This window comes from Bacillus sp. DE0042, from assembly GCF_007680225.1.
In the GTDB taxonomy this organism is placed as follows: Bacteria; Bacillota; Bacilli; order Bacillales; family Bacillaceae_G; genus Bacillus_A; species Bacillus_A wiedmannii.
The window spans coordinates 1,806,528-1,864,198 of sequence record NZ_VEJP01000001.1 but is presented as its reverse complement, the minus strand read 5'-3'; the positions used below and the strand labels follow the sequence as shown (position 1 = coordinate 1,864,198).

The following is a 57,671-nucleotide window of genomic DNA, read 5'->3' as shown; positions in this document are numbered from 1 at the left end:
TGGCAATTTCAAAGTTGATTGCAGAGCTGAATGAAAAAAATAAGCATAAAGAAATTGCGAAATTATTTAAATCGGCATCGATTATAGGGATGGCATTTGGAATATTCGGATGTTTAGTGATCGTGTTATTTTCTACTGAAATTGCAAGTATGCTTGGTGGACAAGAAACGAGGGTGCCCTTACTGGTTACGTCATTGGCCTTACTCGTTGCACCATATATGGCGGTTTATCGTGGGTATTTTCAAGGATTCGGTGATATGAAACCGACGGGGATATCGCAAGTCATTGAGCAATTTGTACGAGTATTTTTTATGTTAATCATCGCTTATATATTAGTATATTGGAATGAAAGTAGTGCTATCATTACTAGTGGGGCAATGGTTGGATCTTTTCTTGGGGTAATAAGTTCACTTATATATTTACGTATGACGTACAATAAAAGTTCATACCGATATAAGAGCAACTCGTATTTACTACAAGATTTGAAAAAAGATGGAAAGAAAATATTGCAAGTATCTATTCCGATTGCTATTGGAGCTTTATCTATGCCGCTTTTAAATTTGGTGGATTCGCTAACAGTGCCGCACGTGCTGCAAGGATCGTCAGCCGAAATTCAAGCGCAATTTGGTATATATAGCCGCGGTTCTGCATTTACACAATTAATCGTTGTTTTCGCAAGCGCAATTGTATTTCCATTAATACCATTATTAACGTCTGCACTAGCAAAAAAAGATATGAATTTAGCAAAAACGACAGTTCAAAATACGAACTCACTTATGCATGTCCTAACAGCCCCGTTAACAATATGGTTAATTGCATTAACGGTTCCGTTAAATGTGGGATTGTTTACAGATGCGAAAGGAAGCAGTATGTTAGCTGTTATGATTGGTAGTTCGTATTTCACATCGGTTATGGTATTATCAATAGGAGTTTTACAAGGAATTAACCGCTCTGCCCAAGCTGCGTGGATTGTTATTGGCGCAAGTTTTGTGAAATGTTTATTAAACATAGTATTAACAAAAAAGTTTGGCATAGATGGAGCGGCGTATAGTACATTGATTATATATGTGCTAATCTGTATCGTAAATCATCTGTACATTCGAAAATATCTTTCCTATTCTGTTCACATAGGAAGATTTTTTATTGTAATAGGTGTATCTTGTATTTTAGGATTAGGACTATATGAACTATCTACTATAATAGATGTTACATCTTCAAGAATTATTGCGTTATTATATAGTGGTGTAGCACTTGCTATTGCAATGATTTTGTATGCGGTATGTGCTTTGAAATTAAACTGGATATCAACAAAACAAATACCATTTTTGAAAAGATAAATATAGAGATATGAATTGTAAGGATTGGAATTCGGACGGGCTTATTGTGATGATGCTTTTTTAGGTAAGGAGTTGGTGCCAATAATGGATGAAATGATTGGTTACCAAATGTTGGAGGAGATTAAGAGTGCGGTTAGTTTTATCAGGATATTATGGTTTTTATAACGTTGGAGACGAAGCTATTCTACAATCGATTATTGAATCGTTACATAAAGAGAATCCGAATATTGAACTCGTTGTGCTGTCAAATGACCCTGACTATACAAGGAAAATGTACGGAGTAGAAGCGGTGGATCGTTGGAGTATCAAATCGGTTTATGATGCAATTAAAAAAAGTGACGGACTTATTAGTGGAGGAGGGAGCCTCCTCCAAGATAAAACGAGTGTAAAAAGTATTTTATATTATACGGGTATTATGGGGTTTGCTCGTATGTTAAAAAAACCGTATTACATTTATTCACAAGGAATAGGTCCGATTACAAAAAGGCATAATCGACTATTAGTGAAATGGCATTTGTCGAAAGCGGCATATATATCAGTTCGAGATGAGGATTCATTTTTATACTTAAAAGAACTTGGCATGAAAAGGGATATTGAACTTGTTCCAGATCCAGTTTTAACATGGAAACGAAAAAAACAATCAGATTGGCTACAAAAACATTCTCTGCATGGGAAAATAATTGCAGTGAGTGTGCGTCACTGGAATGCAAAAGAAGATTATATAAAAAAGTTAGCGATTGCTTTAAAAAAATTAAAGCAAGAAGGGTACCAAATTTTATTCGTCCCGATGCATGGTCCGTTTGATCAAAATGCTTCGCGTGATGTAGTGGATTTAATGGGAGAAGAGACGTATATGCTTCCATATAAAATGGATATTGATGAGAAAATATCTATTTTATCAGAATGTACCCTTTTAATTGGTATGCGTCTTCACGCTCTTATTTTTTCGGCTGTCGCGAAAACACCGATGGTTGGAATTTCATACGATCCAAAAATCGATTCATTTTTAAGACAAGTGAATCAACCGGTTATAGGAAGTGTGGATGGAGACTGGAGTGCAGAAGATTTATATAAAATTGCGAAGAAGCAAGTGACGCAGCATGAAGAGATACAGCAATCCCTGCAAAGAAGAGTAGATGAGCTGCAATTGCAAGGAGAACAAGCGGCCAAGAAAATTATTTATCATATAGAAAAAAACACTCTACAGAAAAAGTAGAGTGTTTTTTTGTTAGTGTATTTCTTTACGTTGAAATCTTTCTTTTATATATTGTGTAATGAGATAGACACCGTAACTTTGTATAATCATAAATGTCGGGATGATAAAGTAGCGATAGCGCGATTGAATTTCAATGAAGATGTGTACGCCTGCGTAACCTAAAATTAATAATGAGAAGAACAGTAACGTTTTATTTCGTTGTTCTTTTATCGTTTTGATAGAAGCTATGCAAGCGAATATGCAAATGCTTACGTAACATAATTTTTCTAACGTCCACAGTAATCTTGATAATTCGGGTCTTGGATGTCCTTCTAATCCCCAATAAATGGCTGCGTCATAATCTCCCCACATAACTTTAAATTTATCTTTGAATAACAATAATAGTTGTCCTTTATCGGCAGTTCTTTCTTTAATGAGCTGTTTTTCAATTTCGAAACGTTCCTCGCCAATCGGATATTGAAAAACAAGTTTATGGTCAGGGAAAGAAAATCCACCTGTTGTTTCAGGATTGAATCCGACTACAAATTTCCAATAAGGGTCTCGACTAGACAATGGATATTGTGTAACCCCTGTAGAGATTAATGTATAGCTAAAGATGAAATGTACGATATAATAAATGCCAATCATGCCAATTAGCTTCGATACAACCATTTTTTTATTCAATTTTTGATCACAAATTATATGAGCGATCACTAAGAAAAGAATGAGAGCTAGTAAAATAACAATACCAATCGGTCTCATAATATCGCCAAATGCAATAAGAATACTAACAAATATCCACGCATATGAATGCGAGATTCCTTTTTTTACGAGAAGATAAAAACCAGCATAGAATAGAAATGTTGCGAGATGCTGATTTGTTAGTACAGAAGTCATCATAATGTTAGGAATGTACGTTGCGAAAATAAGTGCGGCAACTCTACCGCTAAATTCGTTAAATAGATGCGTAGCTAGGCGATATATAAAGTACGTAATGCCAGTGCAGTACAGTATATTTAATAATTTAATCGCTAGTACACCTTCGCCAAACAATTTGATGACACCAGCTTGGTACATTGTAAAGCCTAATTGATATACCCAAGTAGTAAAATATGCTTTGTCCGCGAATGAGAAATTGTTATTTGCTGCATCAACGGCTCCGTTATACATTTGTTCGAAATCTTGTATGACATTTGTTTGAACTGTTAACACCCATGCAAGACGAAGTGTGAACGCTAGTAGACAAATAAAGATGATAAATTGTGTTTGAGTGAAAAATCGATTCACGATGATAGACATGAATATAATACCGATTAGAACGACTATAAGTGCCACTATAAGGAAATAGGGATGATCGTACTTCGGTTCAGTTATTAAAAATTGCAATGAGTATATAAGAGTCATTGCAAAAAATAACAATGTTAATATTTGCAGTGATTTAAATGCAAATGCATATAATCTAGGCATAATGATCCTCCGTCGTATGTAATATCTTTGTAGTTATTTCTATATAAACAGAAATAACTACGTCATTATATCATAAAGGATTTCAAGGTTGTAAAAGGAATGGAGTACATAGGAAGATTAGTAGGATATATAATATTTTAATATAATAAAATATTTATTTTAAAAAGGCTGTATGTTAATTTTTGTTTATCATGTTTATATAATTAGTATATAATCGGTGTTGGAATGATAAATTCGTAGATTACGAGGAGGATTACATAACCGTGAAGAAATTTTCAAAAGGTATTACAGCAGTTGCGTTAACGGGGTCATTGCTTTTAACTCCTATTTCAAGTTATGCGGCGAGTGATGATATTACAGGTCATCTATTTGAGCAGCATATGCGTACTCTTATTAATAAAGGGATCATGTCAGGGTATGGAAATAATGTATATTTACCTGACAAAGAGATAACGAGAGCAGAGTTTGCTACATTAGTAGCGAAAGCGTTACAACTTCCGCAAGCAGATTCGAATTTTAATGATGTGCCAAAAACATACGGATTATATGATGGTGTAAGTAGAGCATTCGGAGCAGGAATTATTAAAGGGCGTAGTCCTGAGACTTTTGCACCAAATGATGTGATTACACGTGAAGAAATGGCCGTAATGGTAAAGCAGGCGCTAGATTATAAAAAGATTAACGTAACTGTAAGTCCGCTTACATTTGCTGATACGAATCGTATTAACTATAAAGAACATGTACAAGTTATGGTAGCAACAGGGATTATTAAAGGCTATCCAGAAGATAATACGTTTAGACCACACTTATCAGCGACAAGAGGCATGGCTTCGGCGATGCTGAACTTAATGCTTGATAAAATTGGCAACGGGGGAGAAACGCCTGTAGAAACAAAGAATTATGTATTGTTAAATGATGCAGGGAAAGTAGTAGAGCGTTACACTACATACAAAGAAGCTGTTACAGCTGCACAAAATAAAGGCATCAATGCAGTGAAGTATGAAAATGAATACGTATGGATTAAAGATGGCTTTGCAAGTGCGAAGCAAACTCCTGGAAATACAATTAATGTGTACGGTGATAATTTAGAAACAGTATATACATACATTCAGTATGGAACAGAATTTAAAGTGTTAGAAGTTGGAGAAGATCGTGTGAAAGTGCAACTCTCTGACCTAACAGGTTATGTAAAGAAAAATGAAGTTACTTTAATTCCTGAAAATGAAATGAAGAAGTCATCCTATTACGTAAAATCAGATGGATATTTATATCACAGATATTTCACGTATAATACAAGTTCACCTGGATATACAGAATATAGATTTGGCGCAGCCCCTTCGTTCATGAAGCAAGGGCAATCAATGTATAGTGTAGATGGAAAAACATTCGGAAATGAAACATTCTATCAATATTTTAATTATCTATCACTACGTACGAAAACAGAGTACACGGCAGAACAATTAGATAGTTATGTAAAATCAGTAAAACCAGATTCGCCACTAATCGGTTTAGGGAAGAAATTTAAAGAAGTAGAAAGTAAGTATAATGTAAATGCATTATTCTTATATTCATTAGCTGTTCATGAAAGTTTATATGGAACAAGCGATCTTGCAAGAGATAAAAATAATTTATTTGGTTTAAATGCAACAGATAATAGTCCGTTTGGTAACGGTCTAGCATTTAATTCAAAAGAAGATTGTATTGAACATGCTGCAAAAGTATATATGAGTGAAGGATATTTAAATCCAGGACATTGGCGCTATACGGCAACATATACAGGTGATAAAGCTGGCGGTTTAAATATGAAATATGCATCTGATGCAAACTGGGGTAAAAAAGTAGCAGGTCATATGTTCCGTTTTGATTCGTACTTAGGTAAAAAAGAGTACAACAAATATAAGCTTGCACGTGTAACGAATAAGGTGGAAGCGAAAAAAGATCCTCGTACGTCGAATGAACGACTGTATAACTTAGCGGCAAATAAAGTTGTTACGATTACAGGCGAAGAAACGATAAATGGACAAGCATGGGTTAAAATCATTTCTGATGACCCTGCTGTAAATGAAGCATATGTGGCAAAAGAAAATGTAGAGTACGTAAAACACCAATAAAGAAAAAACAAAAAGACTGATCACCTAGAGGATCAGTCTTTTTGTTTGTCGAAAAAAATACATGAGTGTGCTGTATGTTATTTAATAACATTTATATGAAAATAATACCACTTTATAGAAAGTTATAACAAATAATTCGACAAAATAACAGAAATAAAGCGTATTCTTGTCGAAGAGTGTCGATAATTTTAAAAAGTGTAAATTGTCATTTCATTTATATTATGTGCTATAATGCTATTTGTATATTAAATACAAGCGATGTATATACGTTTACATATTAGAAAAGTTGATAAATATATAATTCGACAAATAATGTGAATTTGTCGAATTATGCGATAAAAAAATCTTTTAAAAAAAAGAATTATGACGTATTATATACATGGTTTAACTTTTTGGAAAAAGATAGTATTTATTATGGCTAATAAATTACTATTCTTCAAAAAGTGTTTGTAAATTAATATATGAATTTAGTAAATCACTAGTTTTTCAAATACATATTTCTAAAGCTAGTATTATATTTCTCAAGGAGGAAAATAAATCAATGGCAAAAAATAAGTCTTTTAACAAATTAATGGCTGGTACAATGACAGCAGCAATGGTGGCTGGCGTAGTAGCTCCAGTTGCTACAGCAGCAGAAGAGAGTGCATTTAAAGATGTTCCTAAAGGACATTGGTCTGCAGATGCGATCAACTCTATGGCTGCAAAAGGTATTATCGTAGGTATTGGTGATGGCCTATTCGGATTTGGTAACGATGTAACTCGTGCTCAAGTAGCTACTTTCATGGTAAAAGCGAAAGGCATTGAAGCTGGTTCAACGAAAACTCCATTCACAGATGTACCAGAAAGCAGCATTTATGCTAAATTCATCGCAGCTGCTGAAGCTAACAAAATCATGGCTGGTTTAGGCGACAATAAATTCGGTCCAGACGAGAAATTAACTCGTGCACAAATGGCACAGCTTCTTGTTAACGCATACGGTTTCAAAGCTGATGAAAACAACAAAAAATCTTTCAATGACATCGAAGGTTTACCTTGGGCAACTGCAAAATCTTCAATTGAAACTCTTGCAAGCTTAGGTATCGTAGCTGGTGAAGGTGAAGGCAAATTTAATCCAAATGGTGTTGTAACTCGTGAGCAAGCTGCACAGTTCATCTACAATGCTATGAACTATCACCCAGAAGTAAAAACAGAAGCTAAAGTTGAATCTGTAAGTGCAATCAATGCACAAGAAATTAAAGTTACATTCACAAGCCCAGTAAATGAAAAAACTGCGATTAAAGAAGGTAACTACATTTTCAAACAAAATGGTAAAGATTTAACATCTGCTGATTTTGAAGGTGATGTTAATGAGAAAGGTGTTCTTTCAAAAGATGGTAAGAGCGTAACTTTCAAATTAGTAGCTGGCAAAGCATTTGCTAACTCTGACAAATATGCAGTACACTCAACTACAGGCGTATTAGGTGCTGACTTAAAACCTGTAGAAAAATATCTTGATTCAGAAAAAACATTCTCTGACTCAACAGCTCCAGAATTATTAGGTGCACGCGTTATTGGTAAAACAGTTGAGTTAACATTCAACAAACCAGTAAAAGAAAATGCTGACGTTAAAATTGATGGCGTTAAAATCGAAGGTGCAAAAGTTGCAAGTAAAACACCAGGTGTATACACTTTAACAACTTCTGCAATTGATAATAATGGAATCTTCGCAAAAGGCGATCATGAAGTAGTTGTATATGATGCTGAAGATACATTACGCGTAAATGCTAATAAAGCATCAATCTTAACAACAAAATACACTGTATCTTCTGATACAACAGCACCAGAAGTGAAAGCAGTTAAAGCTATTAACAACCGTACTTTCAAAGTTACATTCTCTGAGCCGTTAAGCCAACACCCTGAAGTAACTGTGAAAAAAGGTAACTACACATTCCCAACAGCAGCATATAATGTTGCAGGTGGTAATGGTGTAGTACAATATACAATTGATCCACAAGATGCAACTTCATACATCGTTTCTATTAAAGAAGATGTAAAAGATGCTCGTAACCCATTATATGCAAGCGGTGAAAAGAACGTTGACTTAAGTGTTAACCTTAAAAACTTCAAAGATACAGTAAACTTACTTGGTAAACCAGTTGATATGAGTGTTTCTTTAACTGAAGATACTGCTACACCAAAAGTATCTACTGATAGCTTAAACAAAATTGAAGGTAATAACTTACTAGTTAAATTCAACGGTAAAATTGCTGTAAATAATAAAGACCAAATCGTAGTACGTGACAAAGATGGCGTAGTTGTAACATCTGAGATCACAGCTGTTGGCGATGTATTAAACATTAAACTAGCTTCAGCAGCAAAAGATGAGCCTTACACAGTAGAAGTAAAAGCTGGTGCTGTTAACTTTGCAAAAGATGAGAACTTAGCTTCTTACTCTGTAAACACGAATAGCAACGTTGCATTTAATACAACTGTTTCTACAACAGGTATCGTAACACCTGTAGTAGAAAAAAATGCTGACATTATTTCAATCGCAGGCGATGTAATCACTGTAAATTACGGTCAAGACATGAGCGGTAACGCGAAAGATGTAGAGAACTACAAAATTGACGGTAAAGCATTACCAGCAGGTACAACTGCAGAGTTCGTTGGTAGCAAACAAATCGTTAAGATTTCTTTACCTAAAAATTATTTCGCAAAAGCTCAAGATGCTAAATTTACAATTAGCACAAACGTATTAACTGCTTCTGGAAGCAAAGTAGTAGCTAACGCTCAAACAAAAGCTCCAGTTGAAAGCTTAATCAAATTCGCTGATAACACAGCTCCAAAATTAGCAAGCGCTGTTTATGTGAAAGCTACGAATGAAGCTGAAGTTTCAAATACAATCAAAGTTACATTTGATGAGAACGTTAAAGAGTTCACTGCAGATGACGCTCAATTTATCAATGACTTAAAAGTTGTTGTAAATGGCAACAATACAGCAGTTAAAGGTATTAAGCATGGCGGCGAAAAAGAGAAAAACGTTGTTTACTTAACAACTGAAAAAGAGCTAAACGTTGCTCAAGCTGCAACAATTAGCGTAGTACCAAAAGGTGCATATAACCAAGAAATCAACATTACAGATGCTGCAGGTAACAAGTTATCACTTGGTAACGTAACTGCATCAACTGCTATTGTTCAAAAATAATAATAGATAGTATATCTGTTATTGACGAAAAACCCTTTCAGGAGAATTCCTGAAAGGGTTTTTCTATATGATTCAGTTATTTGTGAGCAGGAGGCTTATGCTGTTTGATTGTTGCAAGAAGTAAACATAGTAAGTATAAAAATGCCATGCCCTTAAAATCGGGCATGGCATTTTAATGTTATTCAATTTCCAAATCAACAACCATATAAGCGAGTATGACAGTAAAGAATATACTTACGGCTGGTGCTGTTAATACGTGGCCGGACATAAAGCCGATTCCAAGCGATAGGACGAGTGTGCTAGCTAGTAGCATATGTTTTACGCTAAATAGTTTCTTGAAGTTTGTGATGATGCGAATGAATATTTTTATACCAAAATAAAGAAGCGGCAATACGTACATAAGGAAACCGATAATTCCGAATGCGAAGAATAGGTCGTGGAAATCCATTTCGACCAATTTCATTTTCGTTGTATAGTTACCAGCGTATCCCATTCCAAATAGTTTTTGAGATAGTGGTGCTTCTTTATAGTATTGTTTGTATACTTTTAAAAACTTGTCGCGATCACTGTAAATTAAACTTTTCATTTCAGAGTCTGTTAGTTCGCCTTGTTTATGTTCTTCGTCTTTAATTACTTTTCCTTCTTTTCGGTCTTTTTCTTCTTGTACTGATTTTTTGTATTCATATATTTGTAAGTGGATGCTCATGTTTTTTGCGATAGGAGTTTGCGGTGTAAGGACGAGTAACCCACCTAATACGACAGCAGCCACAACTGTGTTTACAAGATATGTGAATCCTTTTCCTTCTTTTTTACGATGTATCATGTATTCAATGAATAAGAAGAAAAGAGCGATACCAAGTGTAATAACGATGGCACCATAGCCTACTTTCGTTCCAATCATAATGCTTGCATACATCGCAAGTACAGTTGGAATCCAATAATACGCTTTTGAGAAAGAAGTTGTTTTATGAACTGAGTATAAGACAACGATTGGGAACATAATTGCGAAAATGGAACTTAAATCATTTCCAGCAAAGAACCATCCTCTTGAACCGATCTTTGAGTTCGGATAGCTTGGGAAATCTGTACCAGTTGCCATTGCCGCGATGATTGAAATACTTAAAATTAACGTTGCATATAAGAAATACGTAATGATTTTATGAAATACATATTCATTATTTTTTAATTCTTTTAGTGCGATAATATATCCAAACAGTAGTACAATTGGATATACACTTTTCAAAATAAATTTCACTTCTTCTCCAAATGAAACTGGAGATTTGACCATTAAATTATTCACAAGGCCGATTGCGAGTACGATGCCAAAGAGACATAAGTAGAGAATATACTTTTTCGCACCTTGTTGTTTATGATGAAGAAGTAGATAACCTAATGCAAGAAGCATAAAGGCGAAACGGACTACGATTCCAACTGTTGCACTCATGTGTAATACATAGATTGAAAAAGAAGTTAATAAATCTAAGATTGGTTGAAACACAATGAATAGCAGTAGGAAATGCGGGAAGGAGTTATCCGTCTGTTTTAACTTAGTAACCATATGTTCCTCCATTTCTTCATTCCTTTATTTCAGCACCTCTATATAATAGGAAGGAAAATGAATTTCTATATTTAATTTTTTACATCAAACTTAAGGATACACCATTTCATTGTAATGGTAAATAGATGAAAAGTATGGATAAACCGACTTTAATTGCTATATTTTTCAACGGAATTGTATGTTTTATACGAGGCTATATACAAATTACGCGATTATTAGACAGAAAATTAAGAAAAAAAGAGGGTTTTTCACTTCCTTTCTATAATTATATAAGTATAATCTTTATGTAGAAAAGAGGGGTATATATAATGGAAGTAACAAGTAAAACAGAATCTGTCATTGTGAAATATGAAGGGCACGTTGCAACGGTTATGGTCAATCGCCCAGAGGTGTTAAATGCATTAGATGAGCCAACGTTAAAAGAGCTATTACAAAAATTGAAAGAAGTAGCGGAGAGTTCTGCACATATTGTTGTGCTATGCGGGAACGGCCGTGGTTTTTCTGCGGGTGGAGATATTAAATCGATGCTTTCAAGTAATGATGAAAGCAAGTTTGATGGTATTATGAATACTATTTCTGAAGTTGTTGTAACTTTATATACGATGCCGAAGCTTGTTATTAGTGCTATACATGGACCAACTGCTGGTCTTGGATTAAGTATTGCGTTAACAGCTGACTATGTGATGGCAGATATTTCATCCATTATTGCGATGAACTTTATTGGAATCGCTTTAATTCCAGATGGTGGCGGTCATTTCTTCCTTCAAAAGCGCGTCGGCGAAAATATGACGAAGCAAATTATTTGGGAAGGAAAGAAATTATCAGCAACAGAAGCGCTTGATATCGGCTTAATTGATGAAGTAATCAGTGAGGATTTCCAAACGGCTGTGAAGCAAAAAATTAGTGAATGGTCACAAAAGCCGATCAAAGCGATGGTTCAAACGAAGCAAATTTTATGTGAAGTAAACCGCTCTAATTTAGAACAAACATTGCAGCTTGAAAAACGAGGCCAATATGCGATGAGACAAACAGCGGATCATAAAGAAGGCATTGCTGCATTTTTAGAAAAACGTTTGCCAGCATTTAAAGGGGAATAAAGTGAAATTTTAACTAATGATAGTTTTACTACCGGTTAATTTAAGGTAAAGGGGAGAAAGTGCTAACACATTTTAGTATAATTGTGTTAGCACTTTTTTTAAGGAGTAATGTATGAAGAAAATTATCGGTGTGATCGGCATGATTGTAATAGCATATTATGCTTTGCATAGTACACCATCTATGGCGGTGCGAACTGCTTTGTTTTTTGAAGGACATCCAAGCGTTGCGTTTTCTGGCGAGGTAACGAAAGAAAACGATGTGAAAAAAAAAGCAATTCCAACTGAGTACCAAACTTTATATGGTAAGGAAGAAGAATCAGAGCACTATTTCTTTCCACACGTAAGGGCACATGGATCAGGAATTGATATGCTTAGTGCGTGCGTGAAGAAAAAATGGTTTTTCTATAAAGCAGAGCTCGGATGTTATTAAATATAGGAGGTTGAATGATGTCAGCATATAACAAGTTAGTAAGAGATCGTGTTCCAGAGAAGATTTTAAGGTCTGGAAAAACATATACAGCTCAAAAATTAACAGGACACGCATACATACAAGCTTTAGCGAAAATTGGAACGGAAGAAATTCGTGAATTCGCTTCTATGAAAGAACGTGAACATGCGCTTGATTCTCTTGCGGATGCACTGGAAGTAATTATCTCTTTAGCGCGTGCAGAAGGTGCAACAATTGAAGATATAGAACGTCTTCGTAAGAAAAAAGAAATAGAGCGCGGTGGGTTTGAAAGAGGCATTTATTTATTAGATGTGTCAGAAGAATAGTTTGATAGAAAACATAGTGTTCATGAATAACGCTATGTTTTTTTGTTAAAGTGAATTTTAATATAATTTAGAAAATTAAACTATATTAGTAGAGGATTTATAGTGAATTCGGTATACTGAATAGTAGAGAAAATGAGGAGGAAACGACAATGGCACATCATGCGAAAGAAACGATGGAACTTATTAAGGAGCTTGTCTCTATTCCAAGTCCGTCTGGAAATACAGAGAAAATCATTCGTTTTATTGAAAACTATGTAAGTGAGTGGAACGTAGAAACGAAGCGTAACAATAAAGGCGCTCTTATTTTAACTGTAAAAGGGAAAAATGATGCACAGCACCGTTTATTAACGGCACACGTTGATACGTTAGGGGCGATGGTGAAAGAAATTAAGCCTGACGGTCGTCTAAGTCTTTCTATGATTGGTGGATTTCGCTGGAACTCTGTAGAAGGGGAATATTGCGAAATTGAAACATCAAGCGGTAAGACGTATACAGGAACGATTTTAATGCATCAAACATCTGTGCATGTATATAAAGATGCAGGTGAAGCGAAACGCGACGAGAAAAATATTGAAGTTCGTATTGATGAGCGTGTCTTTTCAGCTGATGAAGTACGTGAATTAGGAATTGAAGTAGGAGACTTCGTTTCATTCGATCCGCGCGTTCAAATTACAGAGAGTGGATACATAAAATCACGTCATTTAGATGACAAAGTAAGTGTTGCGATTCTATTAAAATTAATTAAGAGATTACAAGACGAAAACGTAACATTACCATATACAACGCATTTCTTAATTTCTAATAATGAAGAGATTGGATACGGTGGTAACTCTAACATTCCAGAAGAAACGGTTGAGTATTTAGCGGTTGATATGGGAGCGTTAGGTGATGGTCAAGCATCTGACGAATATACAGTATCTATTTGTGCAAAAGACTCTAGTGGTCCGTATCATTATGCACTGCGTAAACATTTAGTAGAGCTTGCGAAAACGAACAATATTGAATATAAAGTAGATATTTATCCGTACTATGGATCGGATGCATCAGCTGCGATTCGCGCTGGATTTGATGTGAAACATGCATTAATTGGAGCGGGTATTGATTCTTCTCATGCATTTGAGCGCACACATGAAAGTTCGATTGTACATACAGAAGCGTTAGTATATGCATATGTAATGTCTCATTTAATTGAAGAATAATTTCATAGAAAATAGAGAGGGCTGATTAAAAATATTATTTTTAATCAGCTTTTCATTTGGTGGGTAATTAATCGCTTTTTGAAATGTATTTACATTTATTATTCCTTATATATTCATCTTTAATAATTTAGGTAGGAAACGTATTTACTACAGTGATAGAATGTTATAAACTATTATAGGAGTTATTTACCAGTTAATATTTTTAATATTATTTTGATTAAGAGAATTTTATAAAATGTGAGGTTTCGAGAGGAGATTTGTTTTTCATGAAGTACAAAGCAATCGCTGCTGGTATGTTAGCAGCAAGTTTACTAGCTTATCCAGTTAGTAGTTTAGCAGAAACGAAGAAGTTTTCAGATGTTCCAGACGACTCATTTGCAAAAGACGCAATTTACTATTTAGTAGATCGAGATGTAATTAGCGGTATGACAAGTGATACGTTTGCGCCAAAAGGTCTTTTAACACGTGCGGAAGCAGCGACAATTATAGCGAAAGCAATTGGATTAAAAGTGGATCCAGCTGGGAAACCATCTTTTAATGATTCAAAAAATCATTGGGCAACTCAGTATATTGCAGCAATTGAAAAAGAAAATATTATTTCAGGCCGAGGAGCAGGCGTATTTGATCCTGATGGAAAAGTAACGCGTGCTGAAATGGCCTCTATGCTTGTGAAGGCTTATAAATTACAAGGTTTAGTACAAGCCCCGATTACGAATAAATTTACTGATTTAGAAGGTCATTTCGGTAAAGAAGCAGCAAATATTTTAGTAGCGTTAGAGATTTCAGCGGGTACTGGGAAGACAATTTGGAGTCCAAATCAGTCTATACCACGTGAGCAAGCAGCGCAAATGACGTATAAAGCGGACAAGCTAAAGAAAAATAATGATAATACGAGCAAACCAGAAGAAACAACGAAGGAAATGTATATAGATCGTAAGTTCATTACATATCACCAACCATCTTTATCTTCAGGAATTACTGACATGCAACATGAGCCACAAAAAGTTGTAGTAAAAGAAGAGCGAGATGGATGGATTAAAATAGTAACGAGCAAAGGTGAGAAATGGACACCTTTAAAAGAAAAAACAGAAGTTATTAATGAAGGATTTACAACATATGCAGAAGCGTCACATTCTTCTAAAGTGCTAGCGAAACGTGAAGCACAAAAAGTAGTAGTTATTGAAGAAAAAGATAGCTGGATTCGTATCCGTACAAATAGTGGCTTCCAGTGGGTAGATAAAAATCAATTAAACCCAGCGAAGCAAGATAACTTCCTAGAAGGTAAAGCGATTATTATTGATCCAGGTCACGGTGGAATTGACTCGGGCAATCCTGGTTATTATGAGAAAGAAAGCGAAACAGTATTAGACGTATCATTACGATTACAGAAAATATTTGAGCAAAAGGCACCATTTACTGTGATGTTCACTCGTACAGATAATACACGCCCAGGAACAAGTGGTCCTGATTCATTAAAGAAACGTGTAGAGTTTGCTCAAAAAAATAATGGAGATATTTTTGTAAGTATCCATGCCAATGGTTCTGAAAAGAAAAATGGACAAGGTACAGAAACGTTATATTATCAGTCAGCAAGAGCAAAAGTAACGAATCCGCATGTAGAAGACAGTAAGTTATTAGCACAAAAAATTCAAGACCGTCTTGTAGCAGCACTTGGAACAAAAGATCGTGGTATAAGACATCAGGACTTATACGTAACTAGAGAAAATACAATGCCGGCTGTATTAACAGAACTAGCATTTGTAGATAATAAAAGCGATGCAGATAAAATTGCTACACCAAAACAGAGACAAGATGCAGCAGAAGCGATTTATCAAGGGATTTTAGATTATTACGAAGCAAAGGGTAATAAAGTATCTTCTTTCCGTTAAGGAATCAAAAGAGATTGCCAATAGGCAGTCTCTTTTATTTATTAACGTTTCTCTTTATTTCCGGCATGTGATATCATTTAATTTTATATGAAAAAGTATTGTAGTAATTGCAATTATAACGATATAGAGGATGATAATAGATTGAATAATCATAGTAAAACACCTGCATGTATATATACGTATGCATTTCGTGAGGAGGAGCGTGCTTTATGTTACTTGGAGATGCGCTCGTTCTTTGGAATGGAGTCTCACGTTAATATTTTGAAAAGTGATGTCAAAATTGCCCCGAGTAGAAGTGCGTTTATGAAGGAACGCGTTGAGGTTATGTATGAAGGAGACGACTTAGAAAGCATTCTAAAACAAGTGGAACAAATTGATTTGGCGGGGGCGTCGTTTAAAGTTATCTTCGTTAAAATCAATGACCTGGTTGGAGAAAATAAAATTGAATATGGAGAAAGACGTCTCATTGAACGCGACCTCGGTATGCATATTGAAGGAGAAGCAGATGTTCGTAATCCAGAGCGTGTATTCGGGATTGTTCCTCTTGGAGGACGCTGGTACTTCGGACATTATGTAGAAAGTGAGCCAGTTTGGTATCATCACATAAAAAAACCGCATAGTTATTCGACATCTCTTAGCACACGTGTTGCGAGATCAGTTGCAAATATCGCTGTACCAAATCCAGATGGAGTACGAGCAATTGACCCGTGCTGCGGTATTGGAACAGTAGTAGTAGAAGCACTTTCTATGGGAATTAACATCGTTGGTAGAGATATAAATCCACTTGTAGTTCTTGGAACGAGAAAAAACATCGCACATTTCGGATTTGAAGGGACAGTAACAATAGGTCCAATTGAGGAAATTACTGAGAACTACGACGTTGCCATTATCGATATGCCGTACGACTTATTTACGCATGCAACACCAGAAGATCAGTTCTCCATTCTTTCAAGTGCGCGCCGCATCGCTAAAAAGGTAGTCGTTGTCACGATGGAAACAATGGACGACATGATTCATGAAGCAGGATTTGAAATTACAGATCGCTGTATTACAAGAAAAGGATCATTTACTAGACAAATTCTTGTTTGTGAATAAGAAAAAAAGGTCACCCGTTTGGGTGACCTTTTTTGGTTTGTATTGATGTGTGATTGGTTGGTGGCTTAGATAGATGAATTGGCGGAATTTGTCGATAAGTCGATATCCTATGTCGAATCGCTGATATATTCCGAGAATCGAAGAAATCGTTACATTAGTATATTACTGTTCTTTTAATTTCTCTTGTTGTGCAAGTAATAAATTGCGTAAAACGTGCCCGCGGTAACTTTCTAGTTTTCGTCCTTCAAGATAGCGCACGCCTAATTTTTTTAATTCAGCTACGTACCAGCCTTTTGTTCCGTAATACATTGGATCACTTCCTTTTGCTTTTGAACAGTATATGTGGCGGGGGAAGAGAATTTTCTTTTTTATTCAGTATTAGGGCTACAAAATTGAAAAAACATGTAAGGGGAATATGATATGACTTCTATTTCTAATTTATTAAAATAGGCTTTATAGTAAGAATTTCTAAAAATATAAAGGGGGAATATGCTTTGTTTCCAGGTACTTTATATGAAACACATGTTAAAACAAGAAATTTAGAAGTAGCAAAAGAGTTTTATACGAAACTTGGATTACTTCATGCTCGTACAATTGAAGAACGCCGTGTAGCATTCTTTTGGTTTGATAAAGATAATAAGAAGGAACAAATGCTGGGTATTTGGGAGGTATCAGAAGAGGAATTCCATAAAAGTCACTTTGCATTCAAGGTTAACTATGAAGAAATCATTCATGCAAGAGAATGGCTTCTTAATAAAGGAATAAACCCAAGGGCGGCTTTCGGTCTTGAACCCTCTGAGCCTATGGTTCAGACGTGGACACCTACTGCGAATCTTTATTTTTATGATCCTGACGGTAATTCTTTAGAATTTCTATGTTTACTTCCTGAAAAGAAAAACGTAAAACAAGATGTCATGCATTTAAGTGAGTGGGAAAAATTGCCGAGTGAAATATAAATTTGATTTTGGCCCAAATCCCGCGAAATAATTAAGAAAGGAACCATAATGTTGCTCAAGTAGTGACGTTATGGCTTTTTTGTTTTGCGCAGGCTAATAATCGCTCACTGTTTACTGTATAAAAAAATAGACAGTAGTGTAGGCTTTTTTACACAATGTATACAAATTTATACCTTATGCGTTGGCATGATATTTGCAATAAAAATAGTATCAACATATAGGGGAGAGATAGAAATGAAGGTTAGTAAAGTGTACACGACAATTGATGCTCACGTAGCTGGGGAACCACTTCGAATTATTACAGGCGGCGTGCCAGAAATAAAAGGAGAAACGCAGCTAGAAAGACGCGCATATTGTATGGAACATTTGGATCATCTTCGCGAAATTCTTATGTATGAACCGAGAGGACATCACGGTATGTATGGTTGTATCATTACTCCGCCTGCAAGTGAACACGCTGATTTTGGTGTATTATTTATGCACAATGAAGGCTGGAGTACGATGTGTGGGCATGGCATTATTGCTGTTATTACAGTCGGAATTGAAACAGGTATGTTTGAAGTGACAGGTGAGAAACAAAAGTTCATTATTGATAGCCCTGCCGGGGAAGTGATTGCGTATGCAACATATAACGGGAGCGAAGTAGAGTCTGTATCATTTGAAAACGTTCCTTCATTTGTATATAAGAAAGATGTTCCTATTAAAATAGATAACTATGAATTTCAAGTAGATATCGCGTTTGGCGGAGCTTTTTATGCGGTAGTAGATAGTAAAGAATTTGGTTTGAAAGTCGATTTCAAAGACTTAGCTGCTATTCAAACGTGGGGCGGTAAAATTAAGCACTACATCGAGAGCCAAATGGAAGTAAAGCACCCACTTGAAGAAGGTTTAAAAGGAATATACGGCGTTATTTTTTCAGATGAACCGAAAGGAGAAGACGCAACTTTACGAAATGTAACGATCTTTGCTGACGGGCAAGTTGATCGTTCTCCTTGTGGCACAGGAACTTCCGCAAGAATCGCAACTCTTTTTGAAAGAGATGCCTTACAAAAGGGAGAAATTTTCGTCCACGAATGTATTACTGACGGGAAATTCGAGGGGGAAGTATTGTCAGTAACTGCAGTAGATACATATGAAGCTGTCGTTCCGAAAGTAACGGGGCATGCATTTATTACAGGATTTCATCAGTTTGTTGTAGACCCGAGAGATGACTTGAATAGGGGGTTTTTGTTAGAGTAGAAGGAGGAGGTGGAAAGATATGCTAGTCATAAGCGCGAACGAACAAAGAAACTTAGTAAAAATGGATGAAGTCATTGAATACGCGGCGCTTGCTTTAAAAGAATTCTCCGCAGAAAGAACGATCACACCAATTCGCGGCTCATTACCATTTGCGAACGAGCAAAATACGGCATTAATTATGCCTTCAGTAGCGGAAGGACTTGAGGCACTTGGCTTAAAAGTAGTAACAGTAGTCCCGCAGAATAAAAAGATAGGAAAGAAAACGATAAACGGGATTGTTATGCTATCAGACTTTCAAACGGGAGAACCGCTCGCACTTTTAGAAGGATCCTACTTAACGATGATTCGAACAGGGGCTCTATCAGGAGTAGCGACAAAACATTTAGCTCGTCATAACGCAAAAAATTTATGCATAATCGGGACCGGAGAACAGGCGAAGGGAATTGCAGAAGCTGTATTTGCGGTAAGAGCTATCGAAAAAGTCATTTTATACAATCGAACAGAAGAAAAAGCGTATGCATTTGCGCAATATATACAAGAAAGATTCAATAAACCTGCATATGTTCACACAAATGCAAATGAAGCAATAAGCGAAGCAGACATTATCGTCACAACTACGAACGCATCCACACCAGTCTTCTCAGAAAAACTACAAAAAGGCGTCCACGTAAACGCCGTTGGCTCATTCAGGCCAAACATGCAAGAATTACCATCTCACGCTATCGCGGGTGCTAACAAAGTAGTAGTCGAATCAAAAGAAGCAGCACTAGAAGAAACAGGTGACCTTCAAGTTCCGATACAAGAAGGTCTATTTGGGGCAAGCAACATTTACGCCGAGCTTGGTCAAATTATAAGTGGTGAAAGAGCTGGTAGAGAGAACGATGAAGAGATTACTGTTTTTAAATCGGTTGGTTTGGCGGTAGTGGATATTATCGTTGCGAAGTATTTGTATGAGAAGGCGGTGGAGCGTGGCGTGGGGAATAGAATTGAATTTTGAGGGGCTGCCTTTTGGTGGTCTTTTTTTGTATAAAATCTTGTAAAGTAAGAAAAAGTAGAGCATCTATATGAATTCAATTATACGTCCAGTAATAACTATAGTACGGCTCTTCAACTAGTAGCGAGTATTGCTACTGGTCTTGCTGAAGTTCAAAGTGGAAAAGGATTTAGTCCTGCAAGTGGTACATTTAGTACACAAGGGTTGAATATGGAATGGACAACTTCAATTCAAGCAATTACAGAAGAGAGGGCTCGACAAGCTGCCAATTCAATTGAAGAAGGTGAAATGTGTGGTAAGCTACCTGAAAAAACTACTGGTGAAAAAATTTGGGACGGTATTGTAGATGGTACGGGACAAGCAGTTAGCGATACAATAGACAGAATAAAAGCTTTAGGAGATTGGGAAACGTGGGAAAACATGGGGAACGCTGCTTTGCACCCTATTGATACCCTTAGTACCATGTATAATGCATTGTCAGATTCATTTATTAATGATGTAATAAATGGAGATGCTGAAAGTCGTGCTAAATGGGGAAGTTATGCTTTAACACAAGTTGGATTAGGACTTATTGGTGATAAAGGATTAAGTAAAGTATCGAAGGTAGCAACTACTGCAAATCTAACAAAATTCTCAGAAGGTATTTCGTCTGTTTCGAATCATTTACCATTGAAAGAACGATTTGCATTCGCAGGTACTAGTGGCTTTGGTAGCAATCAGATAAAACTTTTGAAGCTTTACAAGAAGCCCGTGATACATTTATGTTTTCTAAAACTGGTGGAAGAAATAGAGTTAAAGGTGTACAAGAAGTAATACAAGATTATGCGGATAAAGTTCTTGATAGAGTTGAAGTGAAAAATGAGTATCCTGATTCGTATACAGCATCTAAAATATTACGTGAAGAACTTAAGGATGCAGGGATTGAACCAACCCCATATTCTAATGCAGCGCATCATCTAACACCTTGGAACGATAGTAGGGCAGAAAAGGCACAAAAATTATTAAAGGAATTTGGGATAGACCATGATTCAGCGGCTAATGGAGTATTTTTACCTTATAAAGTTAATGAATACGTGACTACTGAAGTCTTACACATAGGAAAGCATAGTTCAGAGTACATACTTGAAGTAGAGAGAGTATTAAGTCTTGTTAAGAAACGGGGCGGTACTCAAGAAGATGCTGTTGACGCCTTACATGATATAAGAGAACGTTTATTAAATGGTGAATTAAAATTAAATAAACCGAAGAAAGAGTAATCTTAGAATAGAAAAATAACAAAGGAGAGTAAACATGAAAATTTGGGAATTAAAGAGTTCATTTGATGACTATGAATCCTTTCAACTATTGAACTTAGAAGAAGATTCTAAAAAGTATTTTGAAGGAAAAATTGACTCGGCAGTAAAAGCATCTGATTCATGGGGAGAAATACGTATTAAATGTGTAGAAGAAGGAAATCAAAGTGATTTGCCTCATTTTTGGGGAGAAGTTGGTACACCAATGGTTAGTGGGAAAGCTGAAAAATTCTTAGAGTCTATACTTGGTGATAATGTAGAATTTCTTCCCCTAATTCATGATGTGATGGGAGAAGTGTATTATATAATTAACGTTTTAAATGCACTAGATGCTATTGACTATGAGAAAGCTATACTAAAGAAACTACGTTCTGGCTTAGTAATAGATTTCAAAAAATACGCATTCTTACCTAATATGGTTAAGAACCAAACAATATTTAAAGTTTACTTAAATGAAATATTACATATTCCTTCCGTTTTTGTATCAGATGAATTTAGAAATACAGTGTTAGAAAGTGATTTAAAAGGTTTTGAATTTATAGAGGTATGGGATTCAGAAGCAAACATGTAAAAGAAAGTCCTAAAATAATTGATAGGAGTTAGTGACATGGATGCAAAGGTTTTAGAAATTCTAAGAATGTTAAACAATTATGAGGGAAATGAAAAAGAAATTTTTGAACTGATTCAAGCTGAAGAAATGGTGAAATTTATATGTGGAAAAATCTGATTTTAGAAATTGAAGATATATTGAAAAGTGTTAATTATAAGCTGAATACACCCGCAACGGATACTGAAGTTCAGAGATTAAGAGAATATGCAAAAGAGAAATTTAATGTTGATTTACCGAGTGAATACGAAGAGTTTCTTAAAACTGTAAATGGTTTAGACTTTGATGGATTGGTACTTTACGGAGTCGATTCTCCTTTACTAGAAACAGAAAAAGATGAACATGAACATATTTGCGGCTTTATAGACACGAATGAGATTTGGTATGAAAATGAATTTCAAAAAGAGTATCTTTTCTTTGGCGATTCAAATATTGCGTGGTTTTGTAAAAGCTTATCAGACGGTACTTATTTAGAACTTGATAAACCATCAGGTACGGTAATGAACACATATAATGATTTTAATACAATGCTTGAGGAAGCGTTAAAAATAACCCTTCTTTAATAGGAGGTAGTAAAAATTATGTTTAATTTTTTGAAAGAATATGTTGTAGCAGACAGAAGTGTCCGTTCTAAACAAAAACCTATTTTCTATCCTATATATCAAGATGAGATAGATGAGGCAGAAAGCTTATTACAAATGGAACTTCCAAAAGAACTGAAACGCTTTTATCAAGAAATAGGTTGTGGGTTTTTAAATTCTGATAAAAGAACGTTTTTTAACAGATTTATGGACCCGATTTCAGTTGCAGATTTCCGTTTAAGACAAGATATTTATGAATATAATCCCAACCTAGATGATGTAGATGATGATGAATCATTAGTGTTTTTTGAAGTAACAGAACTTAACTTTTTAACCATTAAATTTAAAGAGGAAAATGAATTAGGTCAATGTCCTATTTACTCTGAGGATGGGAAAATAGCGGATTCTTTAGAAGAATTTTCAATTAAAATGGATGAAAATCCTGACTATTATATTTAATCTTTTTAAGACTTGCTTTAAGGTGTAGCATTTGAAAAATATCTAATCATGAGTAAGAAAGCTTATGTATAACCTGCATAAGCTTTTTTAATGTCCATAATAGGTAAAAAGTATCAAAAACATTCACCATTAAATCACTTGAAAGTTTAAAGCGACTCCTAAATTAGAAAATCATATTAAAAATATAGATCCCTCTGTTCCAAGAAGGAGAGGTATTGATGGAGCACACAACAGTGAAGAGTTTTTTAAAAACGATATTAAAAATAGTCAGTGAATCACCTTCAAAAATTCTAGGTGTAAAAATAGTAGAATACAATATGCCTAAGTTAAATATGGATGGCACCCCTACAGGAGAGTATGGAAATAAAGTATTCACAAACAACATTTATGATCCTAAAATTATAAGTGATAAGGAATTTATTAACCGTGGAATTGAAGCAGCTAATGACGCTAAATTAAAAACCAGTGATGGAGTTCTTTCGAGAGAAGGGACAGGTGTTGACGGTAAAGAAATAACTTGGAGAGGATACCATAAAGGTGGAGAAATCTCTTCTTTTTTTCCAGAATAAATTAAAGATATACGAGGAGAGATATGTATGCAAAGAGAATTTAGATTAAAAGATGAGGATTTACTAGATTTAACCCATTTTCCTATACAAGCAGTGTTTAATATGGTAGATGATGAAAGATTTTTAAAGGTAATCAATTCAGTTTGTGAAGGAGTAGGATTTGGAGAGGAATATGGCGCATGTACTTTTCCAGGAGATTTGGATGAGTATGATATTGCCAATGGAGATTCATTTGAAGGGGTAGAATTTGCATTATACAGTGGTGATGAGGTAATAATTAATTATCAAACACTTTATCATTATTTAAAAAAAATGTGTGAGGGTTATTCAAAAAAGTATCCAAACACAATTAAGAGATTAGAAGACAGTCTTAACAAATTTATTGAATTATACAATATTAATAGGTAGAGGCTATTTATAACTTATCCAAAATCATTATAAAAGGTAGAATGTTTCATGATTAGAATTGATTATATGCTAATATTCAATAGAAAGATTTGATGTTTGAAAATTCGCAACAAAATCGCATAATATGTTTAGTAAAATTAACCGATTCATATTTTACTCATTATGTATTAAAGGGGAAATGAAAGAAACTTGGTCAACAGTAGTGGGGTGGTTTAATTAACATGAAAAAAAGTATAAATTTTAATAAAAAAGTTTTCGAATATTATATGGCTCTTTATGCTGTAAGTGATATAAGATCGACTATAATTACTCTTGTGATTGGGATAGCAGATATATTTGTGCTTTTACCTGCTTTTGCGAATCCTGTTCAACCGATATATATGTACATAATAGTTCCACCAGTTGCTTTTTTAAATGTATGGGCAATATGGATTGTTATAAATCCTAGGAAGCGGCAATTACAATACACTCTATTTCGTGGGGTATTTGGCATCGTATGTTCAGTAGGATTATTAGTTATAACCCAAAAGTTTGCATATGGAATGTTAGGATTACAAACTCCCATCTATTTTATTTTTTCGGTTGGTTTGTATATTTTTGCTTTGAATTATTATTATAAAAATCATATTAAAAAACTTCAGGAACCAATCAAAAAATCAAAATCATCGAAAAAAAACTCTGGTTTTGGAGTAGTGGCTTTTGTAGGGTTGGGTCAACTCGTTGCTAATATCAGTCTTGGTTTTGCAACACAAAAGGTGGTAGCAATTGTATTAATGTGTGTATACTCCATGCTTTCGTTTATTTTGTTTCATTTCATTATGGAACTCCATAGGTACTATTATTTAAGGAAGCATATAGAAGATGGGGGTAGAACACATGAAACCTTTTAAAGAGGTTTATTGAATTTTAAGTATTGTGATTTATGGAAGGAAACAAAAACTTATGGTTAAAGAACCTGTGATGTATGACTATATTGGCTGTTTTTATCCAAAAGGAGGAAAGCTGATATGCAAGCATTTAAAGTTGGGAAATTAGTCACATTCGTTGCAATTATAATACTTCTTGTAGTTGCTATTTTATCTCCTTACAATTTATTAAAAAAGATTTATTTTATTATTGGTGTTCTTATTATTGGCGCAATTTCACTTGGTGCAAATAAATTCTTTGAACTGATACACAGTAAATTTGATAAGAAATGATATTACTTATGTGATATGGAAATTCCCCTCTAAATCATTAAGGATTTAGAGGGGAATTTCCATAATATGATTTTACCGAATTACGTGGAACTAAATTAGTTCATCACTATATTGGTGGTGGTCAAGCTGTTGGTGTTCCGCTGCCACTACATCCTGGTTTTGGAGGGATTCATAACGCAGAAAAAGCGATTGGAGCATGGGGAAAAGATGCAGAATATGTAGAAATGCTTCAGAAATTTATTGAACATCATACATTAGGCGGTAAATAAAAAATGAAATGGAAAATTGTTTTGATCAAATAATTAGAGAGTGGCAAGATTGTAATAATTCATTGCCAAAATCTTTATGGATAGAAGAAGCAGAGGCTTTTATCTATGAAGGAGAACCAGATACAGAGGGGTACGTATTTTGGAAACCTTTAGAGAAAAATATAATTCATGATTTTTCTGATATAGAAAAAGATTTGGAGATACAATTACATAATTCAATTAAAGAATATTATAATTCTTATTGGTTTTTAGACTTAGGAGGTAATTATTTAGGTTATGATTTTGAATTAAATCCCGTTATACCAGGAATTGAACTGCATGATTTTTATGTATCTTTACAAGGATACCAAGGCGCACATGATAATCAACTGAATAATATTCCTATTGGTATGGAATTTAATGGTCTCCTGGTAGTTGTAGATAATGGAAATGGACAAGTAAAATTAGAAGATTATGAAAGCGGAAGCTTTGAAGTTATTTGTGATAGTTTAGCAGAATTAATTTTAAATCTTTCATAATGTATATTAAAAACTAAAAAGTAAAAGTTGGCATTTATGAGTCCGCTTTTATTTTTTTAAATATATAGTTTGGATTTGTTTTTAAAAATTAGATAAGGAATGTATAAAGGACATCTGAAACGTTGATAGTATTGCAAACATATGAAGCGGAAATTACTAAAATTAAGATACCTGATTATATACCTGTATTAGGTGATTATGATAGAAGTGTCAAAGGTGAGATTATAATAGGTGGGTATGGTTATAGATTCCGCAGGAGTTTCATTTAAGTTTGAGAAGGAAGCGAGATAATAGAATGCAAAAATTTTCAAAAATAGTTATATGTGTTGGTGCGTTAATAATGATTATACTGGGCATGATTGTACATGATACATGGAAGGATAGGATTTATTTTTCTTTAGCTGTACTTTTTGTTACCGTACTTTCTTTACTATGGAATATAGTTGCTCATAATATTATGGATAAATTTAGAAAAAAGGAGAATAAATAGCTATGAAACTTTTACCGATTGGAACAATAGCAGGGTGGTCTAATTAACATGAAAAAAAGTATAGATTTTAATAAGAAAGCTTTTGAATATTATATGGCTCTTTATGCTGTAAATAATATAAGATCGACTATAATTACTCTTGTGATTGGGCGCAATAGGTTTGAAAGGTAGCGTTGGAAAAGAAACTGGTATAACAGTTCCTGTTTTAGAGGGGTTTACTGTGGGAAGTAGTTTTAAATGTGAAAAACCTGAGGAGAAAAAATGATATGAAAACACCATCGTATAAACCATTATATATTTTAGTTTATGTCATAATATCCGTATCTATTATAGGGTTAATGATTACTCCATCCAACAATTGGTGGGAAAAGTTGTTAGGAACTATCGTTCTCATTCTTTTGGGAGCAGGTTTAATATGTTTTTTAAAATTCGGACGGTGGGCGCAAGAGAAATTTTATGATAAATTTACAAAAAAACGGGATTAATATAAGACTGGAGTAATTAAGATATGCGTACAATAAATAGAATTCTGACTTTTACTGTATGTATTATGTTTATGTTGTTAATTGGGGCTTCTTCTACTATGCGGTTAGAGGATAAACTTTTACTTATAGGTTTGCTGCTAATTTGCAATGTTATTGCATACTTTACAGTAGAGTATATCTATAAACGTATAGACAATAAGAAAAAATAGTAGATTTATAATTCTCGAAATTTATTCAATATTTAGGAGGCACAAGTATCAATGAAACTATTACCAAATGGTTGGTTTTACAGTAGCCCAAGCCGGGATAGAACAAGAGAATATTAAAGGATTTGGAATAGGAGCTAAAGCTACTCTAGTAAAATATGAGAGTGCTATAAAAAGTCCTATTCCATTTATGGATAAAAAGTTACAAATTTGGGGGATCAGCATCGCTTGGAACACTCGGGGAATCTTTTGAAGCTGGAAAAAGTGGATTCAAATTCCATGTGCCATTTGATCCTGGTGTAGGTTTATGGGGATTTGGTTTAGAAGTTAATGTTAAGGAATAAAGGAGATAAGTAGTATGAATAAAAAGTGAAACAATTTAAATATTTTATGATTATATTAGCTTGTATTGCAATTTTTGGTACAATTTTACCTAATGCATTGGATCCAAATGAAACATTGGCAGGTAACATCTCAGTTGCAGTTTTTGGTACAATGGGTACTTGTTTATTATTTTCCATTACTTATTTTATTATAAAAAAGGCTATTTTAAGAAGTGGAAACTAAGATGGGGTAAAATTTAGAGTTAGAATTACTTCCAATTGGTTCGGTTGTGAAATTTAAAACATGGGAGCAACCTTTGATGATATATGGTAGAAAACAGGAAGATTCAAAAACTAAGGAAACTTGGGATTATGTGGCTTGTTATTATCCTATTGGAAATGTTTCAACTGAATATAATATGTTTTTTAACCATGAATACATATCAGAAGTTATTTTTACTGGTTACATAAATGAGGATGAAATTAAGTTGCGTGAAGATTTGAAATAATAATTTGAAATTTATAACTATAATAAAAAATATATATCTTAATGGATATAATTTTTTATTATAGTTATTTTTATAAGTTTAATGGTGAGAATTTTATTGGGAATAGAAGGGGTAATGATAGTGAAAATTTTTAAAAATACAATTTTATTTGTTTTGTGTTTAGTAATTCTTAGTGGTTGTTTTACAAGAGAGGGGACTATTGTTGGTGGTAAAGTTCATGGTTCTTCAGATAGTGTATCAGGTAGTATATCTGGAGATTATAGAAAATTTACTGGATCTGCAACTCAAGATAGGAAAGTTAAAAAAGGTGAGAATTGGATTTTTTCTTTTGATGATAAAACTAAACAAGGAACTATAATTGCTTATGTTGTGGATTCAAATGATAATACAATACTAGAGTTTAATAGTGGCGAAGGCGAAAAAAATATTAAAGTGCCTAAGGATGATACATATAAGGTTAAAATTAAAACGGAAGAACATGGTGGGGAATTTCGAATATCATGGAAAAAAGAAAAATAGTTTTTGGATTGAAAAAAGCATCTAAAGATAGAAGCTTTTTTTAGTCTTTAATTAAATAGTTTTGAATCTGTATTCTGGTGAAATATATAGTAGTCATGTTTTTTAAGTAGAGAATCAGCTCCAATTTAATTCAAAGAATTATTAAGTAATGTTTTTAAATCTGATTGTATATCAAATTTTTCTTTATGTTGATCATATATGATTAGATATAGAAATTATCTAGTATATTATCTTTTTCTTCCTTATTGATGCCAATATATTTAAGTGTAATTTATGAGGTGCTATGATTGAGTATTTCTTACAACATAGCGAAATCTTTTGTTTATAGAACCAATAGCCGAAGGTTTTGCGCATGGTGTGAGTCCTAATAGATTCGATACCGGCAAAATCTCCGGCTTTTTGAAATTTTTGATACGTCTAGATCTTATTAATGGGTTAATCTTCTTTTCGAGAAGGGAATAGTATTTTACAGAAGGTGTAAAATGGGAGGCTGATTTAGGTGGTGAAGATGAAAGTATTAAGGATATGGTGAAAACAGGTTCGAAAAAAGCTTGGTCAACAGTAGCGGGGTGGTTTAATTAACATGAAAAAAAGTATAGATTTTAATAAGAAAGCTGTTGAATATTATATGGCTCTTTATGCTGTAAATGATATAAGATCGACTATAATTACTCTTGTTATTGGGATAGCAGATATATTTGTGCTTTTACCTGCTTTTGCGAATCCTGTTCAACCGATATATATGTACATAATAGTTCCACCAATTGCTTTTTTAAATGTATGGGCAATATGGATTGTTATAAATCCTAGGAAGCGACAATTACAATATACTCTATTTCGTGGGGTATTTGGCATCGTATGTTCAGTAGGATTATTAGTTATAACCCAAAAGTTTGCATATGGAATGTTAGGATTACAAACTCCCATCTATTTTGTTTTTTCAGTTGGTTTGTATATTTTTGCTTTGAATCAGTATTATAAAAATCATATTAGAAAACTTCAGGGACCAATCAAAAAATCAAAGTCATCGAAAAAAAACTCTGGTTTCGGAGTATTGGCTTTTGTAGGATTGGGTCAACTCATTGCTAATATCAGCCTTGGTTTTGCAACACAAAAGATGGTAGCAATTGTATTAATGTGTGTATACTCCATGCTTTCGTTTATGTTTTTTCATTTCATTATGGAACTCCATAGGTATTATTATTTAAGGAAGCATATAGAAGATGGGGGTAGAACACATGAAACCTTTTAAAGAGTCTGTATTGAATATTCAGTATATAATCGCGGTTCTCCTATAGTCAGTAAAGACTACGGAAAAGAAAAGGGAGAAGCAACATCATGAATATAGAATTACATTTAGATAAAGGAAGGATAGGGAATTCTGCAATTTTCTAAAGAAAAGTTTTTACCAAATGGTTCTATTGTTCTGTTAAAAGGTGGGACGAAGAAAATTGTGATTTACGGTAGAAAACAGGGACAAGTGAATGGAAATAAAATGTGGGATTACGTGTCTTGTCCATATCCTCATGGGAATTTGTCTAAAGAATACAATGTATTTTTTAAAGGTTTTGAAACAGTTGAAGAGTTAGAGTTAAGAAATAAACTATCAAAATTTTAGTGAAAAGGTAGATTAATTATATGTTTTCAGGATTTCAATGGTTTCCTAAAAAATGGGGAAAAAGAAAAGTTTCAGAACAGTTTCTTCAATCAAAGTTTGCTGATGAAGGTAAAGGTATTTTGATTACTATTTATGCTATAGATTTGTATTTTATATCTATTCCTTTAAATGTAAAAAAATATAATTAGTTTTAATCATAAATATATTCTTTATTTGAAGATTGGGGTAGTACCTCACATCCATCAACTTAAGAAAACAGGTTACCCCCAAAATGATAAAAATAAATTTCAGGTCTATAAAAACAAAAAATTTCCATTTGGAGGGTACTTTAAAATCTTAGCTTAATGGACAAGGGTATTCACTAAAATAGGTCGCCAGTCGTTACAGTCATAAACTCCTTAAAAAACTGTTCATAATTCATTTGTATTGCAATCCTATGTTTTGGACGATTACCGAATGTTTCTGGTTCAAAAGTAGATCTAAAACCTCCTATACTTTTTCCTCATACAATGTTTCTCCTGAATTTTACTAGTTTCTTAAACGGATTATAATTAAATATCGTTACATAAGGTTATCTTTATGTATTTTGTATTTGAAGATAATGAATTAATAGGGGGATGGAAATTTAGAAAGGTTTTCTCCTGGCTTAGTAGAGGTACCAAATGAGGGGATTGTGACGGAAAACATATAAAATGTTATAATAGCATTTGGAATATATAACCTTTTGATTCTAGGAAACAAAAAATCTACTAGTTGTTATATCGCAAAGAGAGAAAGGAAATAAATATGTTTATAAAAAAAGTAATAAGTAGGGGGCGCGTTCAGAGTCTACTCATTCCCATTTTATTTCTGGCACTTATCATATCTGCTTCTAGCGTAGAAGCATCAGAACAACAAGCCATAAATAAAAAACGTGAACTACGTGCCGTTTGGATTTCAACTGTGTTCAATATCGATTGGCCAGTGAAAGGTGCAAGCGCTGACGAACAAAAGAAACAGTTTATTAACATCTTAGATGATGTTAAATCAATGGGGATGAATGCTGTTGTTGTACAAGTAAGGCCAACTGGTGATGCATTTTACCCATCAAAACATAGCCCATGGTCAGAGTATTTAACAGGTACACAAGGAAAAGACCCAGGCTATGACCCACTAGCATTTATGGTGGAAGAAGCGCATAAGCGCAACCTAGAATTCCACGCATGGTTGAACCCATATCGCATTACAACAAGTCACCAAGATGTAAACAAACTAGCTGTAAATCACCCAGCTAAACAACATCCTGATTGGGTTGTTAAACACGGCAAGCAACTGCTCTATAACCCTGGCATCCCAGCTGTTCGAGACTATATTAAAAATAGCACTCTCGAAATTGTCCAAAACTATGATGTAGACGCGATTCATATGGATGATTATTTCTATCCATACGCAGATGCGGAAAATTTCAAGGATGAAACAACTTACGAAACATACGGGAAAGGTGAAAATAAAGACGATTGGAGACGTGAGAATGTCAACACACTTGTTCGCGATTTATCAACAAGTATTAAACAAACAAAATCTCACGTGAAATTCGGAATTAGCCCATTCGGTATTTGGAGAAACAAACATAATGACACACAAGGTTCCGAGACAAATGGCTTATCCGCTTACGACAACATCTATGCTGACTCAAGATTATGGGTGCATAAAGAATGGGTGGACTATTTAACACCTCAAGTTTATTGGAGCATTGGCCATAATGCCGCAAACTATGACGTAATAACAAAATGGTGGAACAACGAAGCACAAGGAAAGAACATACACCTATACATTGGACAAGCTGCTTACAAGATTAATAACGATTCGGACAAGGCCTGGGAGAACCCGACTGAGACAAACAATCAATTGGCTCTTAACTCAACACTTCAAAATGTAAAAGGAAGTATGTTCTTTAGTTACCGCAATTTAAAGACAAATATATTAGGTATCAAAGATCAATTACGAGCAAATGCGTACAAATACCCAGCATTAATTCCAACTATGCCTTGGTTAGATAACTCTGCGCCAAGTAAGCCTTCTATACATTCTGTGACAGACGGCCCTAACGGTGCAACAATCTCATGGAATAACAATGCTGGTAATGACGCGGCCTATTTCGTTATCTATCGTTTTAACAGAGGACAACTAATCGACGGAAACAACTCATCTGTGATTGTCACAACAATTCGTAACAACGGTTCAGAGGTACTATCATATGTAGACAAGGCAGTAACGAATAGTAGTGACTACACATACGCAGTTTCAGCAGTAGACCGCCTTCATAACGAAAGTGACCTAGTTCCGGCTTCTACGCCTGAACCTGAACCAAAACCTGAACCAAAACCGCAATTTAAAGATGTATCTACTAACCACTGGGCTTTGACTTATATTAATTTTCTAGCTGAAAAGAAAATTATTTCAGGTTTCCCAGACGGGACATTCAAACCAGAAGACAGACTCACTCGTTTACAAGCTATTTTTATGATTTTGAACGAAAAAGGTATTAAAGATTTATCTAATGTATCCAATCCTAATTTTATCGACGTAAATCCTAGTACTTATGGGTACAAAGAAATTGCAAAAGCAGTTGAATTAGGTATTGTTACAGGCAAAGTAAACGACAGCGGCCAAAAATATTTCGAGCCAAATGGCGTGTTAACCCGTGCTGAAATGGCAACTATTTTAACTCGTAACTATAATTTAAATGGGACACACAGCGAAGAATTCTCAGATGTTCCAAAAGGTTATTGGGCACATTCGTACATTCAATCATTAGCCAAAAATGGTATTGCGGTTGGATATGGCAATGGAATGTTCGGACCAGGGGATCCGTTAACACGAGAACAGTTTGCGACTATGATGGCGAGAACGATAAATGAGGAATTACGTTAACATTTTAACGCCAAATATATTTCAGTGTAATTTGTGGGGTGCTGTGATTTAAAATTTCTTGCAACATAGCCACATCCTTAGTTTGTTTATAGAACCAATAGCCGAAGGTTTTATGCATGGTGTGAATCCCGATAGATTCGATACCGGCAAAATCTCCGGCTTTTTGAATTTTTTGATAAGCCTAGATCTTATTAATGGGTTGATCTTCTTTTCGAGAAGGGAATGATATTTCACAGAAGGTGTAAAATGGGATGTTGATTTAGATGGTGATGGTGAAGATGATAGTAGTAAAGGGGAAATGAAAAAAGCTTGGTCAACAATAGCAGGGTGGTTTAATTAACATGAAAAAAAGTATAGATTTTAATAAGAAGGCTTTTGCACATTATATGGCACTTTATCCTGTAAATGAAATAAGGGTCCAAGTAATTGTCCCTGTCCTTTTGGGGGCAGACGTGTTTGTGCTTTTGCCTGCGTTTGCGAATCCTTTTCGATTACTCTATGTATATATAGTAACTCCTCCAGTTATTTTTTTGAATTTGTGGGCGATATGGATTGCTATCAATCCTCGGAAACGACAATTGCAATACACTCTATTTCGAGGAGTATATGGCATCATATGTTCAGTCGGATTATTGGTTATAACTCAAAAATATGCCTATGAAGTGTTACAATTACAAACTCCCATCTATTTTATTCTTTCATTTGGTTTGTATGGTTTTGCTTTGTATTATTTTTATAAAAATCATATTGAAAAACTTCAGGAACCAAGAAAAAAATCAAAATCATCGAAAGGAACTGGTGGTGTAAAAGTAGCAGCTATTGCAGCGGGATTGGGGCAGTTAATTGCTAATATAATTCTTAGCATTGCAACACAACAGATGGGGGCACTTGTGTTTATGTGTGCATGCACAGTGTTTTCGTTTGGTTTGTTTTATATGATTATAGAACTTCATAAGTATTATTATTTACGGCAGCATATAGAAGATGGAGGGAAAATACGTATAGGCTTTTAAAGAGGATTTGTTGCATTTCAAGTATATAATCGCATTCTTCTTATGGAAGCCATTCACGAGACTTATAGCAATAAAAGATGTATAAGTGGAAGATTATATTCTAGTAAAACATCTGAAGGAATGGAAATTAGGTTTGTTCTTATTAATGATAGGATTATAAATGTTTATCCAATGTATTAAAGAATGTGAGGTACTCAAAAATGAAAGTAACTACTCAGCCCATAGTTAAAAATGCAAGACAATATAGAGGTAATTGCTAAGAAGCACTCCCCCTAAGTTTCAGATGAAATTAAATGATTGAATATTTATATTTAAATAACCGACTATTTATGCTTTAATATTTCTAGTTACATAATTGGGATGATTAGGAAATTATATTTAAGATGTTTTAAGAAAGGGGAATGTTTTTTATATGGAAACTCCAGAAAATCAATTTAAACGTGCACTTAATCCTTGGTTCTCCATTTGGACAAAACCACGTGATACAATGAAAGAAATTTTTATATCCAAACCTAAGAATGTGTTTTTACTTATTTTATTAGGCTCATTCGTACAGACTTTAGATCGAGCATCTTCTAAAAATATGGCAGATTCAATAAGTAGTCCAGTTTCATTAATCTCAATGGTTATATTCGGTACCTTTGTTGCTTTCTTAATTTATTATTTTTTGCTACCAGCGTTATTTAATTGGGTGGCAAAAAAACTTGGTGGACAAGGTACCTTTGAAAAAACACGTTACTCAGTTGCCTATTCTTATATCCCTTACGTTTATTCTCTTATATTAGTTTGGGTGCCTTCATTTTTCTTGTTTGGGATAGAAAACTTTACGAGTGAGACACCGGAAATGGATAGTAGCATAACTTTAACGATTTTGTTTCTTATTTTTGCCATAATTGATATAGTTATTGGAATTTGGACAATCATTATTTCCTTAAAATGTTTAGGAGAAGCACACCAATTTTCAGCATGGAAAGCATTATTAACAATAATAATATCCTTTATGATTATCATTCTTCCTTTGGTAATAATAGTATTTCTTATAGTAGGGGTTACAACCTTTTAATCATTTATTTGCTTCTTATGAATTTAGAAATTTAATAGAGGTCTGGGGACAAACACAAAAAATGTGTAAAAATAATAACTAAAAAATTAACTTTTATAAAAACATTTAAACTAAAATGCTTCTTAAGCGTGGGTCCAATAGCTCACGCTTTTTATTTTGGGTGACTATAACATTTATTTTTAAAATTTATAATCATGTTATTTATTACGGACAAACTTTAGAAGATGGAAAAACGGTAAAAGTAAAAAGCCTGCATATTCGGATGATAGTATAAGGCCTTCTCAATTTAAAATAGCTTATGAGATTAATGGGAAAATTAAAAAATAGGATAAAAAATCAATCTGGAGGATAATTATGGAAACTGAAAAAATAGAAATAGTTTATCAAGAAATAGGTACAAAAATAGATGGAATTATACCAGGGGAATGGAACGAGATTTATCTATATGCTGAATTATTAGAGGATTCAACAGAAGCGTACTTCTTCTTTACTACTCCTAAAAAAGATGGTTTTATTTATTCGAATAATATTCCAAAAGTATATGATGTAGATGAAGAGATTTATGATGACTTATTATTCGAACTATATGACGCATTAGAGAAATTGCGTGAAGATTTTAAGAAAAATGAACAAGAATTATGGACAAACTTAACATTAATTCTACATGATTCAGGAAAATTCAAAATAGAATATGATTATACAGATGTGTTATCCCCTGAACATAATACTACAGAAAGGGAGGTAATATGGAAATACAAATATCTTGGTATTATTCCCGATAATGAAATTGATAAAAAGTTTTTAGATAATTATCTTAAAAATATAGAAGATAAATAAAAATATTGATAATTGTGTGTTATGTTACCCTCTATGAATTATCATTCATAGAGGATTTTTTATTAAATTCAATAGTTAAAAATGAATAATCCTCATACTTAATTATGGGAGGGAGCAGATAGGAACAGAATATAGTCCCGTTCGGAACAATGACGTTTGAGGGTTTGCTTCATATCTTTGAATTCTTTATTTTCAATGTTTTGAATGTATACTTTTGTTGTGTATTTTGAGAATATCAGGGGAATTGATGGGAAGTCAACTTTTACTGGGATTTGAATGTAAACTAATAATAAAAAGTTTGCTTTCAAATTAGAAAGGGTTAGTCCCTCACACCCAAAAACAAAGGGGAACTCAATTATTCAAATTCATATAAAGTTTCAATCTTGTCTAAGCATCCATTAGGATATACAATTGATCATCTATTTTTCTTTACATAATCTCCAGATGCAGTCCATATCAACTATAGATTCTTGTCTTATGCTAAATGTAATCAAAAAGCAAGTAGATAAAGATAATGACTAAAACATTAACTCTAGATACTTTTTTGATGAATATTACAAATAAACAGGAGGTAATGAAAAATGATTAAAACATTATTAGCAGGAGCACTTTTAAGTACAGGATTGGTAGCGGGAGGTGCAGATGATGCGAAAATGGACAATTTAAAGTCAAATGAAGATAGTTCAAATCAAGTAATTACACAGAGTGTAGATGGAACAACGTCTTTCTCACAAAACTTTGATTTACCTAAAGATGCAGTGCCAGCAACTCCTAAAGGAGACGCAAAAACAGTTGAAAGAACAGAAGGTACAGGTTCTCAAGAAGGAAAAATGGTACCGACAAAAGAAGGTACAGATTCTCAACCAGGATTTGAAATGGGAGCCCCTGAAAAACCAGAACATGCAAAAACAGTTGAAAGAACAGAAGGTACAGATTCTCAAGAAGGAAAAATGGTACCAGCAAAAGAAGGAAATTAAATAATATATAGTTATAACGAGGAGCATCCAAAAAGTGGTGCTCTTTTTATATTATAGGAATTAACTAGTTCTACTGAATATAGAACTGTAGGAGGAATTGAGACTAGAACATGGGGCCTATCTCTTCAAATCATGGTGTTTAGGGCAATAGTTTTGGTGGTAACGTTACAATACAAACATTTTATTAGAGATTTTCTAAATTTACATACACTCTAGATAGACTACATATCAACTTCAGATACTTATTTTATGATACAAGTAATCAAACAAAAGGAGGGCAATACAAAATGATTAAAGCAGTATTAACAGGGCACTCTTTTATGTACAGGAGATTATTAACAGGTGGAGAAAATGTTGAAGATGTACAGACAGATCAACATATTCCATATGAACAAAATGAATTGCAGCAAACTCTAGAAAAGTACGATTCGAAGAAATTTGAGTTATAAAAAGAAAATAGATAAATATAGTGAAATAGATAAATTAACAAGAGAAAAGCACTTTGTGTATATCACAGGTGATTTTTATTTTCATTTGGATATAGGACTTGAATCAAATTTTTATACTAAAATATATACGGCAAAAAGGAGGGAGTACATTGCACAAAATTATTTATGGAATATTAATTTTAATTTATACTTTGTATTCATTTTTTGTAAGTGACGGAAGTGAAGTAAGGTTTATTATAGTGTTAACTATAGTACTTATCTTTTCTGTGGTTTTAGAAAAAGGAAATGCAAACAAAACGACTGATTAAAGGTCTTTTTGTTTGCATTTTTTAGTTGGCTATTAAAGTCCAGATGTTTTAGGGATAGCACCAAACCGCCATCAAGCTTAAAGAACGATTTATCGCCAAACAATAAAAATGAGCTTTTTATTACAAGTTAGCACCAAATTTCGTTTTTGGGACACTATTAAATTTTCAGTTGATGAAAACACCCGCATAAAATAGAAAACTTTTAACCTATTATCATTTATTCCGTAGCTTTTAAGGTACTTAACACGACTTTGGTTGCGTCTGCAATAAGTTTATCATCGTATTTAGCATCTTCTTTATCATGATTAGAAAGTATAGCAAGAACAATCGGCTTTTTATTTGGTGGCCAAATAATTGCGATATCATTTCTTGTTCCGTAAGATCCCGCGCCTGTTTTATCAGCTACTTCCCATCCTTTTGGTACACCCGCACGAATCAATTTATCTCCAGTTGTATTTCTCTTCATCCAATCTACTAATAGTTCACGTTTTTCTATTGGAAGTACAGTTCCTAATGTAAATGATTGAAGTGTCTTAGCTATCGCTTCTGGTGTACTGGTATCATGTGTTTCTCCTGGATGCACTTCATTTAATTCAGGTTCAAATCGTTCTGAAGTAGTAACAGTATCTCCCATTTCTCTCAAGATTTTTTCAAATTCAGAGGGACCTCCTAACTGTTTAAGAATCAAATTATGTGCTGTGCTGTCACTATATCGAACAGAAGCATCTGCAAGTTCTTTTAACGTCATTCCTGTATCAACATGCTTTTCAGTAATTGGATTATAATTAGAAAGATCTTCATGAGTATACGTAATCCTTTGATCAAGAGCTTCTAATGAGTTCTTGCGTAAAAGAGCGCCCACAGCTAATGATTTAGATGTAGATGCAAATGCAAAACGATTATCTGAATGATAAGCAACAGTTTGATTCGTACCTGTGTCCAGTGCATAAATACCAAGCTTAGCATCATATTCTTTTTCAAGTTTAGCAAAAGATTGATTTCCTGTATTTTCTTGTTTCATTTGATTAGCTTGATTCGTTTGTTTAGGTGGTTCAGATTGAGCATCACTATTGGAACAGCCTATAAGTGATACACATGAAAGTAATACTACAGGTACAATCTTTTTGTAATGTAAAATGTTACAGAACTTGTTTAAAACGAACATAAATTTTCAACCTCTTTCAAGAATATATGGATTTTGTCTAGGTATTCTAAATACCAATGCAATTAAAGATGGCATTGGATAACAATATTACTGCAGCTAAAATTTCACAGGTTAAATGACATCCAAAACGTTTATCCCGCATTAACGGGCAGTAAGACCCCCGTTGATTAAAGTTTCACTTTATATGATTGATAAGTCACAGTTTGCGTTATTTCTTTTTTGTTTCCACTTGTAATGGTTCACCTGTGAAAGTATTACAATACATGTTTTTTACTTTTGGGAATAATAAGTCCTTTCATTTTTTTATAATACATAAAAATAGATGTCAAACGGGATATGTTGTATCCAATCTGGACAACTCATATTAGAAATACACTTATTAGACACTCTAAGTAATAAATTTGTTCCACTTTAAGATAAGGAAGAATTTGGGATTTGTGAAATAACAATGGAACTACGTGTTTTTTCGTCATACAAAAACCTCTACATATAAGTAGAGGTTTTTAAATTGCATATTAATGAATTATGTTTTTTCAGATAAACGAAGATCATAGAATATATACTTTTAACTAGACTTATTATTAACTAATGTATCCCCGCCACCAAGCTCCGCCTCAATCTGCGAAGTCTTCGATGACTCATCCATACGCCAATATGTGATAAAGCTGATAGCGATACATCCAGCTACATAGAAGTAGAATAGTGATTCCATCCCGATACTCTTTAGCCATAGTGCGATGAACTCAGCTGTTCCGCCAAATATCGCAACAGTTAGTGCATATGGTAAACCTACGCCAAGTGCGCGAATTTCAGTTGGGAAGAGTTCTGCTTTTACAATTGCGTTAATGGAAGTGTAACCAGTAACGATAATAAGGCCGACCATCATGAGTAAGAATGCTACCATTGGTTCTGTCGTTTTTTCCATAAAGAAGAAGATCGGTGCTGTTAGTAACGTTCCGAGAATACCGAATGCCATTAATAATGGGCGGCGTCCAATTTTATCGGATAATAGCCCCGCAATTGGTTGAAGTACGACGAAAATAAGTAGTGCGACAAAGTTAATCCAACTTACAACTTCTTTCGGAAGACCGACTGTGTTTACCATGAATTTTTGTAAATATGTTGTGTACGTGTAGAATGCGACAGTACCTCCTAATGTTAGGCCGACTACTGTTAATACTGCTTTCGGGTGTTTCATAAGCGCGCGAACAGTTCCTGCACTTTCGCGTTTTTGTGATTTTATGTTTGCGAATTGCTCCGATTCATCCATCGTGCGACGAAGCCATAATACAGCTACTGCACCCATCGCTCCAATAATGAACGGAATGCGCCAGCCCCAAGCTTTCATATCTGGTTCGCTTAGTAATTGCTGAAGAACAATTTGAACGCCTAACGCAACCATTTGCCCAGCAACGAGCGTTACATATTGGAAGCTTGAATAAAAGCCTCGGCGACCACTACTAGCCATTTCAGATAAATACGTTGCGGAAGTTCCGTACTCTCCGCCGAGTGATAATCCTTGCAGTAAACGGGCAAGAACTAAAATAATTGGTGCCATAATACCAATGCTTTCGTAACTAGGTGTACAGGCGATAATTAAAGAACCACCGGCCATAACCGTAATCGAAAGCGTTAATGCTGCCCGGCGTCCGTGCCGATCCGCATAGCGTCCCATTAATAAACTGCCGATAGGGCGCATTAAAAAACCAACTGCAAAAATAGCTGCTGTGTTCAGTAACTGGCTCGTTGGATCTCCTTTAGGAAAGAACTCTGCTGAAAAATAAACAGCGAAAGCAGAGTAAACGTACCAGTCATACCATTCAATTAAATTGCCGACTGAACCTTTGAAAATATTTCCGGCGACTCGATTTGATTTTGCTTGAGCCATAATAATTCCTCCTCTTGCTTAGAAATAAAAGTTAAATATGAAATCGTTTTTATTGTAGTTGAATTGTACTGTCTATAGAATAAAATCTCAATATTATGACAATTTTATTCTTTTTGTACTTTATGTACATGGAGAGTTTTAATAGTTGCTTCATTATTAGTTTTGTCATAATAATAGAAAAAGGAGATTGATAGTTTTGAATATTTTATCAAAGGATATGAGGCATGAAGAAATCACGCAAAGTGTCATTACAAACGAAAATAGTAAGCTTAATTATCGCGTTAATTTTATTTGTCGTTCTCCTATTAGCGGGAATATTTGTTTACATTCAGTCCGTTGATACGAAGCGCCAAGTGGAGCAGTTAGCACTGCAAACAGCTAAATCTCTTTCTTTTATGCCTGCTATAAAAGATGCTTTTCAACATAACGAGCATAAAAGTACCATTCAATCCATTGCGGAACAAGTTCGTGAGCAAGCTGGTGCAGATTATGTCATTATAGAAGATCGTTATGGGGTGATGTATTCCCATTCTAATTCGGAGTTAATTGGCACAAAGAGTAACAATCCATATAACTATGAAGCACTTACTTTTGGAGGATACTATACGCTCGAAGGAAATGGGGAAAGTGGTCCGGCTTTAATGGCGAAAGCGCCCATAATTGTTCATAACGGAGACTACGATCAAGTCGTAGGTGTTGTGACAGTAGAGTTTTTAATAAAAGGTATCAAATCTAACATACTGAGCAGAACGAAAGAAATTATACTCTTTTCCTTAGCTGTATTAGTAGCCGGCATTGTTGGCGGCATTCTTTTAGCACGTAGCGTTCGGAAAGATACGCTCGGTTTAGAGCCGAATGAAATTGCGGCGTTATACCGGGAACGAAGCGCGATACTACTATCTATAAAAGAAGGAATTATCGCTATTGATCAAAACGGTTTTATTACGATGATGAACACTTCGGCAGAAGAGATGCTTCATGTAAATGGTGATTATATGCAGCAGCACATTTCAAAAGTTTTACCGGAATTTAATATGGAAAGAGTGCTAGAAAACGATCAAGAAATCGCGTTTCAAGATAAAGTGTTTATTTTAAACATGACGCCGATACTTGAAAATAATAGTACGGTAGGCGTTGTATGTAGTTTTAGAGATAAAACAGAACTGCAAAACCTTGTGAACACAATATCTGAGGTAAGAAAGTATTCTGAGGACTTACGTGCTCAAACACATGAATTTACAAATAAACTTTTCGTTTTATCGGGATTACTTCAGTTAGGGCACTACAAAGAAGCAATTGAATTTATTCAGCAAGAATCTAACATTCATCAAAGCCAAAACCATATTTTATTCCACCAAATTCATGATGCGAAAGTACAAGCTATTTTATTAGGGAAAATCGGAACAGCGTCTGAGAAGAAAATTGATTTTCATATTGAAGGAGATAGTGCACTTCATCCGTTACCAGACCATATAAAAGTTTCGCACCTTATTACGATCCTTGGAAATATAATCGACAATGCGTTTGATGCGGTGAGTACACAAGAGGAGAAGAATGTTTCTTTCTTTGTTACGGATATTGGGCACGACATTGTGTTTGAAGTGATAGATAGTGGAACAGGGATACCGGCAGAAAAAATTACGACCATTTTTCAAAAAGGATTTTCAACGAAAGGGAATGATCGTGGTTACGGACTAGCAAACGTAAAAGAAATGGTAGATCTACTAGGGGGAACAATTGAAATTCAAAACGAGAAAAACGGGGGAGCTATTTTTACAATTTACCTTCCGAAAACATTGAGAGAAAGTACAAGACAAACAGGGGGATGGGCATATGTTGAAGGTTGCAATTGCAGAAGATGATTTCCGCGTCGCGCAAATTCAGGAAGAGTTTTTATTAAAAATAAAGAACGTAAAAGTGATTGGAAAAGCATTGAACGCGAAAGAAACGATGGAACTACTACAAGGGGAAGAAATCGATTTACTTCTATTAGATAATTATTTACCAGACGGAATCGGCACAGACTTATTGCCAAAAATCCATGCTGATTTTCCAAACGTTGATGTCATTATGGTTACTGCGGCAAATGAAAACCATATGTTAGAAAAAGCAATTCGAAACGGCGTAAGCAACTACCTTATAAAACCGGTCACGTTAGAAAAATTCGTTCGCACAATTGAAGACTATAAAAGAAAGAAACAATTATTACATAGTAACAATGAAGTGAATCAAACACTCATTGATAACTTCTTCGGCATTTCGCAAACACAAGACATGAAAAACTTACCGACAGGTGTCGATCCGTTAACATTGCAAAAAGTGAAAGGGATTATAAAAGGATTCGAAGCGGGCATTACAATAGAAGAAATGGGAGAACAAATGGGTGCCTCCAGAACAACCGCAAGAAGATATTTAGAATACTTAGTAGCGATAAACGAATGCACAGTAGAGTACACATACGGCATTATCGGACGACCAGAACGAAAATATCGCATAGGACGAGGACTATGAAAAAACGATTATTACTATGTATATGGATCATGACAGGAGTAATAGCTGGTTGTTCCGTAGAGAAAACCCACACGAATAAAGTGAAAATAGAAGAAGTAGAAATCGTTGCACCAAACGTTCAAGGAGCAGGATGGGACTTAACGGCGCGAGCGATGCAAAAAACGCTAACAGAAGAAAAAATCTTCACGAAACCAATCACTGTCACAAACAAAGTAGGTGGTAGCGGTGACGTCGGATGGAAATATACGAAACAAAAAGGTGGTCACGTACTGGCGATTAACTCAAGCTTACTCATAACGAACAACCTACTAGGCCACAGTAAACTGACATATAAAGACTTCACACCACTCGCAACACTCGCATCGGACTGGGAAGTCGTTGTCGTATCAAAAGAATCAAACATAGATAACGCAAAACAACTAATGGAACAACTCAAACAAGACAAGAATAACTTCAAAATCGGCGTTGCCCCCGGCCTAGGAAACGACGATCACTTATCCTTCGTACAAGTAAGCAAAGCATTCGGCATAAACCCTGCCGAACTACAATTCTTCGTCTACGAAAACAAAGAAAAAATCATAAACGCCCTAACGAACAAACAAATCAGCGCCGCAACCATGACCCTATCCGAAGCCGAAAAACAATACAAAGCCGGCAAAATAAAAATACTAGCCGTATCCGCACCAAAACGACTAGACCGCCTACCAGAAATCCCAACATGGAAAGAACAAGGAATCGACGTCATCTTCCAGCACTGGAAAGGAATTATGGGCCCGAAAGATATGACGGAGGAAGAGGTTGCTTATTGGGATGATGTGATTAGAAGGATGGTGGAGAGTGATAGTTGGAAGGGGATTTTGAGGGAGCGGGGTTGGGAGAGTTTTTATAAGGGGAGTGGGGAGAGTAGGGTGTTTCTTGAGGAGAGTTATGGATGGTATGGAGAGATGGTTGGTGGAGATAGAGGAGATAAGTAATTTTGGTACTTTGTACTTATAAAATATCGATATCGTTCTTAGCATGTGTATTTAAAAATTTAAACATAGATTATGTAGTTGGAAATGTCTTAATATAAATATTTCCTTTTATAAAAATAATGCGTTATTATAATTTTATAAGTTAAGATAGAAAGGGAAATAAAATGGATGTTAATAATATAGAGTTACCAGAATCACTAAAAGAAGTACTTTGGGATGGGTGGATACTCCTTGGTGTCATATTTGTTGTATGTACCCTGCTAGTAATTATTAGATCTTATATACCAGATGATATGCTACCTATCATTAAAGGTGCTATAGCATTAGTTATTTTAGGTGGGATATTTTATATAGGTTATTAAAGTAATTATTATGGTTTATGAGTGAAAAGGAGTTAAGATGGCTAAGCGAAAGAAGAAGCAAGATGAATCAATATTGGGATCTTTACTAGTTATTACGTTTTTCGGGGTGTTGTGGAAACCGGAATTTTTAGTACCGATAGTAATGGTATCGGCAGCAATTATATTATTATATATGTATGTGAATGTAAAAAAGCTAAGAGAACTTCGACAATCAGGAATTTATGATATTGATAAAATGAGCGGACACCAGTTTGAAAAATATTTAGGAAGTCTATTTCCTGCTTTGGGTTATAAAACAGAGATTACTAAAGCATCTAACGATTTTGGTGCAGATTTAATTTTGAGAAAAAATGATAAAAGAATTATTGTACAGGCAAAACGCTATAAGAATAACGTTGGAATTAAATCTGTTCAGGAGATTGTTGGTGCAAAAGAATTTTATAAAGCTGATGAAACATGGGTTGTTACAAATAGTGAATTTACAGCTGCAGCATACAAACTCGCTAAAGTGAATCGAGTTGTATTAATTAATAGAGAGAAACTTATTAAGTTAATTAGTCAGGGCAAACGAGAAAAGAGAAATTAGTGATACAAAAGGTCAGGTATAGACTTATGGAAAAGGCACTATGAAAAGTGTCTTTTTGTTTTGGATATAGAAAAATAATCCAGAAAACTTATATTTTAGTATATAATTTAAAATGAGAATGGCGTGTAATAATATTTTTAATAGTAAAAGAGAACTGTTGATCATTTTTTATTATTGTAACTCGTTTATTTGTATATATTTATATTTAATTTATATAAATGAAATACACGCATAATATGAAAAAAGAGGGGATTCTTGTGGGTTTACACATTATACCGAATGATTTGCCAAGCTTGACTCCAGGTGAAAGAAGAGTGCTTGAAAAGATTCGCTCTTTATATAAAGACGTGGAGCGAGAAGCGTACTTATATATTCAGCCAAGAATTAGACATTTAGAACCTGATTTTATTTTAATTGATTCACAAAGAGGTGTAACAATCTTTGAAGTGAAAGATTGGGAACTTTCTTATATTAATAGAGCAGATAGAAGAAAAATAGATTTAGCAGATGGAAAACAGGTAGATAATCCATTTAGTAAAGCTAACTTATACCATACTGCAGCACAGAGGTTATTTAGGTTGCACGATATTTTAAAAAATGAACGGAACGAATTAAAGTTTAAATTACATACTAATGTTATATTTCCGTATCTTCATTCTAATAAGATTGAAGAGAGTGGATTAGATCAAGTATTTAATCAGCCACCAGCGCAGTGTATTTCATCTGACATGTTAAGTACAGTAAATATAAATCAATTATTTAAAAATGAATTTAGTTTCGTAGAAGAAGATGAAATTATTGCAATACGAACACTATTATTTCCAGAAATTAAGGTTAGTTGTAGTGATAATCAAATCAGTACAAAAGAATTAATTACAGCACTAGATGCAGAGCAAGAGCGTTTCGCGAAGCGTGTACCATACGGTCACTATATGGTAACTGGAGTTCCGGGTAGTGGGAAAACGGTTTTATTGCTAGCTCGTGCAATTCATCTAGTACGTGAACATCCAGAATGGAAAATAAAAATATTAACGTATAATAGGTCGTTAAAAACAAAAATTGAGAACAAATTGAATTCTTTAGCAGCTGATCTTGCCTTTATGAATGTGCGCTTGGAGAATATAGATGTTAGCACTTTTCATAAATTTGCGCTAGATACAGCAAGTATATGTGTACCCCAAAAAAATACAGTGAAGTGGTGGAATGAAGAATTGCCGGAAGTAGCTATACAGCGAGCTCAATCATCATATGATGCTGTTTTAGTGGACGAATACCAAGACTTTCTAGATGATTGGATTCGATTATGTGTGAAGTCGTGTAAAGAACATACGTATGTTAATAATCAAAAGGAAACTGTTACGGGGATAAATTTATTTTTAGCAGGAGATAGACTACAGAGCATCTATAACAACTCAGATCATAGTTGGAAGAGCTTAGGTATTGATATGCGCGGGAGAAGCTCTTTATTAAAGAAATCTTATCGTGCCGGTAGTCAACATATAGATTTAGCCCTTAATTTCTTGAAACAAGAAAAGAAATTGGAAGAGGAAGTAAATAAATTTTATTGTCCAATGAGCGAACTATCTTTTGAGAATGAAATGAAAGATGGAGTTAGTTTTATTGAAGGATCGTATGAAGATATTAGTAATAAAGTCTACGAGCTTATTAAGCGCAAGGGCTATAAGCCAGAAGATATATTAATTTTGTGTAGAGAAAGAAAAGATTGTGAGAATATACAAAAGAAATTAAATCGTGAGATACGTCAAAAAGTAAAAGTTACAAAAAATATTACTGAAGGACATTTAATTATAACAACGTATCATTCATCAAAAGGTCTTGAGGCACCAATTGTCTTTTTAGTTGATGTGGATAAGTTTGAGAGAATGCAGCTTGAACAAAATGATATTAAACTACGTAAGCTATTATATGTAGGCATGACAAGATCATCTGAGCATTTATACATTCATGCTGGAAGTTATGATAAACCTTCCTTTGGACAAGTATTAAGGAACGAAATATCTTGAGGGTATCTTTGAAAATCTAAAGAGGAGTATAATTGAACTGAATGATAAAACATTAAAGGTGTAGGACGGGGGAATTATGATGATACATACTTTAGTAAGGGGACAAAAGATAGACGTCACAAAGAATCATCCGGGAATTAGAGGAGTACTGGTAGATTTAAATTGGGATGCCCCGATGAATATGGATGTAGATGCATCAGCTTTTTTAGTAGGTTTTAATGGGAAAATTACTAAAGAAGAAGATTTCGTTTTCTATGGACAACCTTATTCTAGTTGTCAATCTGTTCAATTGGATCAAAATGAAACAAATGGAAATAAACAAAGATTTTCGGTAGATTTTACTCATATAAAAGATGACGTACAAAAGATTGTATTTTCGATTACAATTTATAATGCCGAAGAGAAGAAACAGGCGCTACGAGATGTTTCGCATATTCAATTGAAAATAAGCAACGCACAATCAGGATTAGAAATTATTCATTTTCCTATCACACATCCATTTACAGATGAGAGTGCCATTATTGTTGGAGAGCTGTATCGACATGGGGGAGGATGGAAGTTCAATCCTATTGGAGCTGGCTATTTTGGTGGATTAGCTGCATTGTGTACAAATTTTGGAATAGAAATCGCAGAAGATGAAAAACAATTTGCTCCTCCTGTAGAGAAGAAAATAGTTCCTACTCCGCCTCCAGTACAAAAAACTATTAATGCAGTGAAGGTTGAATTGAAGAAAAAACAATCTATAAATATACAAAAATCTAAAATGGTAACAGCTACTTTAGAATGGGAAACAAATAAAGATTTAGACTTATACTGTTTTTACGTAACAACTAATGGAGAAATAGGAAAGGTTTATTATAAAAATCTAGGTTCGTCTAAAGTCTCGCCATATATTGTGTTAGATGGTGATTCGCAAGAGCCAGGAAAAGAAACAATTCGTATTTACCGACCAGAATCTTTAAAATATGTTTTATTTGCTGCATATAGTGCTGTCGGAAATGGAATAGGTAGTTTCTATTCTATGAAGGCTAAAGCTGTTGTCGATAATCATATGGGAAGCGTTGTAACAGCACCATTATTAGAAATAAATGACCATGCTTATTGGGTGTGTATTGCTCATATTGATTTCACGAATTCAAATGAGATGAAAATTTCACATGTAGAAAGCTACTCAAAAGACCATTCAGAGGCTTCACCACTGTTGTACGAGAACGGGAAGTTTCGAATGGATGTAGGGCCGATTGAATTTAAAAATGAAGAGGATTATCAGAAGTATTTTAAGTGAAAATGAAGAAATAACTGATTCCGCATAGATGGAAGTATTATTAAATATTGTATATAATATGTGTTAATTTTAATGATACATATTTAATGGATTAAAGCTAGGTAAGTTTTTATATACTATCTAGCTTTAATCCATTTTTGTTAATGAGAAAGGTAATTATTTATTCGTTTTGTTAATGATTTGGGCGATATAAGAGTTATTCAACCAATAACACTGCTTTGTAATATACTGACCATCGGGTAAAGTTACTTTATCAGCACCGTTACGGGCTTTTGGTCTAATATGCGCGACACCGTTGAAGTTTATTTTTGGTAGGTTATTTGCTTCAACGACTTTGTCACCACGTTTTTTATATTCAATTTGAATACCCTCATGTATTACTTTATTAACTTCTTCCCATAGTTCACGTATTTCTTTTTCTATTGTAGGGGCAGGCATGTTCCAAAGTTTAATCCCTTTAAAGTAGAGTTTACGATTTGGATTTTCTTTTTTTGTTTGTTTAAATTCAAAAATCACGAATAAAAACTTGGTTTGATAGAAACGTTCTCTAATTTCGCTTTCTTCCCATGATTCGTTTGTCCATTGATGAAAATCAATTGTTTCAAATGACATGCTTTGCTCGGGTTTTCCGTTGGGTTCTAAACGGACTGTTTTAAATTCTATATTAGCTTTCGCAAATTCTTCAATTTTATCGAGTCGAGTTCCTTTAATACCAAGTAAAGAGCTTACTAATAATGGAACAAAGCTTTTGGTTTTAGGTTTGTAATCAATAGATAATTTTTGAGCGATTTCTTGATCAGTTAAGCCTATGTAATTTTCAAATTTTGAATAAAGGATTTCTTCTAAAGATTTTCCTTTTAGTTCATTTGTTGTTGTAAAACTTACTAGTTCTTCGTTTAGGTGATACCTGCGAACTAGTGCTGTCATATAAGAAGGCTTTAACGAAAAAGCTCTTTGCATTGCTGGAATTTCAGAATGCGGTTGTGAGCGAAGTGAATTTTTATTGGAACCCTTAGTGCAAGCTCCTAAATAGTTTGTATCACCTTCAGATAATTCATGTGCTTTGCCGGCACGAATTTTATTTACGATGGTTTCCCAGTCTTGTCTAATTATTTCTAAATCAGCTTCAGGATAGGTGAATAAAAGACTTTTTGTAATGTGAAAATCTTTACGGTCTACACCAGGTACCCATTCATAGAACATTAATAATAGTTTTTCGTTTTTCTTCCAAAAGCTTGATGTTTCAAAGTGTGTATGAACTTCTTCCATATAGTTGATAATATTTAAGACTAGCCGCTCTTTGGCTGATAATGAACCGTTTTTATTTTGTTTAAATGCAGTTACTTTGAGTTCAATACCAAGGTGTTTAAAGTCAGCTTCTGCGTTTGAATTTATTTCATATCCGAAAAAGCTCTCCTCAATTACTTGACCTAATCCGCCTTTTGATTTTGCGTTTGCGAGTCGGTCAGTTGTATCGATTTCACCAAATGTTTTTCCTTCAGCCTCATGTGCTTTTTTCATTAGTTCTTCTATTGTAGTGTAATCCATAATAATCTCCTTTCTGTATCCAGTGCTGCGTTGTATGATTTTAAACAATACATATTAAAGTTATGCTATAATAAAAAGCTGTTTCAATTTTATATAAGTAAAATTTATAAGAAGGAAAAGACGATTTGTTTTATTAGATAACAGTTATATTGGATCTGTTCAAGGGAAGTTTCTTCCTTTATAATATTGATATAGTAGCGAACTGTTTTCTTAATTGTTACAAGCCAAAATAAGGAATTGTAAAAAAGTATGGTTCTTGAAATGTTATAGTTGATCTTTTCCTCACTTTTTATTATAATGAAGCATAGATAAATAAAATACCGAAAGGATGTTCGTGTATTTATGGTGAAAGTAGTAGAACTTTTTGCGGGAGTAGGAGGTTTTAGATTAGGACTGGAAGCAAACAAAAACTTTGACGTTCTTTGGGGAAACCAATGGGAACCCTCAACTAAAGCACAACATGCATTTAATTGTTATGCAACTCGCTTTGAAAATAAAGGAATACATGTAAATAGAGATATAGCTGAAGCTTGGCCGGAAATACCTGAGCATGATTTATTAGTAGGAGGCTTTCCTTGCCAAGACTATTCTGTAGCACGTACTTTATCAAATGAAAAAGGAATACAAGGGAAAAAAGGTGTTCTTTTTTGGGAGATAATGAACATAGTTAATTCTCGTAAGCCAAGATTTGTTTTGTTAGAGAATGTAGATAGATTATTGAAGTCACCAGCAAAACAAAGAGGTCGTGATTTTTCTATTATGCTGGCAAGTTTTAGAGATGCAGGGTATGCAGTTGAATGGAGAGTTATTAACGCTGCAGATTATGGATATTCACAAAGAAGGCGAAGAGTATTTATCTTTGCTTATCTAAATGAATCCCATTTTTCGTCCATCCAGAGCAAAATGGAATCGTTAGAAATATTATGTGAAAAGGGATTTTTCGCGCCAGTGTTTAATGTACTTGAAGCACCAAAGGAAAATAAAAAAAGAGGGCAATTCACATTGCCAATCGATATCGTGGAAGTTTCTGATACATTTAATGCCGAATACTATAATTCAGGTGTAATGATAAATGGACAAGTATATACGGAAGAAGTAGTGCCAGTAACTGCGACTCCTGAGACATTAGGTGAGATAGTTAAGAAAGTATATGATGAATTTGGCCCTGCGGATGAATCATACTATTTGAAAATAGATAAGATTAACAAAAAGGGAAGAACGGAATTTGAGGAACTTAAGTACCTTAAAGGTCCTAAAAAAGAAGAAAGAGTATCAAAGGCGACGGGGCATAAATATTTCTACTCTGAGGGAGGAATGGCATTCCCTGATGATTTAGATAAGCCTGGTCGTACAATGTTAACAAGTGAAGGAACATGTAATAGAAGTTCCCATGTTATTGAAGATCCTTATACAAAAAGACTAAGATATTTAACACCAGCTGAATGTGAACTGTTAAATGGTTTCCCGATGGATTGGACGAATACGGGGATGCCACAAAGAAATAGATACTTTTGTATGGGAAATGCTTTAGTCGTTAATTTGGTAGAGCGAATGGGGCAAAGGATTTTAGAGATTAACAAAGAAGAAGAGAAGATGGATAGTATTGTGCAGTTGAGTTTATTTTAATAAATGAGGGAAGGAGTGATTATTTATAGTCACTCCTTTTGTTATGTATGGATAGATGATAACTATAGGGGGGATTAAACTAAATATAGTAGATTTGAATTATATGTAAATTTAGTCTTCATTTTTATGAGGAAGTGATTAAAATGAAGAGTAGTTATATCAAAAAATAAACAAGAGGGGTTTGGAATATGGCGGGCTATATTTTTAGTTTAGATAAAAAAACAAATGTGGGAGATTATTTGCAGAATGGGGTATATAGCACTAATCTCAGTGTACCAAAGAAGAACTCTTGGCAATCCCATCATGAAGGAACCTTTGCGGATTATTTCAGCATGAAAGAGGGCGATAATGTATACTTTTTTCAAAATAGAAAAATATACGGAGTCGGCGAGTTAATTAATATAGGTGATGATTGCAAGTATTTAAACTATCCAGGTGCAGATGTTCCTAAGATCCCAGAGTATAAATTAATTAAAGGTAATATGCTTTATCATAGGGACAAAAATAGTATTAATAATAGATGTTTATGCATCTTTACACCCGCACCTGCATTTTTTCAAAAAGGGATAGACATGGATGAAATACTATCTTTTAGCCCAAAAAGTTTTCGGATGTTAAGAGCTTTTTGGAAAAAATCATTTATTAAGATTGATGAAGAAGAAAATAGAGCGTTGAAAAATATAATCTTAAAAAGAAACGAAGAGTATATTTATGAGGATGAAGGAAAGTTTAATCTCGATATATCATTTCATGAAGAATTGAAAAGTAAGATTGGTAATGATTATTTAATGAAGTCAGAGAATATTTTAAACTATGCAGCTGTAGATGATAAGATTAAACATGAAATGGCAATTGAAGCGAGTATAGTAGATATAATAGCGAATAATGATACTAGTTTATTTGGGAAATGGGACTATGTATCTCATCAAGTAATTGCTTCTCCATTTAAACCTGTTGATTATATGGATAAAATGGATGTTTTTGGATATAAATTTATATCAGGATATGATGTGGTGTCTAAATATTTACTTATAGAGATAAAAAAGGATAAGGCTGATTGTGAAGCTATTGATCAAGTCATGAAGTATGTTGATTGGATAAACCAGGAATATGCTTACGGTGATTATTCAATGATAAATGCATTTCTAGTGGCATCTGAATTTCCTCCACATGTAATAAATTATAAAAATATTGTTTGTAGAAGGAACTATACTATTGGAAGAAGACCTATTGTTCCAGCAGAATGGACGGATATAAAGCTGATTAAATATAGTTATGATGGTAATACAGAGAGTATTCAGTTTAAGGAAATTAGATAATGTATCGTAAAGAGTTTTTGATGATATTAATTGAGACTATTTGATTTAAAGTAAGTTTGAAAATGATGAACTTAAGATGAGCAAAAGTAGTTTAAAGGGAGTGTAAAGTAAAACTTCCCTTTTACTTTTATGTAACGATAATGTGAAAATTTGGATGCGTAATAATTGATTTTTGAGAGGCGGAAATGGTATATTTTTGTTAATATATCTTTTTTATTTACAAGGTATAGGCGTCTTACATAATTGGATGTAAGAGAGAAGGGTTTCTGTTTGTCAATGTTCTGAAGAATCAGAACATCGACGAGCAAGGATAATATTGCTATGATCATTGTAATCGATGAATCGGGCATATTAATCATTCCTTCCACAATTATTAATAGTAATTTAATTCTATTATAATTGAATTGTTTATGAAAATCGTAGTCACTATTTTGTGTATGCTAGGGAGGTTTTCTGTTTGAATCAGAGTAATAGACTACAATTACAAGACTTCCCGAGCTCTACACATGTTGATTGGTCTAAATATGAGTCGAAGTCTTATATTCATTTTGATAACAGAATAAAAATCGAGCATGTGAAGAAGTTTATACAGGACCCTGTATGGATTGAGCGGCATGCTTTTTTCCCGTTTATACATTTTCAGATAAAGTTCAATAAATATACATTGAAGGATTTACCAAACCGAAATGCCTTAAAGAAGACAGGGTTGCCTAAAGATTTAAAAGAGAAAAAGGTTAAAATTAGGGATATTTATTATTCTTCTCATATTGATAGTTATATATATAAGTATTATGGGGAAATGTTGAATAGATTTTACAATCAATATGCAATTGAAAAGCATATTGATTGTAATGTGTTGGCGTATAGAAATAATAAAAAGGGTTTTAATAATATAGATTTTGCACATGAAGTATTTGAATTTCTTTTTAAACATAAAGAGGCGATTATAATTTCTTTAGATTTCACAAGTTTTTTTGATAATATTAACCATAAAGCGCTTAAACGAAAAATTAAAGCTATATTAGATTGTGAAGAGCTTCCTAAAGATATTTATAAAATTTATAAAAGTATAACTCAGTTTAGTTATGTTAATAAGGTTGATATAGATGAATTTTTAATACAGAAATTCGGGAAAGATTTACTTGGGCAAAAATTGAAAGATAAATCTTTATCAAGAGTTATGAATCCAAGAGAATATAGGGAGTTTAAAAAAACAAAAAAAATATTAAAAAATAAAAAACCTTTTGGAATTCCGCAAGGATCGGGAATGAGCGCGGTTTGTTCCAATATACATTTAATAGATTTTGATCAAGAATTAAAAGAGTGGGCGGAATCTCACAATGCTTTATATAGAAGATATTGTGACGATTTAATTCTTGTCATTCCTGAAAATGATGTTACCTTAGAGAGGGTAAAGCTTTTTAAAACTGAAGTGACAAATATAATTGGGGAATATAGGGATGATGGATTGGTTATTCAAAAAGATAAAACTGAAGTTAGATTATATCAAAATGGTATAATAAAAGGAGAGAATGGAGAAGCGAGTCAACTAGATTATTTAGGGTTTGTTACAGATGGATTAACGGTAAAGGTGCGAGAGAAAAGTTTATTTAAATACTATACTCGCGCCTATAGAAAAGCAAAGGTTTGTAAAAATATCACTTTGAAAACTGGTAAAAAATATGAGAGAGGAAAATTATATAAAATATATACACATTTAGGATTTAAATATAAAAAACATGGGAATTTTATTTCTTATGCAAATAAAGCACATGAAAAAATGAAAGATTTACCAATTAAGAGCCTTATAAAGAACCAAATAAAACGCCATTGGTATAAAATACATAAAGTTTTAAATGGTAACTAGTTTTTATATAGTTTGTTTAATTGATTGCAGGTATAGCAAATAGGTGGCCGAAATAGTTTTCTTATTATTGGAGATTAAATCTAATTTAAATATAGTTTGCTGTGATTGATAATACTGCTATATCTTTAATAGCTAGGGGAGAGGTGAGAGCAAGTATAGTTCTACACTGAACATCCCCTAGTTTTTTGTGATTGTTCAAAGACCTTAATTATATGAGAGAAACAAACGATATAATCAATATAGATAAAAATAATTATATTATTTACAATCTTTTAGTTAGATAATCCCCTTGCACCTCCCCCAACGTCACCCCCTAACCTAAAGAAGACAAATCAAAAAAGGGGGACCAAACCACTCATGAAAACCACCACAAAAGAAAAAAGAAACACCATCATCATGCTACTACTCTCAGCCGCAATAGGAATCTTTTCACCACTACTCATGTACATCACACTGGCACGTAAAAATGAAGTGTACAAATACCATTGCCGAAAGGCGTTCAACTTTCATTTGTTAATCTTTCTTCTATTTAATATTAGTTCGCGTATTAGTTATGTTTTGTTTTGGATTGTGTTTGCCTTTGAGGTCGTTCAAGTGATCATTGTTGTGTGGAAAGTAATATGCGATGAGCCATATCGTTATTTTATTCGAGTTCCTTTATTTAAAGAAGATAAGTATATAGTGGAAGGAGAATAGATGATGAAACGAGAAGTGGAGGTAAGGGGAAAGCAAATTTTTATTATGGCCGCAGTATTGTTTATTGCGATTTATATTGTTTTAAGAAAAAGAAAGTATGAGTACTTTTATGATGGTATTAGCGAGTATGAACATCGTTATAGAGGGAGTATTCCTTTTGTATTGCTTGTTGTAGGTTTGTTTCAATATTGTAGGCAGAATGAGATGAGTTTTCCCCATATGCTTCAGTATGTGAAAGAGAAGTTATCGGAGTAGGTGATGATATGGCGTGGATGATTAGTGAGTTTGCAAGTGTTGGGGATGTTACGGTGCGGACGCTTCGTTATTATGACAAGATTAATTTATTAAAGCCGAGCGATTATACTGAGGGCGGGCATCGGTTATATACGAAAGATGATTTGTATGTGCTGCAGCAAATTCAATCGTTTAAGCATCTCGGTTTTTCGCTTGGGGAAATTCAAAATATTATATTGCAGCGTGATATAGAGACGGAAGAATTTTTAAGACAAATGCATTTTCAAAGGGAAGTGCTTTTGGCAGAGCAAGAAAGAATTGCGAAGGTACTTTCACATATGGATGGGATGACGAAGAGGTTTCAAGAGGAAGAACGAGTGGATGTTGCTTTGTTTTCTTCTTTTTTGCAAACTTTTATATGGGAGAAAGAAAATAAGGAATGGTTAGAGGAACATTTTTCAAAAGAGAGTGTTCAAGCTTTTTATAATAATAAGGAATTAAAAGAAGAGTTTGATCGGCGCTTTATGGATGTGATAGGGAAGTTGAAAAAGTATAAGGAAGAAGAGAAGGATCCGAGTCATCATGAAGTTCAAGTTACTTTGAAGGGATTTTTCAATTTAATAGAAGAAGTAACGAACTATCTTGATACACCTCAAAGCGATATAGAGAATATAATCCAAAAATCAAACTTCCCACTATCTGAATTCCCAACCCTCTTTACAACCGAAGAAGAAAACTATATAAAAGAAGCAATGCAGCAGTTTAACACCTAGTTAAACTGCTTTTCCATTATAATAGAAGAAAAACCAAACGGAGGAAATCACATGCCAACCTACAACAAACTAATCCGAAACAAAATCCCACAAATAATAAAAGCTAACGGAAAAACACCCACAACAAGAATCCTAAACGAAGACGAATACATAAAGGAAATCTGCAGGAAAACACAAGAAGAACTAACAGAATACATCGAAGCAAAAACAACATCCGATAAACTCGAAGAACTATCCGACCTACTAGAACTAATAAACGCCCTAGCCGAATACGAAGGCGCAACACTAGAAGAAATCAACAACATCCGTAAAAAGAAAGCAAAAGAAAGAGGCGGCTTTTCAAATCGTGTATTTCTAATCGAAGTAACCGATAACTAGCCCCTCCTAAGCCCCTTGCAAGCCCCTACCAAGTAATAAATCACTAAGAAAAAACATAACAAAACAAAAACACCAACAAACACCGTAGTAGTAGTCAAAAAAATTTTAAAATAACACGCCAAAAACCCGCTCAGTCTCCCATATATATTATGAAGAGGTTTTTATTTTGAACGGAGACGGGAGGAATTGGGATGGCGGTGTATCGTACTGTGCAGGTGAATTTTTGGCAGGATGATTTTGTTTTGGATTTGACGCCGGAGGAGCGGTATTTTTATGTGTATTTGCTAACTTGTTCGAAGACGACGCAGTGTGGGATTTTTCCTTTTCCGAAGCGGTTAGCTGAGATGGAGACGGGTTATAATCGAGAGACTGTTGATAAGCTTGTGCAGCGCTTCATTGATTATGGGAAGATTCTTTATGATGCGGCGACGCGGGAGTTATTCGTTTTAAATTGGCTTCGTTATAATCCGGTGACGAATACGAATGTGGAGAAGTGTGTGCTTCGTGAGCTTAAGGGTGTGAAGAATAAGGAGTTTGTACATATGTTTCTTCAGAAGTGCGTAGAGGAGGAGCTGAATGTTCCGATGCTTTTAGCGCATTTCTGTATGCCGAGTGATTTGGCTGTGGATGATGTTGATCCAGATCCAGTTTGTGAGGAGGCAGAGGAAGAAGAGGTTATAGAGGAGGAAACGGGAAGTCGCGTATTTTCTTTTTATGAGCAGCATTTC

At 34.1% G+C, this 57,671-nt stretch carries 57 protein-coding genes and 6 pseudogenes (2 of these 63 cut by a window edge); 54 read left to right on the top strand and 9 right to left on the bottom strand.

All coding sequences use genetic code 11. The features are described 5' to 3' along the window. Together FS802_RS09485 and csaB are read left to right on the top strand one after the other, a co-directional pair. Nucleotides 1-1,337: the 3' portion of a putative polysaccharide biosynthesis protein gene (locus FS802_RS09485; RefSeq protein ID WP_098654667.1), read on the top strand. Its footprint begins 184 nt before the window's first position; the window shows 1,337 of its 1,521 coding nt (coding positions 185-1,521); its start codon lies off the left edge, out of view; the stop codon is at nucleotides 1,335-1,337. Nucleotides 1,338-1,464: 127 nt separating this feature from the next. Next, complete coding sequence (gene csaB / locus FS802_RS09480) at nucleotides 1,465-2,553, top strand: polysaccharide pyruvyl transferase CsaB (RefSeq protein ID WP_001241588.1); 1,089 nt, start codon at nucleotides 1,465-1,467, stop codon at nucleotides 2,551-2,553. A 12-nt stretch (nucleotides 2,554-2,565) separates the two neighbouring features. On the opposite strand, the gene FS802_RS09475 is transcribed toward csaB, so the two are convergent. Further along, the gene (locus tag FS802_RS09475; protein WP_001137780.1) at nucleotides 2,566-3,999 is read right to left on the bottom strand and encodes a glycosyltransferase family 39 protein; all 1,434 of its coding nucleotides are present in this window, start codon (nucleotides 3,997-3,999) and stop codon (nucleotides 2,566-2,568) included. A 263-nt stretch (nucleotides 4,000-4,262) separates the two neighbouring features. Between FS802_RS09475 and FS802_RS09470 the strand changes: the two genes are divergently transcribed. Together FS802_RS09470 and FS802_RS09465 are read left to right on the top strand one after the other, a co-directional pair. Further along, complete coding sequence (locus FS802_RS09470; RefSeq protein ID WP_144524980.1) at nucleotides 4,263-6,110, top strand: S-layer homology domain-containing protein; 1,848 nt, start codon at nucleotides 4,263-4,265, stop codon at nucleotides 6,108-6,110. Nucleotides 6,111-6,651: 541 nt separating this feature from the next. Further along, nucleotides 6,652-9,294 (top strand): S-layer homology domain-containing protein, encoded by a 2,643-nt coding sequence (locus tag FS802_RS09465; RefSeq protein ID WP_098654666.1) that lies wholly within the window; start codon nucleotides 6,652-6,654, stop codon nucleotides 9,292-9,294. 178 nt (nucleotides 9,295-9,472) lie between these two features. Here the strand turns inward: FS802_RS09465 and FS802_RS09460 are convergent, their stop codons facing one another. After that, nucleotides 9,473-10,852: an O-antigen ligase family protein gene (locus FS802_RS09460; protein WP_098654665.1), complete on the bottom strand. Its 1,380-nt coding sequence runs from the start codon at nucleotides 10,850-10,852 to the stop codon at nucleotides 9,473-9,475. A 308-nt stretch (nucleotides 10,853-11,160) separates the two neighbouring features. On the opposite strand from FS802_RS09460, the gene FS802_RS09455 reads away from it, so the two are divergent. The 6 genes from FS802_RS09455 (at nucleotide 11,161) to FS802_RS09430 (ending at nucleotide 16,906) form a co-directional block, all read left to right on the top strand. Next, nucleotides 11,161-11,949 carry an enoyl-CoA hydratase gene (locus FS802_RS09455; protein WP_070168444.1) on the top strand — a complete coding sequence of 263 codons (789 nt, stop codon included), beginning with the start codon at nucleotides 11,161-11,163 and terminating at the stop codon, nucleotides 11,947-11,949. Nucleotides 11,950-12,061: 112 nt separating this feature from the next. Then, nucleotides 12,062-12,379 carry a hypothetical protein gene (locus FS802_RS09450; RefSeq protein ID WP_098654664.1) on the top strand — a complete coding sequence of 106 codons (318 nt, stop codon included), beginning with the start codon at nucleotides 12,062-12,064 and terminating at the stop codon, nucleotides 12,377-12,379. Between the two features lie 17 nt (nucleotides 12,380-12,396). Beyond that, nucleotides 12,397-12,723 carry a nucleoside triphosphate pyrophosphohydrolase gene (locus FS802_RS09445; RefSeq protein WP_001277355.1) on the top strand — a complete coding sequence of 109 codons (327 nt, stop codon included), beginning with the start codon at nucleotides 12,397-12,399 and terminating at the stop codon, nucleotides 12,721-12,723. 149 nt (nucleotides 12,724-12,872) lie between these two features. Further along, nucleotides 12,873-13,922, top strand: coding sequence for a M42 family metallopeptidase (locus FS802_RS09440; RefSeq protein ID WP_000930037.1), 1,050 nt, complete (start codon nucleotides 12,873-12,875; stop codon nucleotides 13,920-13,922). Between the two features lie 266 nt (nucleotides 13,923-14,188). Next, complete coding sequence (locus tag FS802_RS09435) at nucleotides 14,189-15,811, top strand: N-acetylmuramoyl-L-alanine amidase (RefSeq protein WP_098654663.1); 1,623 nt, start codon at nucleotides 14,189-14,191, stop codon at nucleotides 15,809-15,811. A 141-nt stretch (nucleotides 15,812-15,952) separates the two neighbouring features. Continuing rightward, nucleotides 15,953-16,906 carry a TRM11 family SAM-dependent methyltransferase gene (locus FS802_RS09430; RefSeq protein ID WP_098654662.1) on the top strand — a complete coding sequence of 318 codons (954 nt, stop codon included), beginning with the start codon at nucleotides 15,953-15,955 and terminating at the stop codon, nucleotides 16,904-16,906. A 162-nt stretch (nucleotides 16,907-17,068) separates the two neighbouring features. Here the strand turns inward: FS802_RS09430 and FS802_RS09425 are convergent. Continuing rightward, nucleotides 17,069-17,250: pseudogene (locus tag FS802_RS09425) on the bottom strand (YflJ family protein); the annotation flags it as partial. A 150-nt stretch (nucleotides 17,251-17,400) separates the two neighbouring features. Between FS802_RS09425 and FS802_RS09420 the strand changes: the two are divergent. The 19 genes and pseudogenes from FS802_RS09420 to FS802_RS09325 all read left to right on the top strand — a co-directional run bounded on the left by FS802_RS09420 (nucleotide 17,401) and on the right by FS802_RS09325 (nucleotide 28,529). Further along, the gene (locus tag FS802_RS09420; RefSeq protein WP_098642573.1) at nucleotides 17,401-17,862 is read left to right on the top strand and encodes a VOC family protein; all 462 of its coding nucleotides are present in this window, start codon (nucleotides 17,401-17,403) and stop codon (nucleotides 17,860-17,862) included. A 186-nt stretch (nucleotides 17,863-18,048) separates the two neighbouring features. Next, nucleotides 18,049-19,101, top strand: coding sequence for a proline racemase family protein (locus FS802_RS09415; RefSeq protein ID WP_098654661.1), 1,053 nt, complete (start codon nucleotides 18,049-18,051; stop codon nucleotides 19,099-19,101). A gap of 19 nt (nucleotides 19,102-19,120) precedes the next feature. Continuing rightward, nucleotides 19,121-20,098 (top strand): ornithine cyclodeaminase family protein, encoded by a 978-nt coding sequence (locus FS802_RS09410; RefSeq protein WP_098251812.1) that lies wholly within the window; start codon nucleotides 19,121-19,123, stop codon nucleotides 20,096-20,098. A gap of 48 nt (nucleotides 20,099-20,146) precedes the next feature. Then, nucleotides 20,147-20,699: pseudogene (locus FS802_RS32045) on the top strand (cytoplasmic protein); the annotation flags it as partial. 157 nt (nucleotides 20,700-20,856) lie between these two features. Further along, nucleotides 20,857-21,351: an AHH domain-containing protein gene (locus FS802_RS32040; protein ID WP_002203410.1), complete on the top strand. Its 495-nt coding sequence runs from the start codon at nucleotides 20,857-20,859 to the stop codon at nucleotides 21,349-21,351. A 34-nt stretch (nucleotides 21,352-21,385) separates the two neighbouring features. Further along, nucleotides 21,386-21,958, top strand: a complete 573-nt coding sequence (locus FS802_RS09400; RefSeq protein WP_070168447.1) for an imm11 family protein — start codon at nucleotides 21,386-21,388, stop codon at nucleotides 21,956-21,958. 140 nt (nucleotides 21,959-22,098) lie between these two features. Next, nucleotides 22,099-22,557 (top strand): YrhA family protein, encoded by a 459-nt coding sequence (locus tag FS802_RS09395; RefSeq protein ID WP_000265783.1) that lies wholly within the window; start codon nucleotides 22,099-22,101, stop codon nucleotides 22,555-22,557. 18 nt (nucleotides 22,558-22,575) lie between these two features. Further along, nucleotides 22,576-23,034 (top strand): SMI1/KNR4 family protein, encoded by a 459-nt coding sequence (locus tag FS802_RS09390; RefSeq protein WP_070168448.1) that lies wholly within the window; start codon nucleotides 22,576-22,578, stop codon nucleotides 23,032-23,034. A gap of 218 nt (nucleotides 23,035-23,252) precedes the next feature. Next, the gene (locus FS802_RS09385; RefSeq protein WP_144524978.1) at nucleotides 23,253-23,603 is read left to right on the top strand and encodes a CdiA family toxin C-terminal domain-containing protein; all 351 of its coding nucleotides are present in this window, start codon (nucleotides 23,253-23,255) and stop codon (nucleotides 23,601-23,603) included. A 27-nt stretch (nucleotides 23,604-23,630) separates the two neighbouring features. After that, nucleotides 23,631-24,011: a ribonuclease toxin immunity protein CdiI gene (gene cdiI / locus FS802_RS09380; RefSeq protein WP_001188527.1), complete on the top strand. Its 381-nt coding sequence runs from the start codon at nucleotides 23,631-23,633 to the stop codon at nucleotides 24,009-24,011. Nucleotides 24,012-24,232: 221 nt separating this feature from the next. Continuing rightward, a complete protein-coding gene (locus tag FS802_RS09375; protein WP_070168450.1) occupies nucleotides 24,233-24,901 on the top strand; it encodes a hypothetical protein in 669 nt (222 codons plus the stop codon). A 13-nt stretch (nucleotides 24,902-24,914) separates the two neighbouring features. Continuing rightward, nucleotides 24,915-25,007, top strand: a pseudogene (locus FS802_RS09370) (DUF4176 domain-containing protein); the annotation flags it as partial. Nucleotides 25,008-25,018: 11 nt separating this feature from the next. Next, nucleotides 25,019-25,210 carry a hypothetical protein gene (locus FS802_RS09365; protein ID WP_070168451.1) on the top strand — a complete coding sequence of 64 codons (192 nt, stop codon included), beginning with the start codon at nucleotides 25,019-25,021 and terminating at the stop codon, nucleotides 25,208-25,210. Between the two features lie 110 nt (nucleotides 25,211-25,320). After that, a complete protein-coding gene (locus FS802_RS31935) occupies nucleotides 25,321-25,479 on the top strand; it encodes a hypothetical protein (RefSeq protein ID WP_255291780.1) in 159 nt (52 codons plus the stop codon). Beyond that, the gene (locus FS802_RS09360; protein ID WP_070168452.1) at nucleotides 25,476-25,997 is read left to right on the top strand and encodes a SecY-interacting protein Syd; all 522 of its coding nucleotides are present in this window, start codon (nucleotides 25,476-25,478) and stop codon (nucleotides 25,995-25,997) included. Before FS802_RS31935 ends, FS802_RS09360 begins: the two co-directional genes overlap by 4 nt. Before the next feature lie 756 nt (nucleotides 25,998-26,753). Continuing rightward, nucleotides 26,754-26,972: a hypothetical protein gene (locus FS802_RS09350; protein WP_070168453.1), complete on the top strand. Its 219-nt coding sequence runs from the start codon at nucleotides 26,754-26,756 to the stop codon at nucleotides 26,970-26,972. Between the two features lie 575 nt (nucleotides 26,973-27,547). Then, a complete protein-coding gene (locus tag FS802_RS09335) occupies nucleotides 27,548-27,745 on the top strand; it encodes a hypothetical protein (protein WP_070168455.1) in 198 nt (65 codons plus the stop codon). Between the two features lie 34 nt (nucleotides 27,746-27,779). Then, on the top strand, nucleotides 27,780-28,010 hold the full coding sequence (locus tag FS802_RS09330) for a DUF4176 domain-containing protein (RefSeq protein WP_070168456.1): 231 nt from the start codon (nucleotides 27,780-27,782) through the stop codon (nucleotides 28,008-28,010). Nucleotides 28,011-28,091: 81 nt separating this feature from the next. Then, a complete protein-coding gene (locus FS802_RS09325; RefSeq protein WP_171902929.1) occupies nucleotides 28,092-28,529 on the top strand; it encodes a hypothetical protein in 438 nt (145 codons plus the stop codon). Nucleotides 28,530-28,731: 202 nt separating this feature from the next. Here the strand turns inward: FS802_RS09325 and FS802_RS09320 are convergent. Next, nucleotides 28,732-28,991, bottom strand: a pseudogene (locus tag FS802_RS09320) (tyrosine-type recombinase/integrase); the annotation flags it as partial. A 121-nt stretch (nucleotides 28,992-29,112) separates the two neighbouring features. On the opposite strand from FS802_RS09320, the gene FS802_RS09315 reads away from it, so the two are divergent. The 3 genes from FS802_RS09315 to FS802_RS31025 all read left to right on the top strand — a co-directional run bounded on the left by FS802_RS09315 (nucleotide 29,113) and on the right by FS802_RS31025 (nucleotide 30,335). Next, nucleotides 29,113-29,781, top strand: coding sequence for a hypothetical protein (locus tag FS802_RS09315; RefSeq protein WP_070168457.1), 669 nt, complete (start codon nucleotides 29,113-29,115; stop codon nucleotides 29,779-29,781). A 129-nt stretch (nucleotides 29,782-29,910) separates the two neighbouring features. Beyond that, nucleotides 29,911-30,147: a DUF4176 domain-containing protein gene (locus FS802_RS09310; RefSeq protein WP_001160634.1), complete on the top strand. Its 237-nt coding sequence runs from the start codon at nucleotides 29,911-29,913 to the stop codon at nucleotides 30,145-30,147. A 20-nt stretch (nucleotides 30,148-30,167) separates the two neighbouring features. After that, complete coding sequence (locus tag FS802_RS31025; RefSeq protein ID WP_000490952.1) at nucleotides 30,168-30,335, top strand: hypothetical protein; 168 nt, start codon at nucleotides 30,168-30,170, stop codon at nucleotides 30,333-30,335. 173 nt (nucleotides 30,336-30,508) lie between these two features. Here FS802_RS31025 and FS802_RS31865 read toward each other — a convergent pair. Beyond that, nucleotides 30,509-30,649 (bottom strand): annotated as a pseudogene (locus FS802_RS31865) (nucleoside hydrolase); the annotation flags it as partial. Between the two features lie 284 nt (nucleotides 30,650-30,933). Here FS802_RS31865 and FS802_RS09300 point away from each other — a divergent pair. Then, nucleotides 30,934-33,060, top strand: a complete 2,127-nt coding sequence (locus FS802_RS09300) for a family 10 glycosylhydrolase (RefSeq protein WP_070168458.1) — start codon at nucleotides 30,934-30,936, stop codon at nucleotides 33,058-33,060. A gap of 4 nt (nucleotides 33,061-33,064) precedes the next feature. On the opposite strand, the pseudogene FS802_RS09295 reads toward FS802_RS09300, so the two are convergent. Beyond that, nucleotides 33,065-33,283 (bottom strand): annotated as a pseudogene (locus FS802_RS09295) (tyrosine-type recombinase/integrase); the annotation flags it as partial. A gap of 118 nt (nucleotides 33,284-33,401) precedes the next feature. Here FS802_RS09295 and FS802_RS09290 point away from each other — a divergent pair. From FS802_RS09290 to FS802_RS31015, 6 genes are all read left to right on the top strand, one after another. Further along, nucleotides 33,402-34,073: a hypothetical protein gene (locus FS802_RS09290; protein ID WP_144524976.1), complete on the top strand. Its 672-nt coding sequence runs from the start codon at nucleotides 33,402-33,404 to the stop codon at nucleotides 34,071-34,073. 412 nt (nucleotides 34,074-34,485) lie between these two features. Beyond that, complete coding sequence (locus FS802_RS09285; RefSeq protein ID WP_070168460.1) at nucleotides 34,486-35,136, top strand: Yip1 family protein; 651 nt, start codon at nucleotides 34,486-34,488, stop codon at nucleotides 35,134-35,136. A 354-nt stretch (nucleotides 35,137-35,490) separates the two neighbouring features. Further along, on the top strand, nucleotides 35,491-35,973 hold the full coding sequence (locus FS802_RS09275) for an antitoxin YezG family protein (protein WP_070168461.1): 483 nt from the start codon (nucleotides 35,491-35,493) through the stop codon (nucleotides 35,971-35,973). A 581-nt stretch (nucleotides 35,974-36,554) separates the two neighbouring features. Then, nucleotides 36,555-36,950 (top strand): alpha-ketoglutarate permease, encoded by a 396-nt coding sequence (locus FS802_RS09265; RefSeq protein ID WP_070168462.1) that lies wholly within the window; start codon nucleotides 36,555-36,557, stop codon nucleotides 36,948-36,950. A 287-nt stretch (nucleotides 36,951-37,237) separates the two neighbouring features. After that, nucleotides 37,238-37,399, top strand: a complete 162-nt coding sequence (locus FS802_RS31020) for a hypothetical protein (protein ID WP_171902930.1) — start codon at nucleotides 37,238-37,240, stop codon at nucleotides 37,397-37,399. 149 nt (nucleotides 37,400-37,548) lie between these two features. Then, nucleotides 37,549-37,707 (top strand): hypothetical protein, encoded by a 159-nt coding sequence (locus tag FS802_RS31015; protein ID WP_171902931.1) that lies wholly within the window; start codon nucleotides 37,549-37,551, stop codon nucleotides 37,705-37,707. Nucleotides 37,708-37,924: 217 nt separating this feature from the next. Here FS802_RS31015 and blaIII read toward each other — a convergent pair whose 3' ends face one another. After that, a complete protein-coding gene (gene blaIII, locus FS802_RS09260; protein WP_098655229.1) occupies nucleotides 37,925-38,872 on the bottom strand; it encodes a class A beta-lactamase BlaIII in 948 nt (315 codons plus the stop codon). A 565-nt stretch (nucleotides 38,873-39,437) separates the two neighbouring features. Next, nucleotides 39,438-40,760 carry an MFS transporter gene (locus tag FS802_RS09250; protein ID WP_085309481.1) on the bottom strand — a complete coding sequence of 441 codons (1,323 nt, stop codon included), beginning with the start codon at nucleotides 40,758-40,760 and terminating at the stop codon, nucleotides 39,438-39,440. A gap of 224 nt (nucleotides 40,761-40,984) precedes the next feature. Between FS802_RS09250 and FS802_RS09245 the strand changes: the two genes are divergently transcribed. The 7 genes from FS802_RS09245 to FS802_RS09215 all read left to right on the top strand — a co-directional run bounded on the left by FS802_RS09245 (nucleotide 40,985) and on the right by FS802_RS09215 (nucleotide 48,502). Continuing rightward, a complete protein-coding gene (locus FS802_RS09245; protein WP_098655228.1) occupies nucleotides 40,985-42,622 on the top strand; it encodes an ATP-binding protein in 1,638 nt (545 codons plus the stop codon). Continuing rightward, nucleotides 42,594-43,271, top strand: coding sequence for a response regulator (locus tag FS802_RS09240; protein WP_098720333.1), 678 nt, complete (start codon nucleotides 42,594-42,596; stop codon nucleotides 43,269-43,271). The genes FS802_RS09245 and FS802_RS09240 overlap by 29 nt, the downstream gene beginning before the upstream one ends. Next, complete coding sequence (locus FS802_RS09235; RefSeq protein ID WP_142336904.1) at nucleotides 43,268-44,245, top strand: tripartite tricarboxylate transporter substrate binding protein; 978 nt, start codon at nucleotides 43,268-43,270, stop codon at nucleotides 44,243-44,245. Before FS802_RS09240 ends, FS802_RS09235 begins: the two co-directional genes overlap by 4 nt. Before the next feature lie 164 nt (nucleotides 44,246-44,409). Then, entirely contained in the window at nucleotides 44,410-44,607 is a 198-nt protein-coding gene (locus tag FS802_RS09230; protein WP_000383009.1) for a hypothetical protein, read from the top strand. A gap of 37 nt (nucleotides 44,608-44,644) precedes the next feature. Beyond that, a complete protein-coding gene (locus tag FS802_RS09225; RefSeq protein ID WP_050000889.1) occupies nucleotides 44,645-45,193 on the top strand; it encodes a restriction endonuclease in 549 nt (182 codons plus the stop codon). A 257-nt stretch (nucleotides 45,194-45,450) separates the two neighbouring features. After that, complete coding sequence (locus FS802_RS09220) at nucleotides 45,451-47,217, top strand: UvrD-helicase domain-containing protein (protein ID WP_098720335.1); 1,767 nt, start codon at nucleotides 45,451-45,453, stop codon at nucleotides 47,215-47,217. Nucleotides 47,218-47,296: 79 nt separating this feature from the next. Continuing rightward, nucleotides 47,297-48,502, top strand: a complete 1,206-nt coding sequence (locus tag FS802_RS09215; RefSeq protein ID WP_144524974.1) for a TerD family protein — start codon at nucleotides 47,297-47,299, stop codon at nucleotides 48,500-48,502. A gap of 156 nt (nucleotides 48,503-48,658) precedes the next feature. Here the strand turns inward: FS802_RS09215 and FS802_RS09210 are convergent, their stop codons facing one another. Then, nucleotides 48,659-50,050, bottom strand: coding sequence for a Sau3AI family type II restriction endonuclease (locus FS802_RS09210; RefSeq protein ID WP_098706593.1), 1,392 nt, complete (start codon nucleotides 50,048-50,050; stop codon nucleotides 48,659-48,661). 342 nt (nucleotides 50,051-50,392) lie between these two features. Here FS802_RS09210 and dcm point away from each other — a divergent pair, with 342 nt between their 5' ends. The 8 genes from dcm to FS802_RS09165 form a co-directional block, all read left to right on the top strand. Then, nucleotides 50,393-51,676: a DNA (cytosine-5-)-methyltransferase gene (gene dcm / locus FS802_RS09205; RefSeq protein ID WP_098706592.1), complete on the top strand. Its 1,284-nt coding sequence runs from the start codon at nucleotides 50,393-50,395 to the stop codon at nucleotides 51,674-51,676. Nucleotides 51,677-51,864: 188 nt separating this feature from the next. After that, a complete protein-coding gene (locus FS802_RS09195; RefSeq protein WP_098706591.1) occupies nucleotides 51,865-52,995 on the top strand; it encodes a PDDEXK family nuclease in 1,131 nt (376 codons plus the stop codon). 457 nt (nucleotides 52,996-53,452) lie between these two features. Continuing rightward, a complete protein-coding gene (locus FS802_RS09190; RefSeq protein WP_260989061.1) occupies nucleotides 53,453-54,862 on the top strand; it encodes a reverse transcriptase domain-containing protein in 1,410 nt (469 codons plus the stop codon). Between the two features lie 357 nt (nucleotides 54,863-55,219). Beyond that, on the top strand, nucleotides 55,220-55,558 hold the full coding sequence (locus FS802_RS09185; protein WP_098720337.1) for a magnetosome magnetite crystal formation protein family: 339 nt from the start codon (nucleotides 55,220-55,222) through the stop codon (nucleotides 55,556-55,558). A 3-nt stretch (nucleotides 55,559-55,561) separates the two neighbouring features. Further along, a complete protein-coding gene (locus tag FS802_RS09180) occupies nucleotides 55,562-55,813 on the top strand; it encodes a hypothetical protein (protein WP_144524972.1) in 252 nt (83 codons plus the stop codon). 8 nt (nucleotides 55,814-55,821) lie between these two features. Then, nucleotides 55,822-56,565, top strand: a complete 744-nt coding sequence (locus FS802_RS09175; protein ID WP_098656033.1) for a MerR family transcriptional regulator — start codon at nucleotides 55,822-55,824, stop codon at nucleotides 56,563-56,565. 51 nt (nucleotides 56,566-56,616) lie between these two features. Further along, nucleotides 56,617-56,943: a nucleoside triphosphate pyrophosphohydrolase gene (locus tag FS802_RS09170; RefSeq protein ID WP_098720339.1), complete on the top strand. Its 327-nt coding sequence runs from the start codon at nucleotides 56,617-56,619 to the stop codon at nucleotides 56,941-56,943. Between the two features lie 191 nt (nucleotides 56,944-57,134). Then, nucleotides 57,135-57,671, top strand: partial view of a DnaD domain-containing protein gene (locus FS802_RS09165; RefSeq protein WP_098720340.1) — the 5' portion only. It continues 330 nt past the right edge of the window; 537 of the gene's 867 nt are visible here — the first part of the coding sequence; it begins with the start codon at nucleotides 57,135-57,137; its stop codon lies off the right edge, out of view.

Bases quoted from the DNA above. Each gene is read 5' to 3' on its own strand.
- FS802_RS09475 (WP_001137780.1), bottom strand. From the start codon at position 3,999: ATGCCTAGATTATATGCATTTGCATTTAAATCACTGCAAATATTAACA.
- FS802_RS09465 (WP_098654666.1), top strand. From the start codon at position 6,652: ATGGCAAAAAATAAGTCTTTTAACAAATTAATGGCTGGTACAATGACA.
- FS802_RS09460 (WP_098654665.1), bottom strand. From the start codon at position 10,852: ATGGTTACTAAGTTAAAACAGACGGATAACTCCTTCCCGCATTTCCTA.
- FS802_RS09455 (WP_070168444.1), top strand. From the start codon at position 11,161: ATGGAAGTAACAAGTAAAACAGAATCTGTCATTGTGAAATATGAAGGG.
- FS802_RS09450 (WP_098654664.1), top strand. From the start codon at position 12,062: ATGAAGAAAATTATCGGTGTGATCGGCATGATTGTAATAGCATATTAT.
- FS802_RS09445 (WP_001277355.1), top strand. From the start codon at position 12,397: ATGTCAGCATATAACAAGTTAGTAAGAGATCGTGTTCCAGAGAAGATT.
- FS802_RS09440 (WP_000930037.1), top strand. From the start codon at position 12,873: ATGGCACATCATGCGAAAGAAACGATGGAACTTATTAAGGAGCTTGTC.
- FS802_RS09435 (WP_098654663.1), top strand. From the start codon at position 14,189: ATGAAGTACAAAGCAATCGCTGCTGGTATGTTAGCAGCAAGTTTACTA.
- FS802_RS09415 (WP_098654661.1), top strand. From the start codon at position 18,049: ATGATATTTGCAATAAAAATAGTATCAACATATAGGGGAGAGATAGAA.
- FS802_RS09410 (WP_098251812.1), top strand. From the start codon at position 19,121: ATGCTAGTCATAAGCGCGAACGAACAAAGAAACTTAGTAAAAATGGAT.
- FS802_RS32040 (WP_002203410.1), top strand. From the start codon at position 20,857: ATGTTTTCTAAAACTGGTGGAAGAAATAGAGTTAAAGGTGTACAAGAA.
- FS802_RS09400 (WP_070168447.1), top strand. From the start codon at position 21,386: ATGAAAATTTGGGAATTAAAGAGTTCATTTGATGACTATGAATCCTTT.
- FS802_RS09395 (WP_000265783.1), top strand. From the start codon at position 22,099: ATGTGGAAAAATCTGATTTTAGAAATTGAAGATATATTGAAAAGTGTT.
- FS802_RS09390 (WP_070168448.1), top strand. From the start codon at position 22,576: ATGTTTAATTTTTTGAAAGAATATGTTGTAGCAGACAGAAGTGTCCGT.
- FS802_RS09385 (WP_144524978.1), top strand. From the start codon at position 23,253: ATGGAGCACACAACAGTGAAGAGTTTTTTAAAAACGATATTAAAAATA.
- cdiI (WP_001188527.1), top strand. From the start codon at position 23,631: ATGCAAAGAGAATTTAGATTAAAAGATGAGGATTTACTAGATTTAACC.
- FS802_RS09375 (WP_070168450.1), top strand. From the start codon at position 24,233: ATGAAAAAAAGTATAAATTTTAATAAAAAAGTTTTCGAATATTATATG.
- FS802_RS09365 (WP_070168451.1), top strand. From the start codon at position 25,019: ATGCAAGCATTTAAAGTTGGGAAATTAGTCACATTCGTTGCAATTATA.
- FS802_RS09350 (WP_070168453.1), top strand. From the start codon at position 26,754: ATGAAAACACCATCGTATAAACCATTATATATTTTAGTTTATGTCATA.
- FS802_RS09325 (WP_171902929.1), top strand. From the start codon at position 28,092: ATGGTGAGAATTTTATTGGGAATAGAAGGGGTAATGATAGTGAAAATT.
- FS802_RS09315 (WP_070168457.1), top strand. From the start codon at position 29,113: ATGAAAAAAAGTATAGATTTTAATAAGAAAGCTGTTGAATATTATATG.
- FS802_RS31025 (WP_000490952.1), top strand. From the start codon at position 30,168: ATGTTTTCAGGATTTCAATGGTTTCCTAAAAAATGGGGAAAAAGAAAA.
- FS802_RS09300 (WP_070168458.1), top strand. From the start codon at position 30,934: ATGTTTATAAAAAAAGTAATAAGTAGGGGGCGCGTTCAGAGTCTACTC.
- FS802_RS09290 (WP_144524976.1), top strand. From the start codon at position 33,402: ATGAAAAAAAGTATAGATTTTAATAAGAAGGCTTTTGCACATTATATG.
- FS802_RS09285 (WP_070168460.1), top strand. From the start codon at position 34,486: ATGGAAACTCCAGAAAATCAATTTAAACGTGCACTTAATCCTTGGTTC.
- FS802_RS09275 (WP_070168461.1), top strand. From the start codon at position 35,491: ATGGAAACTGAAAAAATAGAAATAGTTTATCAAGAAATAGGTACAAAA.
- FS802_RS09265 (WP_070168462.1), top strand. From the start codon at position 36,555: ATGATTAAAACATTATTAGCAGGAGCACTTTTAAGTACAGGATTGGTA.
- FS802_RS31020 (WP_171902930.1), top strand. From the start codon at position 37,238: ATGATTAAAGCAGTATTAACAGGGCACTCTTTTATGTACAGGAGATTA.
- blaIII (WP_098655229.1), bottom strand. From the start codon at position 38,872: ATGTTCGTTTTAAACAAGTTCTGTAACATTTTACATTACAAAAAGATT.
- FS802_RS09250 (WP_085309481.1), bottom strand. From the start codon at position 40,760: ATGGCTCAAGCAAAATCAAATCGAGTCGCCGGAAATATTTTCAAAGGT.
- FS802_RS09245 (WP_098655228.1), top strand. From the start codon at position 40,985: ATGAAGAAATCACGCAAAGTGTCATTACAAACGAAAATAGTAAGCTTA.
- FS802_RS09240 (WP_098720333.1), top strand. From the start codon at position 42,594: ATGTTGAAGGTTGCAATTGCAGAAGATGATTTCCGCGTCGCGCAAATT.
- FS802_RS09235 (WP_142336904.1), top strand. From the start codon at position 43,268: ATGAAAAAACGATTATTACTATGTATATGGATCATGACAGGAGTAATA.
- FS802_RS09230 (WP_000383009.1), top strand. From the start codon at position 44,410: ATGGATGTTAATAATATAGAGTTACCAGAATCACTAAAAGAAGTACTT.
- FS802_RS09225 (WP_050000889.1), top strand. From the start codon at position 44,645: ATGGCTAAGCGAAAGAAGAAGCAAGATGAATCAATATTGGGATCTTTA.
- FS802_RS09215 (WP_144524974.1), top strand. From the start codon at position 47,297: ATGATACATACTTTAGTAAGGGGACAAAAGATAGACGTCACAAAGAAT.
- FS802_RS09210 (WP_098706593.1), bottom strand. From the start codon at position 50,050: ATGGATTACACTACAATAGAAGAACTAATGAAAAAAGCACATGAGGCT.
- dcm (WP_098706592.1), top strand. From the start codon at position 50,393: ATGGTGAAAGTAGTAGAACTTTTTGCGGGAGTAGGAGGTTTTAGATTA.
- FS802_RS09195 (WP_098706591.1), top strand. From the start codon at position 51,865: ATGGCGGGCTATATTTTTAGTTTAGATAAAAAAACAAATGTGGGAGAT.
- FS802_RS09185 (WP_098720337.1), top strand. From the start codon at position 55,220: ATGAAAACCACCACAAAAGAAAAAAGAAACACCATCATCATGCTACTA.
- FS802_RS09180 (WP_144524972.1), top strand. From the start codon at position 55,562: ATGAAACGAGAAGTGGAGGTAAGGGGAAAGCAAATTTTTATTATGGCC.
- FS802_RS09175 (WP_098656033.1), top strand. From the start codon at position 55,822: ATGGCGTGGATGATTAGTGAGTTTGCAAGTGTTGGGGATGTTACGGTG.
- FS802_RS09170 (WP_098720339.1), top strand. From the start codon at position 56,617: ATGCCAACCTACAACAAACTAATCCGAAACAAAATCCCACAAATAATA.